The sequence below is a fragment of the Pseudoduganella sp. GW821-FHT12E03 genome, from assembly GCF_058807115.1.
In genome coordinates this window covers 113,900-171,173 of record NZ_JBXAQJ010000011.1, presented here as the reverse complement: position 1 = coordinate 171,173, position 57,274 = coordinate 113,900, and the positions used below count along the sequence as shown (strand labels likewise).

Sequence of the window (57,274 nt, the reverse complement as noted above, 5' to 3'; positions counted from 1 at the left end):
CGTGTTGACGCATGCGGGCGGCTTGGTGCAAGCTGCCCGCATTGGGCGTTCCGTCCGGGGGGGATTGACCCGCCCCTTATTTACCCTTGTAAATCCCCGCTTCCAGGATCACGTCGCCACTCTTCAGGAAATACGTGGTTTTCTTTTCAATCTCGCCGGTTTGTGGATTGTTATACCGGTAATCGACCCAGCCCTTGCCTTCCTTTGCCGCGCGGTCGATGATTTCCTTGCGGAACAGCTTGCCATCGGCATCGGGCAACACCACGGCATTCTTGCCCACCAATTTGGGATTGGTGGGATGGGCCAGCATCAGGCCATCCGGCGCCCTCACCACCAGGTACGTGGTGGCATTGACAAAGTCCGGGTTTTTCGCGTTGACTTCCTTGATCAGCGCATCCTTGCCATTCTTTTGCAGGTAAGCCGCGCCCTTGTCCACCATGGCAATGGCGACTGCCGTGCTGTCCGCCGCCTGGGCATAGGGCGCGGCCAGCGCCACGGCGGCAATCAGTGTCGTGAAATGGTTCATTTTGGTTTGTCTCCCTTGTGATTGTTTGCACCCAGTGTAGTCCTAACCCGCCGCGATTGCAGTACGCTGTTCTACGTAGTGCGCCGCCGGCCTTAGCGGGGAGCCGGACGTTTCCGCCGCTCGCCCACCTTGCTCACCACGCCATCGGTCCCCAGTGCATACTCGTCAAAATCACTGGCCAGGAACAGATTGCCATCGTAATACCGGCGGGCTTCCGCATCGAGTTCCGCCATCCCTTCCGGGTTGTCATAGCGCGCACTGAAGTGCGTGAGGATCAGGTTCGGCAACCCGCGCGCGGCGGCAAATTGCGCCACGCGCTGCACTGAACTGTGGGTCGGCCCGGGCCCGACTTTTTGCAGGATGGCTTCGGTATAGGTCGCTTCATGCACCAGCAGTTGCGCCTCGGCGCAGGCTTCCCGCAGCAGGGACGGCGTATCGTTGTCGCCGCCGATCACCGCCACCACCCGTTCCGTCTGCACGGTGCGCACGTCGTCCGCCCGCACCACGCCGCCATCGTCCAGGGTGACATCCTCCCCCGCCTGCAACCGGCCCCACAGCGGCCCGCGCGGCACACCGCGCGCCTGTAATGCCGCGCCATCGAGATGCCAGCGCGTCTTGCTGACATCGAAGCGGAACGCCACGCTGGGTGACCGGTGCGACAGCGGGTGCCGTTCGATGATCAGTCCCGGTTCCTGGTGCACCAGCTGGTTGGGCGCCACATCGATATGGATCAGCGGAAAGGTCAGGAACAATTCCGTGTGCAGCAGGGTCGCATCCAGCCAGGCCTTGACCGCTTGCGGCGCGATCAGGATCAAAGGCCGCTTGCGCCCGGTCATCGACGCGCTGGCCAGCAAGCCCGGCAAGCCATAGCTATGATCGCCATGCACGTGGGTAATGCAAATGCCCACCATGTCGTGCACCGACAGCGGCGTGCGCTGCAAGCGGTGCTGGGTGGCTTCGCCGCAATCGACCATCCACCAGTCGCGGCCTTTCGGCAAGTGGACGGCCAAGGACGTGACGTTGCGGCGGATGGTGGGCACGCCGGATGAGGTGCCGAGGAAAGTCAGTTTAAGCATGCCGCATTGTACGCGGACCCAGCCGGGCACCGTAGAAATACGGGGTCCGGGCCATGCGGGCTTTTTCGTCCTAACATCGCAGTTCCCGGCAAGGTGCAGGACCGCCTCCCCCAACGGACCTGCCCTTGCCGGACCTCGCAGTTTGCATCCGAAGTTACATCGAAATACGAACCAACAATGGAGACACCGATGGCAACTACCGTATTACATTCCACCCTGCGTCCCGCCGCCCTGGCTGCCGCCCTCGCCTGCACACTGCAGGCCCAGGCGGCCCCGGTTGCATTACCCGCCTATAACATCGATATCAGCAAGTCATCGGTGTCCGGCCTGTCGTCCGGCGGCTTTATGGCGGCGCAATTACACGTGGCGTTTTCCTCGACCTTTAAAGCCGGCGCCGGCATCGTCGCGGGCGGCCCGTTTTATTGCGCGCAAGGTTCCGTCACCAACGCCACCGGCCCCTGCATGGCGGCCACCGCCGCCAGCAAACCACCCACCGCGTCGCTGATCGCCACCACCAACAGCTGGGCCAGCCAGGGTTTCATTGACCCCACCAGCAACCTCACCAATTCCAAGGTGTATTTATATTCCGGCACTATCGACAGCACGGTCAAGCAACTGGTGATGAACGAGGCGGAAACGTACTACAAGAATTACGTCAACAGCGCCAACGTGTTCTACAAGAAAGACATGGCGTCCGAGCATGCGATGGTGACGGATTACTTCGGCAGCGGTTGCAGCGTCAAGGCCAGCCCGTACATCAACAACTGCAACTTCGATTTGGCCGGGGAAATCCTCAAGTGGATCTACGGCCCGCTGAACGCGAAAAACACGGGCACATTGGGTGGCAGCTTTGTTGAATTCAACCAGGCCGAATTCATTGCCAGCCCCACCACGCACGGCATGGCGGCCAGCGGCTGGGCCTATGTTCCGGCCAGTTGCGCCGCCAATGGCCAGTGCAAGGTGCACGTGGTGGTGCACGGTTGCCAGCAGGACCCGACCAAGATCCAGGACAAGTATTACCGCAACACGGGCTACAACAAGTGGGCCGACACCAACAACATCGTCGTGCTGTATCCGCAAACCGCGCCCAGCAGCGTCGGCAATCCCAATGGCTGCTGGGACTGGTGGGGGTATGACGATGCGAACTACGCGAAGAAAAGCGGACGGCAAATGGTGGCCATCAAGGCCATGGTGGACCGCGTGGCGTCCGGCTACTCCGCCCTGCCGGCGCCAACCGGCGTCGCCGTCAGCGGCGTGACCGATACCTCCGTTTCGCTGCAGTGGAGCAGCGTGGCCGGCGCGGCGGGCTATCACGTGTATCGCGGCGGCGCCAAGGTCAATGCCAATACCGTGACGGCCACCTCGTACACGGATGCCGGCCTGTCGTCCGGCAGCAGCTATACGTACACCATCAAGGCCGTCACCGCGCAAGGGGCGACCGGCGTGGAATCCGCCCCGGTCAACGCCACCACCACGGGCAATCCGCCGCCGCTGGCCGTGCCCGCCGGTCTGGCCGTGACGGGCCAGACCGCCACCACCGTGTCGCTGAGCTGGAATGCGGCCAGCGGCGCCACCGGCTATCACGTGTACCGCAACGGCGTCAAAGTCAACGCGACGCCGACCGGCGGCACCACGTTCACCGACAGCGGACTGACGGCATCGACCAGCTACAGCTATGCGGTGACGGCGTTTGCGGCCGGCCGTGAAAGCGCCTTGTCCGCGCCGGTGCCGGCCACGACGTCCTCCGGCTTCGTGTGCGCCACGACGACGTCCAGCAATTATGCGCACGTGCAGGCGGGACGCGCAGTCAACAGCGCCGGCTATGCGCTGGCGCTGGGGTCGAACCAGAACATGGGGTTGAATAACACGTTCTATACGACGACACTGGCGCAAACGGCGGCGGGGTATTACATCATCGGCAATTGCCCGTAACCGTCAGGTTTTACAAGGTCGCATGGCGCACACCGTGATGAATTGACGGGACGCCAAATGCGTAGGGCGGTAAGCCGCAGGCTTGCCGCCATGTGTGCGGCGCGGCGGCGTTATATTGTGCCTCGGTGCGTGCACGGCGGCTTCCGCCAAAGCGGAAACCGCCCTACGCCGCCAGCTTCAACTGCGATAATTTCTCATACAACGTCGCCCGCGAAATCCCCAGCATTTGCGCCGCCACGCTCTTGCGTCCCCCGGCCGCCTGCAGCGCGGTCATGATGGCTTCCCGCTCCGCATCGGCCACCACCCGCGCCAGCGGCAGCACCTGCTGCTGGCGCGATGGCGAGGCCATCGTACATTGCGGCAGGATGCGCGCAAAATCGTCGGCGTCGAGCTGCTTCGATTCGCTGTACAGCACCGCCTTTTCCAGCACATTGCGCAACTCGCGCACATTGCCCGGCCAGTCATAGCGCGACAGATACGCCAGCGCCGACGGTGTCATGTCGCGCCGCGCCATGCCGGTGCGTTCATAAATCTGTTCCAGCGCACTTTCACACAGCGCTTCCAGGTCGCCGAGGCGCTCGCGCAGCGGCGGCAAGGTCATCGACAGCACATTGAGGCGGTAATACAGGTCGGAGCGGAAGCGCCCCTGCGCCACTGATTGCTGCAGCGCCACGCTGGTGGCGGCAATGATGCGCACGTCGACCTTGACCACTTTATTGGAACCCAGCGGTTCGATTTCCTGTTCCTGCAGCACGCGCAACAGCTTGGCCTGCACTTGCAGCGGCATGTCGCCCACTTCGTCGAGAAACAGAGTGCCGCCATGGGCCAGCTTGAACTTGCCGTCGCGGCCCTTCTTGTCGGCCCCCGTATAGGCGCCCGGCGCCACGCCGAAGAATTCCGCTTCCAGCAGGCTTTCCGGTATCGCCGCCGCATTGACGGCAATGAAAGGTTTACTGGCGCGCGGCGAATGCGCGTGGATCGCTTGCGCCAGCAATTCCTTGCCGGTGCCGGTCTCGCCCAGCAATAACACTGTCGTGTCGAGTTCCGCCGCGCGGCGCGCCTGGCGCTTGACTTCGATGCTGGCCGGGCAGTTGCCGACATAGCTGGCCAGTGTATAACGGGGCCGGCGGTTTTCCGCCAGTTGGCGGCGCGTGTCGGCCAGTTCTTGCTGCAACCGCGAAAACTTGTCCATCAGCGGCTTTAAATGATGCATTTTCTCGTACAGGCAAAACCCCACGGCGCCCACCACCTTGCCATAACGGTCCATCAACGGCAGCCGCGTGACAACAAAGGTTTCATTGCCGAACGCCATCAAGTCCAGCAAGATCGGTTCGCCGGTGCGGATCACCTGGCGCAACAGGCTGTGCGGAATGACTTCTTCGATTTCCCGCCCGAGCAACGCTTGCGGGTCGGGCGGCAATCCCATGATTTGCAGGTAGCGCTCGTTGATCCACACGATGCGCGCCTCCGCATCGACCGCGATGGTGCCTTCGCAAATATCTTCCAGCCGCTGCAGCAAGGCGGGCGTGGCCAGGTTCATCAGGCCTTCCGGGTTCTCCGTAAACAACTGGGTCAGATTCATTGCAGGGGGGTCCTTGTAATTGGACAACATTCCAGTTTGTGACCGGACTGTCCAGTCTTTCAGTCGCTGTCCAGATTTCTGGACTGCTGAAAATTCATTAGTTTCATATACTTGCATGATTTGGATCAAAGAGGTGTATGGAAATCCGGACACTTTTCCGCTCAGTTATTTCTGCCGTAAATATCTGAAATCACCAAGTCATTGATATATAAGGGTTTTAGCAATCTGGCACGGTTAGTGCAATAAGCAAGGTTCCATTCTTATAAAGGGGACCCCTGCCATGAGCCTGATTGTTGTTTTACTATCCCTCGCCCTGCTGATGTACGTAGCCTACCGCGGCTTCAGCGTGATTTTGTTCGCCCCGGTCGCCGCCCTGCTGGCGGTATTGCTGACCGATCCTTCGCTGGTGCCGCCCATGTTTTCCAGCGTCTTCATGGACAAAATGGTCGGCTTCGTGAAACTGTACTTCCCCGTGTTCTTACTGGGCGCCGTGTTCGGCAAGGTGATCGAACTGTCCGGTTTTTCCAAGTCCATCGTGGCGCTGGTGATCCGCATGGTCGGCCGCGAACGGGCCATGCTGGCCATCGTCATGGTGTGCGCGGTGCTGACCTATGGCGGCGTATCGCTGTTTGTCGTGGTGTTCGCGGTGTACCCGTTTGCCGCTGAAATGTTCCGCCAGGGCGATATCCCGAAACGCCTGATCCCCGGCACCATTGCCCTCGGCGCGTTCACGTTCACCATGGACGCCCTGCCCGGCAGCCCGCAAATCCAGAACATCATCCCGACCGCGTTCTTCCAGACCGATACCTGGGCCGCGCCATGGCTGGGCGTGACGGGTTCGGTCTTCATCCTGGTGTGCGGCCTGGCGTACCTGGAATGGCGCCGCCGCGACGCGCTGGTGCGCGGCGAAGGCTATGGCGCGGGCCACAGCAACGAGCCGGAGGAATTCGCCCACGAAAAACTGCCGCACCCGGCGCTGGCGCTGCTACCGCTGCTGCTGGTGGGCGTGTTCAACAAGATCTTCACCCTGCTGATCCCGATCCACTACGGTAAAACCCACAGCATGACCCTGGCCGGCGCGGTCAAACCGGTCGCCACCGAAGTGTCGAAAGTCGCCGCCATCTGGGCCGTCGAAGCGGCCCTGCTGCTCGGCATCCTCAGCGTGCTGGCGCTGGCCTGGAAACCGATCCGCGCCCGTTTCTCGGAAGGCACCAAGACCGCGATTTCCGGCTCGCTGCTGGCGTCGATGAATACCGCGTCCGAATATGGCTTTGGCGCCGTGATCGCCGGCTTGCCGGGCTTCCTGGTGGTGGCCGAAGCGCTGAAGTCGGTGCCCAATCCACTGGTCAACGAAGCGATTGCCGTCACCACCCTGGCCGGCATCACCGGTTCCGCCTCGGGCGGCATGAGCATCGCGCTGGCCGCCATGTCGGACACCTTCATCGCCGCCGCCAACGCCGCCAACATTCCGCTGGAAGTGCTGCACCGCGTGGCGTCGATGGCCAGCGGCGGCATGGATACCCTGCCCCACAACGGCGCCGTCATCACCCTGCTGGCCGTGTGCGGCCTGACGCACCGCGTGTCGTATGGCGACATCTTTGCCGTCACCTGCATCAAGACCCTGTCGGTGTTTGTCGTCATCGGCACTTACTACATGTTTGCCCATTAAGGAGACCCCATGCTGAACAATAAATCCGCCATCGTGACCGGCTCCACCAGCGGCATCGGTCTTGGCATCGCGCGCGCCCTGGCGGAACAGGGCGCCAACGTCATGCTGAACGGCTTCGGCGAGCCGGCCGCCATCGCCGACCTGGCGGCCACCCTGGCCGCCGCGCACGGCGTTCAGGTCCGCCACAGCGCCGCCGACATGAGCCGCCCCGACCAGATCGAAGCCATGGTGCGGGAAGCCGAAGCCGCGTTTGGCTCGGTCGATATCCTCGTCAACAACGCCGGTATCCAGCACACCGCGCGGGTGGAAGATTTCCCGGCCGACAAATGGGAACAGATCATGGCGATCAACCTGTCGTCGAATTTCTATACGATCCGCGCCGCGCTGCCCGGCATGCAGCAGCGTAACTGGGGCCGCATCGTCAATATCGCGTCGGTGCATGGCCTGGTGGCGTCAAGCAATAAGGCGGCCTATGTGGCGGCCAAGCACGGCGTGATCGGCCTGACCAAGACCGTGGCGCTGGAAAACGCCCGCAGCGCCATCACGTGCAATGCGATTTGCCCCGGCTGGGTCTTGACGCCGCTGGTGCAAAAGCAGATCGATGACCTGGCCGCGCGCGAAGGCCTGCCCCTGGACGCCGCGCAGGCGCGCCTGCTGGCGGAAAAGCAGCCGTCGCAGGCGTTCGCCACGCCGGAACAGATTGCCGCGGCCGTGCTGTTCCTGTGTTCCGACGGCGCCCGGCAAATGCGCGGCGCGCAACTGACCATCGACGGCGGCTGGACCGCCCAATAAGGAGCCATGCGATGAGCGCTTTCACTCCCATCGATTACGAAGACATTTTCCAGCTGGCGACGGTCGGTATGTGTGTATCGCGCCAGCGCATGCTGTATTCCGCCAACGAAGCCCTGGCCGGCATCTTCGGCTATACCCGCGCCGACCTGGCGGGCCAGTCGCTGGAAATGCTGTACCCCACGCTGGAAGAATTCGAACGCATCGGCGCCCGCATTGCCGATGCGCTGGCCACCGGCGGCGCCTACACGGACGAGCGCATCATGCGCCGCGCCAATGGGGAATTGTTCTGGTGCCGCGTGGCCGGACGCGCGCTGATGGCGTCCAATCCCCACGCGGTCGGGGTCTGGACGTTCGAAGACTTGAGCGGCCGCCGGCCGGTGGCGGTCGGCATGACGCCACGCGAACGCGAAGTGGCGGCGCTGCTGCTGGAAGGGCAAACCAGCAAGCGCATTGCGCGCCGCATCGACCTCAGTCCCCGCACGGTGGAAATGCACCGCGCGAACCTGATGCGCAAGTTCGGCGTGTCGACCTCGGGCGCGCTGCTGCACAAGCTGGCCAGCCTGAATTGAAGCCACGATCCGCCACGACCCCACACCATGCCAGCCCAGTCCACCCAAGCATTCCTGACCAACGCCGCCGCGATCCACAAGCACGCGATGCGCACCCTGTTCCGCCAGCTCGACAGCCTGTATGAAGGGGCCATCGTGGTGGACCGGCAGGGCCGCATCGTGTGGATCGACGACAAATACCGCGCCATGCTGGGCTTGCGCGACGCCGGGCAGGCGGTCGGCAAGGAAATTGAAAAAGTCATTCCCAACAGCCTGCTGCGCGACGTCATGCGCACCGGCGAGCCGATCCTGCTCGATATCATGGAATTCGGCCAGCAAACCTTTGTCGTTACCCGCATGCCGCTGGAAAGCGACCAGGGCGACGTGATCGGCGCGGTGGGGTTCGTCCTGTATGAACAGCTGCACCAGTTGAAACCATTGGTGGCCAAGTTCACCGCGTTGCAGCAGGAACTGGCCGCCGCACGGCGCGGCCTGGCCGAACGCCGCACGGCAAAGTATGCGCTGGACGATTTCGTCGGCGGCTCGCCAGCCTGCATGGAAGTCAAACGCCACGCGGCGCGCGCGGCGCAACTCGATGTCGGCGTCTTGCTGCTGGGGGAAACCGGCACCGGCAAGGAAATCCTGGCCAACGCGATTCACGCGCTGTCCAGCCGCGCCAACGCGTCTTTCATCGGCGTCAACATGGCGGCCGTGCCGGAAACCCTGCTGGAAGCCGAATTCTTTGGCGTGGCGCCCGGCGCTTACACCGGCGCCGACCGCCGCCCGCGCGACGGAAAATTCAAGCAGGCCGACGGCGGCACCCTGTTCCTCGATGAAATCGGCGACTTGCCGCTGACGATGCAAAGCAAGCTGCTGCGCGTGCTGCAGGAACAGGAATTTGAAATGCTCGGTTCAGGCAAGATCATCAAGGTCGACGTGCGGGTGATTGCCGCCACCAGCGTGGACCTGGCGGCGCTGGTGGCGCAGGGCCGCTTCCGCTCCGACCTGTATTACCGCCTGAACGTCCTGCAAATCAACTTGCCGCCGCTGCGCGACCGCCTGGCCGACCTCGATGTGCTGTGCGATGCGCTGCTGCAGCAAATTTATGAGCGGCACGGCACGCGCCGCCGCAGCATGACGCCGGACGCGCTGGCGCTGCTGGGCGCCTACCGCTGGCCAGGCAATGTGCGTGAATTGCGCAATGTGCTGGAGCGGGCCTGCATCCTCAGCGACAGCACCCGCCTGGGCGTGGAAGCGTTCGACGCGGTGCTGCCGCTGTGCACCGGCGCGCATGCCGCTGCACAGCCGGTGCGCAGCTATGCGGCGGCGCTGGCGGAATTCGACAACACCATCACAAAGAACGCGCTCGATGCCACTGGCGGCAACGTGGTCGCCGCCGCCAGGCTGCTGGGTCTCTCGCGCGCGACGATGTACAAGCGTATGGCCGGATTAAAAACCAACTCACACAAGGAGATGACATGACCATGACTTTCCAACGCACCCTGTGCGCCCTGTCCCTGCTGGCGTTCACCAGCGCCGCTGTCGCCCAGCACACGGCCGCCGATGCGTCCGGCATCGTGCGCAAAGCTGTCACCTACATGAAGAAAAACGGCAAGGAAAAACTGCTGACGGAGGCCAGCAATCCGAAAGGCACGTTTGTCGACCATGACTTATACCTGAGCGTCTACACGCTCGACGGCAAAGTCGTGGCGCATGGCGCCAATCCCAAGCTGATCGGCGTCGACGTCAGCCAGCTGCGCGACGCCAACGACCGCTACTTCATCAAGGACATCCTCACGGCCGCCCGCAGCACAGGCAGCGGCTGGGTCGACTACAAATGGGTCGATCCCGCCACCAAGGCGCTGCGTGACAAGTCGGTCTACCTGGAAAAAGCCGACGACATCGTCATCGCCGCCGGCTATTACAAATAAGGAGCCGTAAAACATGGACCAGCAATTCCAGGATGGCCTGCAAATGCGCAAACAGGTGATGGGCGACAGCTACGTGGACAGCGCGTTCGCACAATCGGACGCGTTTACCCGTCCGCTGCAGGAATTCATCACGCGCAATGCCTGGGGCACGGTGTGGTGCCGCGAAGGCATCGATTTAAAGACCCGCAGTTTCCTGACCCTGGCCATGCTGACGGCGCTGGGGCGCTCGCATGAAATCAAGGGCCACATCCGGGGAGCGCTGAACAACGGCGCCACCGTCACGGAATTGCAGGAAGTGCTGCTGCACGCCGGCGTGTATTGCGGCGCGCCGCTGGCGGTCGACGCGTTCCGCGCCGCGCAGGAGTGTTTGCGGGAGCGCGGCGATTACAACGCCATGATGCAGGCGGTGTAGGCACCGTTGGCCACGGCGCCCGCCGATGGCTGGAGGCCTTAACCAAGCGTAGGGCGGTTTCCGCAGGAAGCCGCCATGCACGCATGAAAGTACTGCCCGCATCGCAAGCAACGCAAGCATGGCGGCCTCGCAGAGTCCGCCCTACGCAATACCGTCCGTGGTGCACTCCCGAACTCTAAAGCTGGAAACGGTAACCGATCCCGGTCTCGGTCAGGAAATGCCGTGGCTGGGTGGGATTGGCTTCCAGCTTGCCGCGCAAATGCGCCATGTGGATGCGCAAGTAATGGGTGCGCTCCAGGTAGCCCACGCCCCACACGCGCCGCAGCAATTCGCGGTGCGTCAAGACTTTCCCTTCGCTGGTGGCCAGGGTTTCCAGCAACTTGAATTCCGTCGGCGTCAGGTGCACCGGCTGGCCGCCGCGCTCCACCGTATGCCGCTGCAAATCCAGCACCACGTCGCCAAACGCCACCACGGTGACCGGTTCGGCTTGTTCACTGCCGCGCCGCCGCAGGTGCGCCCGCACGCGCGCCTGCAATTCCGGCATGCCAAACGGCTTGGTGACGAAATCGTCGGCCCCGGCATCGAGCGCCGCCACCTTTTCCGCTTCCATCTGGCGCGCCGACACAATAATGATGGGCGCCGCCGTTTGCGTCCGCAACCTGCGCACCAGTTCTCCGCCATCCATGTCCGGTAATCCCAGGTCCACCAGCAGCAACACGGGTTCGCATTCCTGCAGCAGGAGCAAGCCTTCCTGCCCCCGGGCGGCTTCCCGCACGCGGTAGCCCTGCCCCGCCATGGCCGATACCAGCATGCGCCGGATATCGGCGTCGTCTTCAATCACCAGGATCGTGGAGTCATTCGGCATGGTGGTCGGCATAGTCCAGTGGCAGGGTCTCGGTAACGGGGATCGTCAGGATAACGCAGCAGCCCTTGCCCGGCCTGCCGAAAATGCGCATGCGCCCGCCGTGCGCGTCGCAAATCGCCCGGCAGATGGACAGCCCCAGGCCGCCGTGGTCGCGCGGCTTGTCGCCGTCCGGCGCCAGCACATTGGCCAGCGGCGGCGGGTGCGCCATGCCGCAACCGTTGTCGATGACCGACAGGTGCAGCCTGCGCGGCCGCAGATGCCCGCGCACCGCGACGCGGGTCGCGCCGTGCGCATGGCGCACCGCGTTATCGATCAGGTTGCACAGCACTTTTTCCATCAGCAGCGCATCGAGCTTGACCAGCGCTGGCGCGCCCCGGATTTCCGAGTCAAACGCCAGTTGCGGCGCCGCGCCGCGCTGGGCGAAGATGGCGCTGCCGATGATTTCATCGATGGCGGCCCAGTCGCTGTTGATGGCGATGCCGTGCTGGCTGAAGCGCGCGATGTCGAGCAAGTTGGTCACGGTCGCATCCATGCGCACCGCCGCGCGGTGCAGGCGCGCCGCCGTGCCGCCGCTGTCGCTTTCCGTGGGCAGTTGCTGCACCAGCAGTTCCGCCAGGCCTGCCACAGTGGTCAGCGGAGTGCGGATGTCGTGTGAAATGCTGCTGAGGATGGAATTGCGGAAGCGCTCGTTCTTTTCCGCCAGCCGCGCTTTCGACGCCACGTCGATGCTGTGCACGCGGTCCAGCGCCAGCGCCAGTTGCACGGAAGCGGTTTGCAGCCAGTGTTCCTGCATCGCGTCCAGACGGACCATGTGCGCCGGCAGCACCAGCAGCATGACGCCGGAAATACGTTCGCGCGCCTGCAGCGGCAGATACACGACGCCGGCCGAACTGACCGGCGCCTGCACGCCTCCCGCACGCCGGCGCAGCATGGTGTCGGCGATTTTTCGCATGCCGAGCGTGAGGCGCGGGTCGCTGTCCGTGCCCGACGGGAAATCCGGCGGCAAGATCCATGCCGTGGCGCCAAATACGCCGCCGACGAATTGCGCGCCGATGCGGCGCACATCGTCCGCATTTTCCGCCGACAGCAAGTTGTCGCCCATCGCACGCAGCGATTCCGACCATTGCCCCCGCGTTTCCGCCAGGGCGGTCTGCACGCGCAAACCATCGACCAGCCGGCTGGTCACCAGCGCCACCACCAGCAGCATGGCAAAGGTCAGCACATGCTGCGGATCGTGCACGGTCAGCGAGTCGTATGGCGGCACCAGGAAGATATCGAAGAACAGCACGGACAGCACGGAAGCGGAAAATCCCGCGCTGCGGCCCGCCTTCACGGTCAGCCACACGACAATCAACAGGTAATACAGCGCCAGGTTGGCGTCCAGCAGCACGTCGCGAAACGGCGCCACAGCCAGCGTGGCCGCGCTGCACGCCACCAGCGCAATCAAGAGCCCCCTGAACAAATCCACCGATTCCTTCTTCACCGATTCCCGCATCACCGCTTGCCGCCCCGCTGCTTCGTCAAATTTCCACTTGCGTGCCCAGTTCAATCACGCGGTTGGCGGGCACCTTGTAGTATTCCGCCGCATCGCGCGCATTCCTGGACATCGCCGCAAACAACACATCGCCCGCCAGCGGCATCCGTCCTCCCGCCACCGGGATCACGGTCTGCCGTGCGATGAAGAACGATGTTTCCATCAATTGCCAGTCCAGGCCCTTATGCGCAGCCAGTTCCAGCGCCCCGATGATATCGCGGTCGTCCTTGAAACCATAGTGGATATTGAGCTGGTGGCACTGGTGCCCCAGGTCCGCCAGTTCAACGCGTTCCGCCGGCGGCACGTAGGGGATGTCGCGGTTCACCACGGTCAGGAAAACAGTCTGCTCGTGCAGCACCTTGTTGTGCAGCAGGTTATGCAGCAGCGCATGCGGCACGCCATCGCCCTCGGCGCGGAAATACACGGCGGTGCCGGGCACGCGCAGCGGCGGCGACACGAACAGGCTTTCCAGGAAAGCGCCCAGCGGGATCGCATGCTGCTGCAGGTTGTCGAACACGGCTTTGCGGCCGGTGCGCCAGACCAGCATCACCGTCATCATGACCGCCCCCATGACCAGCGGGAACCAGCCGCCATGCGCGATTTTCAGACTGTTGGCGACAAAGAACGCCACGTCGATCAGCAGGAAAAAGCCGGTCGCGGCCCAGCACAGCAGCAAATTGTATTTCCACTGGTAGCGGACCACGAAGAACGTCAGGATCGTCGTGGTCAGCATGGTGATGGTCACCGCGATGCCGTACGCCGCCGCCAGGTTGCCGGACGACCCGAAGCCGGCAATCGCCAGCAGCACAATCAGCAATTGCAGCCAGTTCGCCAGCGGGATATAGACCTGCCCGATTTCCTGTTCGCTGGTGTACAGCACTTTCATGCGCGGCAGGAAGCCCAGGGAAATCGCGCTCTGCACCACGGAAAACGTGGCGGAAATCGTGGCCTGCGCGGCAATCACGGCGGCGATCGTGGCCAGCGCCACCAGCGGCACGATACTCCACTCGCCGAGCTGGTAATAAAACGGGTTGGCGGCGGCGGCGGGATTGTTCAGCAGCACGGCCGCCTGTCCCAGGTAATTCAAGACCAGCGCGGGGAACACGGCGCCAAACCACGCCAGGCGCACCGGCCGCTTGCCAAAGTGGCCTAGGTCCGCATACAGCGCTTCCGCGCCGGTCAGCGCCAGGAAAATCGCCCCCAGCGCGACAAAGCCCAGCCATTGGTTATGGATGAAGAACGCCAGCCCGTAGCGGGGATCGAACGCCGCCAGCACGCCGGGGTGTTGCGCGATATTGACCACGCCCATGGCCGCCAGCGCGCCAAACCAGGCCAGCATGAACACGCCAAACCAGCGCCCAAGGCCCGCCGTCCCGCGCCGCTGCACGGCATACAGGCCAATCACCACCATACAGGCAATCGGCACCACATACGGCACCAGCGCCGGCGTCGCCACTTCCAGCCCTTCGATGGCGGACAGGATGGTGATGGCGGGGGTGATCACGCCATCACCAAAGAACAGCGAAGTGCCGGCCAGGCCGACCACCATCAAGGGAACATACCAGCGCGATTGTTTGGTGACGGAAGCCAGCGCCAGCGCCATCAGCGCCATGATGCCGCCCTCGCCCCGGTTGTCGGCGCGCAGGATCAGCGCCACATACTTCAGCGACACGACGATGATCAGGCTCCAGATGATCAGCGACACGGCGCCCAGCACATTGGCTTCATTGAGCGCGATGCCATGCTGCGCGGAGAAGACTTCTTTCATCGCATACAGCGGGCTGGTGCCGATGTCGCCATAGACGACGCCCAATGCGGCGAGGGTGATGGCGGAAAGCCGGGTTTTACTGTGGTCCATTGCTGCCCTGATCCTGAAATGAGATGGGGGCAACGTTACAGAAACGGTTGTAAAGATAGTGTAAAGATTGGCGTCCAATAAATCAGACCCCGCCGGGCCGCACTGTCCCGGCAATCGAACACGGCCGCCTTATCCGGCCCTGGCGCCTCCTTTGCGATCAATGACTTGGCTCGCCGCTCCTCGCTGGCATGGCGCTTGCTGTTCCCGCTGTATTTGAACCGGGACAGACCATGCACATCACAACGACCACGAGTTTGAGCTTGCTGGCGGCCTTGCTGGCCAGCGCGCCGTACACGGCAACCTGCGCCGCGGAAGCTCCGCCGGTGGCGGGCAATGAAATCAAAATCGGCTACCGCGAATCGGCCGCGCCGTTTTCCTATCTGGAGGGACAGAAACCGGCCGGCTACACCATCGACCTGTGCGAACACATTGTGGACGCCGTCCGGAAAACCCTGGCGCCCGCCACCTTGAAGGTGACGTACGTCCCGCTGACGTCCAGCGACCGCGTGGAAAAGGTCAAGTGCGGCGCGGTCGACCTGGAATGCGGCGCCACCACCGTGACACCACAGCGTGCGGCTGACGTGGCGTTTTCCCAGGCGATCTTTTATGCCGACACGAAGATCATGGTGAAGGCTGGTTCCGGCATCCAGTCAGTCGCCGGCCTGAAGGGCAAGCGCGTCATCGTCAACCAGGGCGCGGCCGGGGCACCGCTGCTGGCCCGGGCCGACCTGGACAAGGGCTTGCACATCCAGTTCGTCAAGTCGCTCGACACCCGGGAGTCGTTCAAATCGCTGCAGCAAAACAAGGTGGACGCCTTTGTGCACGACGACGTGCAACTGGTGCGGCTGGCCGCGACCTCGGCCAGCGCGAAAGACTTCGTGTTGCTCGATGAATCGCTGTCGAGCGACCCGATCGCCATCATGGTCCGCAAGGATAATCCGCAACTGAAGCGCGTGGCCGATACCACGCTGGCGAAAATCGCCGCCTCGGGCGAACTGGCGAAGATTTACGCCCGCTGGTTCATGACCCCCACCTTCAAATTCCCGATGGGGTCAGCATTGAAGCAGGCGCTGAAGATGCCTTAAACCGGCTTAAACCGGCTTAGCGCAGCAGCCAGATCCACGCACTGAGCGTAAAGAACGACATCACGGTGCAGACCAGCAAGGTGGCTGCGCTGCGGTCCGCTTCGCCGTATTGTTGCGCCAGCATCGGGTAAATGCCCAGCATCGGCATGGCCGCCATCAGCATGGCGGCCGCGCGCAGTGGCGGATCCAGCGGCGCCATGCCGATCAGCGGCAGCGCCGACACGGCCAGCAACACCGCCAGCGGATGCGCCACCAGTTTGCCCATCACCACCGGCAATGCCTGGCGCGCCAGGCCCGCCAGCGGCAGTCCGGCCAGGGTGCCGCCGATCACGAACAGCGACAGGCCCGCGCAGGCCTGCGCAAACAGGGTAACCGTGCGCGCCATCGGCTGCGGCAAGGTCCATCCGGCCAGGCTGACCGCCAGCCCCGCCACCGCGCCCAGCACCAGCGGATTGCGCACCAGTGCCCGCAGCGACTGGCTGATCACCGCGCGCCAGCGGCCCCCGCCATGCTTGCCATTTTCCGCCATCGCCAGCAACAGCGGCAGCATGATGACGTTTTCAACGATCACGTTCAGCGACAGCGCCAGTCCCGCCACCGGCGCCAGCACCAGCGCCACGATGGGAAAGCCGACATAGCCGCTGTTCGAACACGACGTCCCCATCGCCAGCAGCGCGCTGCGGGTCGGCGTGGCCCCGCCCCAGCGCCGGCCAACCAGATAAGCGGCGCTCATGGCCAGCAGCGAACCCGCCAGGTACGCCAGCAGATAGCCGGGATTGACGATTTCCGTGATGGAGCGCTGCGCAATGGCATTGAAGATCAGCGCCGGCAAGCCGAAGTTCAGGACGAATTTACCGAACAGCCGCATGTCGCTTTTCTCGAACATGCCCCTGCGGGTGGCCAGGTACCCGGCCAGGATGGCGATATACACGGGGGTGGTGATGGCGAGGATGTCGAGCATGGGTACGCTTTGGGTGCCTGGGTGGGTTCCTGGATCCCCATGCTATAAAATACGAATCAATACATCAACCCATCAAATGTAGTCTCATAATTTACGAATCGTGAATCTCGATTTTCAACTGGAAGACTTGCGCGTGTTTTGCCTGGCGGCCCGCAAGGCCAGCTTCGCCGCCACCGCCATGGAACTGGGCGTCTCTCCGGCTTATGTCAGCAAGCGCATCGCGATCCTGGAAAAGTCGCTGGGCGTGACGCTGTTCCACCGCGCCGCGCGGCGGGTCACCGTGACGGACGACGGCGAGCGTGTCTATGCGTCGGCGCAGCAGATCTTCGACAGCGTGGAAAACATGGGCGACACGGTGGCCGGCGACCGGCTCGACCCGCGTGGCGCGCTGCGGGTGACGACCAGCTTCCGCCTCGGGCGCAAGCACATCGCGCCGGTGATCTCGCTGCTGGCGCAGCGCTATCCGGCGCTCGATATCAGCCTGGACGTGGTGGACCGCCGGGTCGACCTGATGGCGGAAAATATCGACCTCGACATCCAGGTCGGCGAAGTGGCGGAACCGCACCTGGTGGCGCACCGCATCGCCTCCAGCAAACGCTACCTGTATGCGGCGCCCTCCTATCTCGCGCGGCGCGGCGTGCCCGCCACGCTGCAGGAACTGAGCCAGCATGACTGCCTGGTGCTGCGCGAACGGCACCAGCCGTTCGGCGTCTGGAAGGCGGAGAGCGCGCAGGGAAGCGAAAAAGTCAAAGTCACCGCGCGGCTGGCGTCGAACCATTCGGAAATCCTGCGCGCGTGGGCCATCGATGGCCACGGCATTTTATTTCCGGCCAGCTGGGACGTGCATGACGATGTGATGGCGGGCCGGCTGGCGCCGGTGCTGCCCGGTTACTGGCAGCATGCCGATATCTGGGCCGCCAGCACCGTGCGCCTGGCCACGTCGGCCAAGGTGCGCGTGTGCGTGCGCTTCCTGCAGGAGCAGTTGGCGGATGGCCCGTTCGCCTTGAAGCAGGCCATCGTACCGTGACGCCATGGCGCAGATGCCATGGCGTTCAAGCCGGCCCCCTTACGCCGCCTGGCGCAGCTCCCTTGCCGCCGCCACCATGTTGGCCAGCGCCGGCAGCACTTCTCCCCACTGGCGCGTTTTCAGGCCGCAATCCGGGTTGACCCACAGGCGCTCGGCGGGAATGCGCTCCGCAGCCTTGTGCATCAGTTGCACGATGTGTTCGCGGGTCGGAATGTTTGGCGAGTGGATGTCATACACGCCGGGACCGATCTGGTTCGGATAATTGAAGTGGTCGAAGGCATCGAGCAATTCCATGTCCGAACGCGACGTCTCGATCGTGATCACGTCGGCATCCATGGCGGCGATCGACGCGATGATGTCGTTGAATTCCGAATAGCACATGTGGGTGTGGATTTGCGTCTGGTCTTGCACGCCGTTGGCCGTGATGCGGAACGATTCCACCGCCCAGTCCAGGTACGCCTGCCACTGGCCGCGCCGCAACGGCAAGCCTTCGCGCAGCGCCGCTTCATCGATCTGGATTACGCGCACGCCGGCCTGTTCCAGGTCCAGCACTTCCTGGCGGATCGCCAGCGCCAGTTGCTGGCACGACACGAAACGCGGCTGGTCATCCCGCACGAACGACCAGTTCAAGATCGTCACGGGGCCGGTCAGCATGCCTTTCATGGGTTTGTCGGTCAGCGATTGCGCATAGCTGGTCCACGCCACCGTCATGGCGCGCGGGCGGCTGATGTCGCCAAACAGGATCGGCGGCTTGACGCAGCGCGAGCCATACGACTGCACCCAGCCGAACTGGGTGAACGCATACCCTTCCAGCTGTTCGCCAAAGTATTCCACCATGTCGTTGCGTTCCGCCTCGCCGTGCACCAGCACGTCCAGCCCCAGCGCTTCCTGTTCGCGTACGCTGCGGGCGATTTCTTCTTTCATCGCGGTGTTGTAGGCCGCCGGCTCCAGCGCGCCGGCCTTGAACGCGCTGCGGGCCTGGCGGATCTCCGCCGTTTGCGGGAACGAGCCGATGGTGGTGGTCGGATAGGCCGGCAATTGCAACAGCGCCGCCTGCCGCGCCGCGCGCTCGGCATAGCCGCTGCGGCGCGCGCCCAGGCTGGCGTTGATTTGCGCAACGGCTTGCCGCACTTGCGGGTTGTGCACGCGCGGCGATGCGCGGCGCGCCGCCAGCGCGGCCTGGTTCGCTGCGAGTTCGGCCTGCACGGACGCGCGGCCATGGCGCAGCGCCTGCGCCAGCACCTGCAATTCCCCGAGCTTTTGCTGCGCAAAGGCCAGCCACGAGCGAATCTCCGCATCGAGCTGCTGCTCGCTGTCCAGGTCCACCGGCACGTGCAGCAGCGAGCACGATGGCGCGATCCACAACCGCTCGCCCAGTTGCCGCGCCAGCGGTTCCAGCCAGTCCAGGGTCGCCGTCAAATCCGTCTTCCAGATATTGCGGCCATTGATCACGCCCAGCGACAGCACTTTATGGGGCGGCAGCAAATTCAACAGCGGACGCACATCGTCCTGGCCATTGATGGCGTCCACGTGCAAGCCCGCCACCGGCAGGTTGGCCGCCAGGTACGTGTTTTCCTGCAGTTGGCCGAAATACGTCGCCACCAGTAACTTGACCCGGGACACCTTCAGCTGGTGGTAGGCATAGTTGAACGCGTACTGCCAGTCCGCGTCGAGTTCCGTCACCAGGATAGGTTCATCGACCTGTACCCACTCGACCCCGTGCGCCGCCAGGGTATCGAGCAATTGCGTATAGGCGGCCAGCAGGCTGTCGAGCAGATCGAGCTTGTTCGAACCATCCTTGGCCTTGCCCAGCGCCAGGTACGTCACCGGCCCCACGATCACCGGCTTGGCGTTGAGGCCCTGCGCCTGCGCTTCCGCCAGTTGTTCCAGCAGGCGCGAAGCATCGAGCGTAAAAGCCGTGGCGGCCGTGAATTCCGGCACGATGTAGTGGTAATTGGTGTCGAACCACTTGGTCATTTCACCGGCCGCCACGCCGCCGCAGCAGGCGTGATGTTCAGTGCTTTGGGCGGAACGGCCGCGCGCCACGCGGAAGTAGTTATCCAGCGCATCGCCATGGAAGCCTTGCACGCGTTGCGGCAAGTTCCCCAAGGTAAAACTCATGTCCAGCACCTGATCGTAGAACGAAAAGTCCCCGACCGGAACCAGGTCGAGGGCGGACTGCTGTTGCCAGTGGCGCTGGCGCAGCGCGGCGCCCACGGCGGTCAGCGCGTCGCGCGTCGAATCGCCTTTCCAGTACGACTCCAGTGCGAATTTCAATTCGCGTTTGGCGCCAATGCGGGGAAAGCCGAGGTTGTGGACGATGGTCATGGATACTCCGTGAAATGTGATCAGTTCAGCCATGGTAAAGACTGCAATCCATGACGTAAAATGGTCTTTTCTCACACATCAATGAGTTTTACTCATGGATTTTTACTATGCTTGAACGCATCCACCTGGCCATCGTGCTGGAAGTTGAAAAACAGGGGTCGCTGACCGCCGCCGCCGACGTGCTGTGCGTGACGCAGTCGGCGCTGAGCCACAGCATGAAAAAGCTGGAACAGCAGCTCGGCACCGATATCTGGCTGCGCGAAGGCCGCAGCCTGCGGCTGACGCAGGCCGGCCAGTTCCTGCTGGCGGTGGCGCAGCGCATCGTGCCGCAACTGAACCTGGCGGAAGACCGCTTGCGCCAGTTCGCCCAGGGAGAGCGGGGTTCGCTGCGCATCGGCATGGAGTGCCACCCATGCTACCAGTGGCTGTTGAAGATTGTCTCGCCCTACCTGGCGCACTGGCCGCTGGTGGACGTGGACGTCAAACAAAAGTTCCAGTTCGGCGGCATCGGCGCGCTGTTTGGCTATGAAATCGACTTGCTGGTGACGCCGGACCCGGTCAACAAACCGGGCCTGGTGTTTGAACCGGTGTTTGATTATGAGCAGGTGCTGGTGGTGCACCAGGACCACCACCTGGCCGGACAGCGGCAAGTCACGCCGCAGCAGGTGGCGGAAGAAACACTGATCACTTATCCGGTACCGGTCGACCGCCTCGATATCTACAACCTGTTCCTGCTGCCCGCCAATTGCCTGCCAAAGAAGCACAAGACCATTGAAACCACCGACATCATGCTGCAAATGGTGGCCAGCGGGCGCGGTGTGACGGCGCTGCCGAAATGGCTGGTGACCGACTACGCGCCGCAGCTGCAACTACGCACGCTGCGGCTGGGCAATGACGGCATCCACAAGCACATCCACCTCGGCATACGGGAAGCCGATCGCGCCATCGATTACCTGCAAGCGTTTATCGCCTATGCGCGCCAGGTCAGAAATGGTGCGCCAGGGTCAGCCTGAACGAGCGCCGCTCCACCGGGTGGAAGTGGATGTCATCGACGCCTTCGGCCGCTTCGCCCGGCAGGCGCGAACGGTAGTAGTAATCGATGTCGCTGGCTTTTTTGTCGAACAGGTTGAAGATGTCCAGCGAGACATTGGTGTGCTTGCCCAGCTGGTAGGCCGCGCGGGCATAGGCCAGCGTGGTGGCCTTTGATTTGATGCTGGCGTCTTCCAGCAATGGACGCGGGCCGAAATGGCGCAGCTGGAAACTGCCCGACCACGCGCCGAAATTGCGCACTGTCGCGCCGAACGACAGCACGCGGTTCAGCGCGCCGGGAATGCGGTCGCCATCCGGGCTGGTATCGGCATAGCGCGCGCGCGAGGCGGCCACGTCGAGGTCGAACAGCAGCATTGACGACACCACATAATGGTTGTTCCATTCGATGCCACGGCGGCGGCTGGGGCGCGTGGCTTCGGTTTCACCGGCATCGCCAATGAACAGCAATTCGGAATCGATATTCAAACGCCACAGCGCCAGCGAGCTTTGCAGGCCCGGGATGATTTCCGAGCGCAGGCCGATTTCACTGCCCCGGGTCGACACCAGCGGCGTCACCGGGTCGGTCGGACTGCCATCCGGCAGGCGGGTTTGCACCGTGCCGCGCCCGTCGTTGCTGTGGAAACCCTTGCCGAAGTTAACGAAGGCTTCCGTGCGCTGCCACGGGCCGAACATCAGCGACAGCTTGGGAGAAACCAGGTGGGCCCGGGTTCTGCCGCTGTTGGCGGTGCCGTTAACCGGATCGCTGCCGGCGACATTGAAGCGGTAAGCGTCATAGCGCGCGCCCGCCATGCTGCGCAGCCATGGCTGCCATTGCGTGGTGTTTTCCACATACAAGCCCGCGCTCGATTCGCGCACGCGGTCTTCACGCACGATGCCGGCCGTGGCGCCGCCCGTGGTTTCATAGATACCGACGGGCGACAGCCGGTCGAAGCGGGTTTGTATCCCGGCCCGGTTGTGCATTTCCAGTCCGGCGAAATCGGTGCGCCAGGATTGCGCCAGGTTCGCACCGGCCATCTTGCGCTGTTCGCGCTGGCTGTGCTGGTCGCCATCGGCCGGGTTGTCCAGGTAATAGGTGAAGTTGCTGGTCAGGGTCAGGGTCGAGCGCAGCGCGTAGGCATCGAATTCCAGCATGCCGGAATCCGTGCGCATGCGCTGGGTGTATGACAGGCTGTAACGGCTGCTTTCACCGCCATCGGTGGGATCGATATTGCCGAAGCGGCCGATCAGTCCCGATTGCACCGCGCGCAGCGGAATCTGGTCGGTCGATTGCCAGCGGTTGGAAAACGCCATGCCGGTCAAACTGAAGCCATCGCCGGGACTGCCCTGGCTGTAGCGCAGCACGCCGTTATATTTGCGCACCCGCTGCGGCAAGTCCCACGGTCCATCATTGGTGGTCAGTTCCGCGCCATACAGCAAGGTGCCACGGCCGGCGCTGAACGAGTCGGCCAGCAAGCCGCGCCGGTAACCCGAACCGCCCAGCGCCAGGCTGGCCAGCCCTTCCTGCAACTTGTCCGCCAGGCGGATGTGCGCCGCGCCGGCCGAGGCGAAGTCGCCTTCATCGGCAAAGTACGGCCCCTTTTTATAGTCGATACGCTGGGCCAGTTCCGGGATCAGGAAATTCAGGTCGGTATAGCCCTGGCCATGCGCGTGCGTGCGCATATTGACCGGCATGCCGTCGACGAAGGTGGCGAAGTCGGTGCCGTGGTCGAGGTTGAAGCCGCGCAGGAAGTACTGGCTGGCCTTGCCGTCACCGCTGTGCTGCGTGACGATCATGCCGGGAACGAATTCCAGCAATTCCGCCGTGCGCATGGCGGGACGGGCGGCAATCAGATCGGCGGTGATGCTGCCCTGGCTGGCCGCGTCGGACGTGCCGACCGCGTTGTTATAGTGGCCTGTGACTTGCACCACGGCCAGTGGCGCCGCGTCCTTCGCGGCTTCGTCGGCGGCGTGGTGCGCCGCCGCGTGCGTCGTAAAGCAGGCGGCAATGCAGCCCGCCATCAAGGTTGCCCGGGTATGGAGCATGGAATGACCTCGTAATCGCCTGGTAAGGCGGATGGTAGAAAAAAATTGTGCGGGAAGTGTGGCGGCGGGCGCGCAATACGTCCGGATGTAACGCCGCCGTATTGCGCCGCCCTATTGCGCAGGCTTGCCGCGCTGCGGCGCCGGTTCGATCAGCACCAGCTTGCCCGTCTTCGGATCGCGGAACACTTCCCCGACGCGGTCATAGCCGCTGCCCGATTCCGTGATGCCGGTGGCCGGGCGTTCGATCTGGCGTCCCTTCTCCACCGGCTTGGGCGCCGTGAAGCCGCCTTGCGCGCCGGCGATGGCGGCAATCAGGCCACAGGCGAACACCAGCATCACGTCCACCAGGTTCACCAGACTGGCGCGCGGGTCTTCATCGCTCTGGTCAAACCGCGCGTCGAGGCGCGAATACAGGCGCAGGCGCTTTTTCGGCGGCGCGCTCTTTGCCGGCACATGCGTTAGCGGCCCATTCATGCCGCCAGCTCCACGGCGGGTTGTGCTGCGCGCTCGTCCTGTGCCTCGAGTGTTTCCAGCAATTCTTCATACCAGCGGCGGCGCAGCTTGCCGATCACCAGGCCGGCGATACCGGCCACCAGGCCCAATACCGTGGCGTCGAAAGCCACCGTGACGGCGCTGGCCAGCTTCGCCGGATCGCCTTGTCCCAGTGCCGCCAGGCCAGGTCCGAGCGGAATGATGGTGGCCATCAGGCCCAGCATCGGCGGAATGCGCGACAGCAGGTCGGCGCGCTCCAGGCGGCGGCGTGCGACGGCCTGCACTTGCGCCGCATTGCTGTTGGCGGCCAGCTTCGACAAGCCATAAAAACGCTCGCCGCAGGCGATACCCGCCTCGGCGATGGCCACCGCGCAGGCGGCCAGCAAGGCCAGTAACGCCGGGGTGAGCAGCAGGCTGACGCCGTCGTGCAGCCAGGCGAAATTCAGGGTTTCAGTCATGAGTGTCTCCAGATAAAGTAGAAAGTAAAATCAGTCCGTCAGAGGCAGTTCGCTTCGTCGTTTTGCCAAATGCGTAGGGCGGTTCGGGGGTATCGAGCCGCCATGCGTGCATCCCGGTGCTTCCTGAGCTGGTGGTGACGCCGGCATGGCGGCTTCGCTGGCGCGAAACCGCCCTACGGATTTGACGCCAACGCTACCGCGCCACAGTCCCAGCCCGAACAGCGCAATCCCCGCCGCCAGCGCCGCCAGCATTCCGATGACATGCACCACGGCGGCCCGCTGCGGCGGCGCCTGTTCGGTCAATTCATAGGCGCGCGGCGCTGGCGCGGGAGCAGCTTCCGCTTCCGCCGCGCGCGGCGCGGCGGCTTGCTCCGCAGCCGGCGTATTGGCGGGCGCGCCTGCGGGTACAGCGACAGAGGGCGCGGCAGGCAATCCAGCCGCCGGCAACATCTCGCCACGGGCCCGCGCCAGGGTCACACCCAGCGCCTGCGCCTCGGCCTCGCCCAGCTGCGGCGCCAGCCATTGCCACATCGGATGGTCCGGTTTGGTATGTCCGCTGCCCGGCAAGCCATTGGCCGCCACCAGGCGCGCCAGTTCGCCGCCCATCTTGCGGATGGTGGCGGGATCGGTCTTCCAGTACCCCTTTTCCGCCGCCACCATGAAGATCGCCAGCATGTGCGCCTTGACGTGCGCGTTATTGCCTTGGGCAAGGAATTGCGGCAAGCCCAGTTTGTGGGCATCGTCGAAGTACACGGACTTGACGTCGTCCCACGCCCAGTTTTTCACCAGGTCGGGGCGGGTCACTTGCCAGCCCCACAGGTTTTCCAAAAATTCCTGGCCCATGGTGCGGGCGCCCGAGTAACCGTGCTCCATCAGGGGTTTGAGCCAGGCCGGATTCAGGAATCGTCCGCGCAGTTCACCCAGCAGCGCGGCGGCCAGCGGTTCCACATCGGCCTGTCCCGGCTGCGCGTGCTGCAAGATCATCGCTTCCGGCACCCGGCCGGTGCGCCCTTCCACCGCCAGCGACAAGCCGCCCAGGTAATCAAACGCATCGTTGTTGTCGAGCAGCCCATACAGGTTGCTGGCGCGCCCATGGTAAGTGCGGGTAATGCCGTCCAGCGCCACGTCAAACGCGGCATGGCTGGCTTCACCGGCGTTGTCGAGGCCATAGGCGTGGCCCATGCGGTTGCGGTAGGCGCGGCCGATTTCATCGCGCTCGCGCCAGGCGCCGGAACGCTCGGTCAGCCGGTTGACACCGGCGCCATAAGCGCCCGGCGCATCGCCAAACACGCGCAGCGCGGCGGCGCGGCCGGCATCGGCCAGCGGCATGCCGGAGAGCGCCAGCGCCTTGGTGCGCACCAGCCATTCATGCGCCACGCGGTTGCCGGCCGCGGCTTCGCCCCCCCACGGCACCGCCGCCACGCTGCCCAATGGCGCCAGCGCGGCCAACATGGCTTCCTTCAGCGCCGGCTCGCGTTCCACGATGGCGCCGGCGGACGCGGCCAGCGCCAGCCGCCCGGCTCGGTCGATCAGGCGGTTCAGGTTCGGATACAGGTCGCGGAACAGGCCGGAGGTCGTCACCAGCGCATCGCGCCGTGGCGCGCCCGGCACCAGGCGCACGTCGGTGACGATGCCGCGCGCGTTCCATACCGGCTCCGCGCCCATCAGCGCCAGGGTGAACGCCACCATCACGCCTTCGTCGCGCACCGCGTCGGACGCCCACAGCAGCACACCCTCGCTGCCCTGCGGGTTCTTGTCGCGCGCCATGGCCTTGGCCGCCATGGCCGCGCCCAACTGGTAACCGAGTTTGGTCGGCAAGATGTCGCCATCGACCGCGTGGAAGTTGCGGCCGGTGGGCAGCGATTCCGGCGAGCGCAGCGGGTCGTTGCCCTTGCCCGGCTCGATGAAGCGGCCATCGAGGCCGGCCAGCAGCGCCTGCATTTCCAGGCGCGGCGAATCGGCCAGCTTGTGCGCCACGTCCGGACCGCCGACGCCGCCCTTTTGCATGGAATCGAGCATCAGGTCGAGCGACTTTTGTTCCCACGGGCGGCCAAAGATATGCAAGCCATACGGCATAAACTTTTCCTGCAGCTTGGTGAGATAGTGGCCCACTTCGTGCGCCAGCAAATCGTCGTCGGCCGCATCGAAGCCGATGCCGCGCACTTCCAGCACGTCGGCCATCGACGCTTCCAGTTCCGCCTTCAAGTTCAGCGCCGTGACTTTGTCGCGTATCAGTTGCGCCGCCTGCGCTTTCAGCGATTCGGAACTGGCCGCCTCAAAACTTTCCACCACCTGGCGCAGCGCCAGCAATTCGTCATACAGCGGCGTGCTGGCCAGCGGCGGCGTCAAATGGTCGACCATGACGGCCAGGCCACGGCGCTTGGCTTGCGTGCCCTCGCCCACGCCATCGACGATGTACGGATACACGCCCGGCAAATCCGCACCCACCAGGCTCGGATAATCGTCGGCACTGAGGCCTACCGCTTTACCGGGCAGGAATTCATAGGTGGAGTGGCGGCCCACGTGGACCAGCGCGTCGGCTTTAAAGCGGTCGCGCAGCCAGTGATAAAACGCCAGGTACTGGTGCGGCGGCGTGATGCTGGTATTGGCGTGCAACAGTTCCTCGTCCACTTCCCAGCCGCGCGGCGGTTGCGGGCCGATGAACACATTGCCGAACACCAGGCCCGGCACCAGCAGCTTGCCGCTGTCGACCATGATCTTGCCGGGCGCCGCGCCCCACCCCTTCAACCCTTCGATGCCATAACCGGACACGCGGCGGTTCAGCGCCGCCAGCGCGGCACAGCGGCGCGCGGGTTTCGCGTCCAGGCAGCGGTGATAACCGTCGGCCAGCGCCGCCAGGTCGCGGATCGCGGCCGCCCGTTGCGGATGGTCGGCGCCTTCGACCAGGTGCTGCAATTCCTTGATGACGACTTCGGCCAGCTTGCGGCCCAGCAGCCATTCACCGGCAGCTTCCGCTTCCAGCACATCGGCATGCAACCGGCCCAGCAAGCCGCGCGTCATTTCACCCTGCACGCGCGGCGGCAAGGCGCCGAACCAGCGCTGGTAGTCTTGCGCGCTGACGCTATTAACAGTGGCGCTCAATTCCCGCAGCGCGGCGCGGTCTTCCGGCAAGTTCACGCCGTGCGCCATGATCTGGTCCAGCAACGCTTCCGGCGATGCGGGCAAGTCGCCGACCGAGTAGCCGGCGTTTTTCATGGCATGCAGCATGTCGAACAGCGATGCCGGCACGTTCAGGTTGTCGGCGCCGATGTTTTGCCGGCCCGGCGGGTGGTTGTAATAAATCAGCGCGACCTTCTTGTCGCGGTTGGCCTTGTGGCGCAGCGCCACCCAGCGGTCGACCCGCGCCGCCAGCCGCTGCGCTTCGGCCTCCAGCATGACCGGCGGACGGTTTTCTATTCCGGTTTGCGGATCGCGCCGGGCCTGGCCCAGCGCCGCCACCACGATCGGCTGGCCTATGCCTTGCAGCTCCGGCAGCGCCACGCGGTATTGCACCGAATCCGGCGGCAAGCCGTCCGGCGACAGCCGCCATTGCGCGGCCGTGCGGTCCGACAGGCGGATGGCTTTGAATAACGGCACATCGAGTTTCTTGAACGCGTCCGACACGGCTTCTCGGCCTTCGGCCGCGCCCACCACGAAGTCCTGCAACACCACCACGGCGGCCGGCTGCGCCGGCGCGATCAGGTCCGGCAAGCGTTCCAGCGCTTCGCGCGACGCCCCACCCCAGCGCGGCAACACTTGCACGCACTGGCGGCCCTGCTGTTCGATGCGCTGGCACAGTTGCGCCGGCACCATGCCATCCATGTTGGACAAATCCAGCACCACGACAGTCGGCCGCGCCTGCAGTCCCAGCTGCGCGCCCTTGCCCCATGCCGCGCCATCGGCCAGTTCCCGGTTTCCGGCACGCACACGCAAGGTCGGTTCCGGCAGCGGCGCGATCAAGGCGACGGCGGGATTGAGCAGGTGGGAAAACAGCGCGGCGGTGTTGCCGACGCCGCCCGCCTGCCACAACTGGCGCGCGGCCAGCCAGTGGCGCGCGGCCGGATGCGCCTGCGCCGCCTGCAGCGCGCTGGCGGGCGGCTGTTCCGTGGACAGCTGGCGCAGGGTTTCCGGCGCAAAGCCTTGCAGGCTGCCGTTGGCGTCGCGGCTTAAATTACGGCTCATCAGGCTCAGCGTGGCCTCGCCATTCATCGCCAGCACGACGGCTTTCGCCTTCGCATGGCGCGGCAGCGCATCTTTCAGGCGGCGGGCGGGATCGCCAAACAGCGCCACGGCCAGCACGGTATCGGCCTGGCCCAGCCACTGCGCCACTTGCCGTTCATCGGCCGCCATGAATTGCGCGGGGGTGCGCAGCAGGATACGATCTTGCGGATGGCTGGCGAGGTGGCGGTGCGCCGCTTCGACGGCGATGGGCGCGGAGCGTTCCGTGACGAGGGCGAACAAGGTGGCGGCCTTGGCGGATGAGAGCGCGGACGCGGGCGCAAGGACGAACGCGCACAGAAGCGCGGCGAACAACCTGACTAAAGTTTTCGTTTTCACGGGCGGTACCAGTAACCGCGTGCCAGGCACGCATAATGTAACGGGCGGCCGTGTTCTTGCCGGAACGCGCAAAGACGCCGCGTGACCAAAGCACGCGGCAACGAAGAACAGGAAAAGATACGAACCGCCCACCGGCAAAACCAACACCCCGGGTTTTGCACAATGCATCGTGATGGCCGGTCTTCTGGCTTGCCGTCATCCTCCTCCGATCCTGCCTTCCCGTGCAAAGCACAGTGGCGTACGATCGAAGTCGTCAGGCATACAGCAGCGGGGGCTGCGCCGGACTGGCGCGGAATGAAAACTCCGCACGTCACCGGCTTCCCGTTTCACCCTCCGGCAGACAAGCGGGAGGGCACCATACACGTTATGGGCGGCATTGTACCTTTAATCATAGTAGCGGGCTAGCCCGCCGGAAAACCGCCTGGGACGCGTTATTTGCCTGCCGTGTGGTTTACATCCGCGTGTGGCTGTGCGATTCTGCGCCTCAATTTGTTGACCCAAAGGCCTTGCCATGCATCCGATCCGAACGCTGTTGAACGTATTGTGGACAGTACTCTGCCTGCTCTGCGTCGGTTCGGCGGCGGCCGCACCGACGGATTTGTCACAGCAGTCCTGGGTGTTGGAAGACCCTGACGGCGGATTGCAAATCGATGCGGTACGTTCACCATTATTTGCCCATCGTTTCACACGGCAGCACCCCAATCCTGGCTTTTCCACCGCCGCACATTGGATACGCATCGACATTGCCAGCGCTGATAACACCGTCTATTGGCTCGATACCGGCAACCGTACCGTACAGGAGGCGGATGTCTACGTCATTGCGCCGAACGGGCAAATCCGGCACATGGAGGCAGGCAGCCGTTTTCCATTCTCCCACCGTCCGCTGTTGACTGACAATTTCGTATTCCCGATTGCCGTCCAGGCAGGGCAACCAGTACAGGTCTATCTGCGCGTACGCTCCACGGGCTACCAGCACATCGCCATGCATTTATCGTTATGGCGCCCTGCCGATTTCGAGGCGCAGCAACGGTCCGAATCGATGCAATGGAGCGCCTATCTGGGCATGGCCGCCGCGCTGGCCATTGTGAACCTGATGTTGTGGGCCTACCTGCGGGATATAAATCATTTGAACTATGTCCTGTCACTGTTTGCGGTGGCGCTTGCCGTCTGTTGTAACGTCGGTGGATACGGGTCGGCATTCCGGGAATTCTGGCCTGACTGGCCGGTTTTCGCCCAGATAACATGGAGTGGTTCGGTAGCGCTCAGCGTCATATTCCCATGCATGTTTATTTCCCGGCTGATTGACGCCCCCAACGCCGTGCCCCGTACCTGGCGCGCTGTCGTGTTAACGGCTGGCGTCACGACTGCGCTGATTGCCGCCGAACTGACGGCCACGGCGTTTCCAGCCATCTTCCCGGCATCCGCATCCACTCTGCAACGCATCAATCTGTTCGGGATCATTGCCTATTCCCCGCTTTTGCCGCTGATGCTTGCCGCCGTTTACATGGTTGCGCGGCAAGGAAATCGCGCCGCCCGCTTTGTCATTGTGGCCTACCTTCCTGTTTCGTTCGCAGCGATCTACTGCACCTGGCATGTGAGCCAAGGCCATGCGATGCCATTGGTTTACATTATGTGGGCTTCCGCATTTGAACTGTTCGTGACGGCGCTTGCGCTCGCCGACAAGGTTTACCGCAAACATTTGCAGATGCTGGAAGCGCGCCAAGCCAAAGTCGACGCGCTGCGCCGCTCCGAGCAGGAACTGGAGCAGCGAGTGCTGGAGCGCACTGGCGAACTGCAACGCGAGCAATCACGGACCAGGGAGCTGCTCTATAACATCCTGCCCATTGAACTGGTGGATGAGCTTGAAAAAAAAGGCCAAGCCGCGCCAGCACGGCACGAGTCGGCCACCGTCCTCTTCACGGACTTCGCCGGGTTTACAAATGCAGCGGCAACCATGCCAGCCGACCGCATGATCGCGGAACTCAACGAAATCTTTGCGGCGTTCGACGACATTACCGACGAATGCGGTGTCGAGAAAATCAAAACCATCGGCGACGCCTATATGGCGGCAGCCGGCCTGCCCAAAGCGTGTCCCGACCATGCACAGCGCTGCGTCCGTGCGGGATTGAAAATGGTGGCCTACATCGAACAGCGCAACCGCACCGCCACCTTCAAATGGATGCTGCGGGTCGGCATCCATTCAGGCCCCGTCGTGGCGGGCGTGGTCGGCAAGCGCAAATATGCATTCGATATCTGGGGCGACACCGTCAATATCGCGTCGCGGATGGAGAGCTCTGGCGAAGCGGGCAAGGTCAACGTCTCGGCCTACACCAGCGATCTGGCCCGTGAACACTTCCATTGCGAATACCGTGGCAAAGTGGCGGCAAAAGGAAAAGGCGACATCGACATGTACTTTGTCGTTGGGGAGCGTGCTTTGGCGCCCCAGCCTTGCACGGTCTCAGCCGGCTAGCAGGGCCAGCGCCGGATAGTCGGTGTAGCCCTGCGCGCCGCCGCCAAAATACGAGGCGCGGTCGGCGTCGTTCATTGGCGCATTGGTTTTCAGGCGCTCGACAAAATCCGGGTTGGCCAGCGCCATCTGGCCATACGATTCCACTTGCGCCAGGCCGGTGGCGACATCGCTGCCCACCAGTTCACGCGGCCGGCCCGGACGGTTCAGCACCAAGGTGCCGCGCCACAGCTTGCGGATGTCGGCCAGCAGCGCTTCGTCGCCCTGGTGCATCACGTGCACATAGGCCAGTCCCAGCTTGTCGAGTTCCGAAATCAGGTAGCGGTACAGGTCCGGCCCTTCCGCCCCCTCGTCGATGCCCCACAGGGTGGCGCCGGGCGACAGGCGGATCGCGGTGCGGTCGGCGCCGATTTCCTCGGCCACCGCGCGCGCCACGTCAATCGCAAAGCGGGCGCGGTTTTCCAGCGAACCGCCATAGGCGTCGGTGCGGGTATTGGCGCTGGGCGCAAAGAATTGCTGGATCAGGTAGGCATTGGCGCCATGCAGTTCGACACCGTCGGCGCCCGCGTCGATTGCGCGGCGCGCGGCATGGCGGAAGTCGTTCACGGTTTGCCGCACTTCCCCGGTGGAGAGCGCGCGCGGCGCAGGAATCTCTTGCATGCCCGTCATCGTGAACATGCCCGTGCCCGGGGCGATCGCGGACGGCGCGACGCCCTGGCGGTGGTGCGGCGTATTGTCCGGGTGAGACATGCGGCCCGCGTGCATCAACTGGAAAAAGATGCGCGCGCCCCGCGCGTGCACGGCGTCCGTGACCTGCTTCCAGCCGGCGACGTGCGCATCGGTGTAAATGCCCGGCGTGAACAGGTAACCCTGGCCGTCGTCCGATGGCTGCAATCCTTCGGTGACGATCAGGCCCGCGCTGGCGCGCTGGCTGTAATACTCGGCCGTCAGCGCACCGGGCGTGCCATCGGCCTGGGCGCGCGAGCGCGTCATCGGCGCCATCGCGAGGCGGTTTTGCAGGGTGTAACGGCCAATGGTGACGGATTCAAACAGCTTGCTCATCATGGATTCCTTGTAAGGGTGGGAGGCATGCCGCCATCATCGCCCACGATCCTGATGAGATAAATATGGTATTTTGGAGAACATTGATCCACCAATGAATCAATCAAACATGGAATTACTGAACGACATGGCGCTGTTTGTCGAAGTGGTCAAAGCCAAAAGCTTCCGCCGCGCCGGGGAAGCGATCGGCATGCCGATTGCCACGGTGTCGCGCCGCATCAGCGGCCTGGAACAAGCCATCGGCCTGCGCCTGCTGCACCGGACCACGCGCCGCATTGAAATGACGGAAGCGGGTTTGCTGTATTACGAGCGCTGCCACCGCATCGTCGAAGAAGCGCGGCTGGCGCACCAGCAACTGGGCGAGATGCTGGAGCAGCCCAGCGGCCTGCTGCGGGTATCGGTGCCGGTGGATTTCGCCACGATTTTCCTGGCGCCGCACCTGGGCGCCTTTGCGCAGCGCTATCCCGGCATCCGCTTTGAACTCGACCTGACACCGCGCAAGGTCGACCTGGTGGCCGAACCGTTCGACCTGGCGATCCGCATGGGGGAACTGCCCGATTCCACGCTGATCGCCCGCAAGCTGGCCGACCTGCCCCGTTACCTGTATGCGTCGCCCGCCTATCTCGCCCGCGCCGGCACGCCACAACACCCGGCAGACCTGGCCCATCATGAATGCCTGCCGATGCTGCGCCAGCCGCCAAGCTGGCGGCTGCATGGCGACGCCGCCGGCGGCCCCGTGGAAGTGGCCGTCCATGGCCGCTTCCACGTCAACAGCATCGGCATGATGCAGCGGCTGGCGCTGCAAGATATGGGCATCGCGCTGGTGGCGCCGGAAATCGTGGCGGGCGACGTGGCGGCCGGCGCCCTGGTCCGCGTGCTGCCCGGCTGGCGCGGACCGGACGTGCCGGTCTACGCGGTGACGGAAACCCGGCTGCTGCCGGCGAAAACCCAGCGGTTTATTGAATTCCTGACCGGGCTGCTGGGATAGGACTTATTTCTGCAGCACTTTATCGGTACGGCGCAGCCACGCTTCATGAATCACGTTCCACGTCACGCCGCCATCCGTGGTGGAATCCCAGCGGTGGTGCACGCCTCCCGGCACCGGTTCCCACACGGTGCGGTGGAATTCGCGCTCGCCCTTGCTGTTGACGAGGTACCCGGTCATCAGCATGCGCCCGCCCTGCATGCCGCCATCGATGGGGGCGAAGGTGCCCATGGCGCTGTTCCACACGTGGCGCCACAGCTTATGCTTGCGGTCATACATGCTGAGGCTGGTGCCGGCGCCGTTTTCCGCGCCATTGCCGCGCCACCACTCTTGCAGCACACAGCCCTGCTCGATCTTTTCAATCAGGGTATGTCCCAGCAGCTTGCCGTCACGGTCCAGTGCTTCCCAGTTACCAATCCAGAAATCAAACTGCTTATACTCGGCCGTGCTGCAGGCAGCCGATTCCGATGCAGTAACGTTGTTGCCAACCAGTAAAGCCAATGCGAATACAATGTGACGGAACATGTTGAACCTCCTGTAAGAATGAAGCCATTGTCTCCACCCTTGCCTGTCGCCGACAGCCATCACATGAACGACACGATTTCACCGGTGAACAACGCATGAACACCCAGCACCTCGCATGGAATGATTTCCAGGTCGTGCTGGCGGTCGCCCGCCACGGTTCCCTGTCCAAAGCCGCGGAAATGCTGGGGTCCAGCCATCCGACGCTGTTCCGGCGCATCCGCGACATCGAAGTTGCCGTCGGCGCCACCCTGTTCGAGCGCAGCCGCCAGGGTTACCGGCCCACGGAAGCGGCGGCCGCGCTGCTGGCGCTGGCCGAAGAGTTTGAACAGCGCCTGAAGGAACTGGACCGCGACAGCGCCCTGGCCGCGCAAGGCCGCCTGACCCTGACCACCACGGAAACCATGGTGCCCGGCATCGTGCCGCCGCTGCTGGCCCAGTGCCGGCGCGACTTGCCGCAAGTGAGCATCAACCTGGTGGTCGAAGAACGCTTGGCCAATATCCGCCAGCGCGAAGCCGATATCGCGCTGCGCGCGGGCGGCGAACCCGATGGCGACTTGATCGGCCGCGTGGTGTGCCATATCGAGGTGGCGATTTATGCGCCACTGGGCTGGCCTGCCGTGTCCGACGACAACCTGCACCAGCAAACCTGGATCACGGTCGACGACACACTGGCGCACCTGGCATCCTCGCGCTGGCTGCAGAGCCAGGGCCTGATGCGGCGCGCGGCCATACGCTGTTCCAGCACGCTGGCCGTGGCGCGGCTGCTGGAAACCGGGCTGGGTATCGGCATCCTGCCGTGCTACCTGGGCGACACCAGTCCGCATCTGCGGCGCGTGTCGCCATTGCTGACGGACTTCCGCTCGCAACTGTGGCTGCTGACGCCACGCCAGTTGCGCGGCGTGCCGCGCGTGTCGGCCGCGCTGGAATGCCTGACGGCGGGCTTGCGGGAGATGGCGGACTTGTTCGAGGGGCGCCGCGCGAAAGCGTAAATGAAACGGATAATTGAAGTGGATAAAAGTTGACGGTTTTTGCACTAACATCCCGGGCTCCAGCGCCGTAAGCTGCGGCTTTCTCAACTCAAGAACCAGGGATTGCACGCATGCGCCACCTCCTCCAGACTATTTTCCCGCTCGCCGTACTGGCAACCGCCCCGGTCCAGGCCGAGACCTTCACCCTGTCCAGCACCGACATCGCCCACGGAAAAATCATGAACGCCGCCCAGGAATTCCAGGGCTTTGGCTGTGGTGGCGGCAACCGCTCGCCCCAACTGTCGTGGCAAGGCGCGCCGGCCGGCACCGAAGCCTATGCCGTCTTCGCCTACGATCCCGATGCGCCGACCGGCAGCGGCTGGTGGCACTGGCAAGTCGTCAATATTCCGAAAAACGTCACCACGCTGCCGGCTGGCGCAAGTACCCCGGCCGGCAGCACCAGCATTAAAAATGATTATGGCGTGGCGGCCTTCGGCGGCGCCTGTCCGCCCAAGGGGCACGGCATACACCGCTACCAGTTCACCGTGTATGCGCTGTCGAAAAAGCTGGACTTGCCAGGCGAGGCTTCCGGCGCCTTGGCGGGGTACATGGTGAAAGCCCATGCGCTGGCTTCCAGCACGATCGAAGCGCTGTATCAACGGGATTGATAAAATACTATTTTTCCCGATTGAAGATGCGCGATGCTGGAGCAATTGAAAGCGGCGGCATACGCCACACTGGACACGGCCGCGGCGCCGCCTTTTTCCCTCTACACGTCAGTCCAGGAACAGCACATCCTCAACGCGCCCATCGGGCAACCGCTGCTGATCTGCGTGCTGGCCGGGGTCAAGCAGCTTGGCCGGGGCGGTGACGTGGTGTGTCCGGCCGGCGGCTTTGTGTTCCTGCCCAACAGCCCCACCATCGACATGCGCAATATTCCCGTCAACGAGGAATATTGCGCGCTGCTGATCGGTTTCGAGTACAGCGATTTCCACCAATTCCAGCCTGCGCCAGGCGCGGCCCAACCCCACCTGCAGGGACGGCTGGAGGACGTGCTGGCCAGGTCCCTGCTGCAATTCGTCGAATGGTCCGCCTACGCGCCGCCGGCCGCCTGGCGCTTCCGCCGCCAGGAATTGCTGCAACTGCTGTACCAGGCCGGCCATCACGGGATTGCCGCCATGGCGGCGCCGCCCAGCTTCAGCCACCAGTTGCACCGCATGATCAGCGCGGACATAGCCGGGGACTGGAGCGCCAGGCGCCTCACGGCCGCACTGGCCGTCAGCGAATCGACCTTGCGCCGCAAGTTGCAGGAAGAAGGCGCCAGCCTGCATGCCATCGTCAACCGGACCCGCCTGGGTCACGCGCTGCACCTGATACAAACCACGATGCAGCCGATCGGCCGCGTCGCCGACCTGTGCGGCTACGATTCCCAGTCGCGCTTCACGGAAAAATTCAAGCAACTGTTTGGCATCACGCCCAGCGCATTGCGGAAAACCAGGATGCGCACGGCCTTGCAACGCGGTAGTCGCTGTAGCCATTCCACGACATCCCTTTCAAACCCGCCCTGCCGCACTGATTGTGAATTGCTTGACAGCACCGCTTGACGGATACTGGCAGGGTCAGCCGACCAAGTGTTTCCCCTATGAAATCCCTGCTATGCAGCCTGCTGTGCTTGTTTACCCTGTGCCACGCACTGGCGGGTGAAGTCGTCACCCTGGGCGCCGAAGATGACTGGGCGCCCTATTCTTCCGTGGTGGACCGCCAGGCCAGGGGCTTTGCCGTTGACGTGGTGCGCGAAGCCTATGCGCTGGTCGGCATAACCGCGAAATTCGACGTACTGCCCTATTCCCGCTGCATGGCCGCCACCAGGGCCGGAACGCTGGTGGCGTGCTTCGACGCCGTGCCCAATTCCATGATCGCCAAAGAGTACCTGTGGCCCGAACTGCCCCTGTTTACCACCCGCATGAACGTGTATGCGCTGGCCGGCTCCACCGACAGCGGCATGGTCGCGTCCCGGCTGGAAGGCCGCACGGTGGGCGTGGAGCGCGGCTATGAATACGGCGATGCATTCGACCTGAACACGAAAATCATCCGCAAGGTGGTGGACAAGAACGACCAGGGCTTCAAAATGCTGCTGGCCAAACGCATTGAATTCATGGCGGCCGAAGAGCGGATCGCCAACGCGCTGTTCGCGCGATTCCCGGCGGAATTCGGCGGCAAGTTCAAACTGGTGGGCACGGTGGCCACGCCGGGCCTGTATATCGCCTTCAGCAAGAGCGCGCCCGACAGCGCGCGCCTGCTGAAAAAATTCAATGAAGGCTACGCCATCCTGCGCAACAGTCCCCGATACCGCGCCATCGAAGCGAAGTGGTTTTAAGGCATGGCATTCAATGCGTCGCATAATTCACCGGACAATACGCCGCCCCTGATCGACTCGATCGCGGCACGCCTGCTGCGCATTATTTTCAGCTGCTACTTCGTGGTCACCGTGGTGGTCACCGCGCTGCAGCTGGGCGCGGAATATACCCACACCCGCAACCGCGTCGAAAAGGAACTGGCCGCCATGCAGCAGACCTTCGGCCCCGGCATCGCCGACGCGATGTGGCGCTTCAATGACGATATCCTGCGCGGCATCCTGTCCGGCATGGCGGAAATGCCGGCCGTGGTGGGCGTGAAAGTCATCGATGAACGTGGTGCGCTGGTGCGCGCCATGGGCACCGTGGCCGACGCCGACGGCGTCCGCAAACGCGCCAACGCGGAAGGCCGCCTGGCCACCGCCACGGCCGGCGACGGCTTCTTTGAAGAGATGTTCAGCCGCGATTTTCCGGTCGTCTTTGTCGACGAAAAGGGCGAGTCCAAAAACATCGGCACCTGGACCGTGTACTCGAACCAGCGCGTCATTGTGCGCCAGGTCGAACATGGCTTCGTGCTCATCGTGGTCAATTCCGTCATCAAGACCCTGGCCCTGTGGTTCATTTTCCTGCTGGTGGTGCGGCGCTGGCTGGGGCGGCCGCTGCGCCAGCTCAGTGATTTCGTCGGCCGCATCAACCTCGACAACCTGGGCGACCCGATCGTGCTGCAAGACCGGGGCCGCAACGAATTGCACTTGCTGGCGGCCAAGCTCAATGAAATGACCGCCAATATCCGCACCGGCATTGCGGAAAAGGCGGACCTGGTCGCGCGGCTGCAGGATGAACAGGCCAAGATCCGCCTGCTCAATGAATCGCTGGAACAGCGCGTGGCCGAGCGCACCATGGAACTGGAACACGACCGCCAGCAACTGGCCAACACCAACGCCCAGCTGGCGCAGGCGCTGGACACGGTGCAGCGGGCGCAGGAAGAACTGGCCCGCAACGAAAAACTCACCGCGCTCGGTTCCATGGTGGCGGGAGTGGCGCACGAATTGAATACGCCGATCGGCAACAGCCTGATGGCCGCCTCCACCCTGAACGACAACGTGCACCGGTTTGCCGCCAGTTTCTCGTCCGGCCTGAAACGCTCGGAAGTGGACCGCTTCATCCAGGAAGCGTCCACCGTCAGTGAACTGCTGACCCGCAATATCATCCGCGCCGCCGACCTGGTCACCAGCTTTAAACAAATCGCGGTGGACCAGACCAGCTCGCAGCGCCGCACCTTCGACCTGGCCCAGGTGGTGCGTGAAAACATCGATGCGCTGATGCCGACCTTGCGCAAGACGCCCTACACCGTGGCGCCACACATAGAAACCGGATTGTCGCTGGACAGCTATCCGGGCCCGCTGGGACAGGTGTTGATCAACCTGATCAACAACGCCGTGATCCATGGCTTCCATGAACGCGGCAGCGGCGCGGTCACCATCGAAGGCCGTGGCGGCCGCGACGGCTGGGTCGAACTGGTGGTCACCGACGATGGCGCCGGGATCGCCCCCGATATCCTCAACCGCATTTACGATCCCTTCTTTACCACCAAACTGGGCGCCGGCAGCACGGGGCTGGGATTGAATATCACGCATAACATCGTGACTGGCTTGCTGGGTGGGCAAATCCAGGTGGAAAGCACGCCGGGGCATGGCACGCGCTTCATCATCAGCGTGCCGTGCGTGGCGCCACCGGCGCGCGAGGGTTCCGGCTGAACGCCAACCGCCGGCACATGGTTCGCCGCGCCGCTGTACTGTCAAAGTTGGCAGTGGCGCCGGGTGGCCCGCTCTGGTTTAATGCGGGCTCCTTATTCAAGCGGGCCTTTCATGAAACGCGTTTTGCAATTGATTTTTCTTGCCCTGCCGTGCATGCCGCTGCCGGCATTTGCCGGCAATGAAGCCATGCCCGACACCGGCGCCAGCGCGGTCGTCGTCAGCAGCAGCAAAGACCCCGACTGGAAAACCTACCGCGCCTTCACCGCGGGCCTCGACACGTTCGATGAACAGCACCGCCTGGCGCCCGCGGCGGCGCTGCGCTTCGTGCTGCTGCCCAAAGCCGCCAACGCATCGCTGCAGGATATCCGGCTGCGCATCGCCGGCGATACACTGAGCATCCCCGTTCCGGTTGAGGTCGATGGAACCTTTACGGTCCCGCGCAGTGACGCCGCCACCAAAGAAGACGCGGAACTGTTCTTGAACCGCAAGCCAGGCACATTCCGCTGGCGTCCGGACATCCACAGCCCCGGCGTCCCGGCCAACGCGCGCCGGCTCGGCGACCTGCGGCTCGAATGCGCGGTGCGCTGGGCGGTTGAACAATATGAAACGCCGTACGTGATCCGCCAACTGTTCCATGCGGCCGGCAAGCCGTGCCTGACGTCGCGCATCAAGGTGGATTACATCGCGCCACAGGCGATTGCGGCGATGTACCTGGTCCATGACGGCCAGCGCAGCAAGTTGCCGGACCACTTGCTGGAAAGCGGCGGCAAGGTCTACCTGGCGCCGGTGCATGACGCCAACTGGCCCGATGAGGCACTGCTGGAGTTTGAGTTCCAAAATACCGGGGGCTGACCGCCCACCGTGGCAGGTTCTATTTCTTGCCGCCCACGTGGAAGTAGGCAATCGCCGCTTGCAATTCCTCCGCGCGCGCACTCATTTCCTCGGCGGTGGCCGCCAGTTGTTCGGCGCCCGCCGCGTTGTGCTGCGTGGTCTGGCTCAACTGCATGATGGCGCCGTTGATTTGTTCCAGCCCCGCATTCTGCTCTTCCGACGCGGCCGTGATTTCCTGCACCAGGTCGGACGTGCGTTTGATGTTCGGCACCATTTCATCGAGCAGCTTGCCGGCCCGCTCCGCCAATCCCACGCTGTTGCCCGCGACTTCGCCGATTTCCGCCGCCGCCACCTGGCTGCGCTCGGCCAGCTTGCGCACTTCGGCCGCCACCACGGCAAAGCCTTTACCGTGCTCGCCGGCCCGCGCCGCTTCGATGGCGGCGTTCAGCGCCAGCAAATTGGTCTGGTACGCGATGTCGTCGATGATCAAGACTTTTTTCGCGATTTGCCGCATGGCTTCCGTGGTCGAGCGCACGGCATGGCCGCCCTCGCCCGCTTCGGCCGCCGCGCGCGAGGCGATGGCGTCCGTGACCTTGGCGTTTTCCGTGTTTTGCGATACGGATGCCGACATTTGTTCCACCGAAGCGCTGGTCTCTTCCACGCTGGCGGCTTGCTGGTTGGTCGCCTGCGACAGCGATTGCGACGTCGAATTGATTTCCTCCGACGCCTGCGCCAGCGCCTGCGCGCCGCTGGCCACTTCCTGCACCACCGACGCCAGCTTGTCTTTCATCTGCTTCATTGCGAACAGCAGGCTGCCATGGTCGCCATGGCGCAGCGCCAGTTCCGCCTCCAGGTTGCCATCGGCAATGGTGCGCACGACGTCGGCCGCATAAGCGGGTTCGCCGCCGAGTTGGCGCATCAGGCTACGGTACAGCCAGAACATGGCCAGCGCCGACGCCAGCACGGAAAAACCCAGCAGCGACAAGGTGGTGCGGTAGGCGGCGTTGGCGGCGGCTTCCGCTTCCTGCACGGCCTTGCCGGTGCGTTCATCGAGCATTTGCAAGAATTCGTTCACCGGCTTCATGATCTTCGCCTTGTTGCGGTGGTACGTGGCGTCATGGGTCAGCTTGCGCGCCGTGTCCAGGTCCGGCGCGCCTTTTTTCGTGTAGCCGCCCTGGCCGTCTTCATACAGTCCCTTGACGGCGTTCATGGCGATGGTTTCCGCCTTCACCAGCCCGTCGGACTGGGCCTGCGCTTCCTGCAGCTTGGCGAGTTCCTGCTGGGTAAAGCCCGCTTCCTTCATCAAGTCCAGCAGCGCGACGCTTTTGCTGGACGGCGCCGGCGCCGGTTCGCCGGCCGCCACGAAGTCCCAGTAAATGCGCTCATAGTTGTTCGGGCGCGGCTTTTTGCCTGACCGGATATCGAGGATGTCGAAATACTGGCGCTCATAGGCGGCATCGCCCGTGACAACGAAGGTCCGGGCCAGCCGCGTCAAGTCATCGGAGCTCTGGCGCAACTCGTCGGCCAGCAGGTACGACTGGTAGCGCGAGGCGTGCGCGGCGCTGACTTTGGCCTGCGCACTGGTGATTTGCAACAACCCCCATAAGGTCAGGCCGGCCAGCGCCGCCACCAGCAAGACAAACAGGAAAATGGTGTGCTTCAGCGACATCGAACGTTGCATTGCCGTCTCCAAAATAGGGTCGGTGGGCCTGTTATACGCTGGCAGTTTCCGATGGGGAACACTATCGGAAAGCTAGCCGGTATCACAAGGTGAACTTCGGTAGCTGTAGTCATTTCACGACAAGCGGCAGCAAATTGTGCTAAAATAACAATCTTTGTTAGCGCTACAATTTGACGTGATGTAACGTGATGCGAGAACACATGCATGATACAGACCGGTTTGGCGTCCCGGTTGAAAACATCCAGGCTGCGGAACGCCGCAGCGCCGATGGCAAGCGCCAGCGCCCCCTTGTCAATCTGCGCGTCCCCACCCGCAAGGAAGTACGGCACCTCCCGCCGGATCAACTGGCGCCGTTGCTGATCGGCTGGATGGAGCACAGCCCGATTGAAATCGTGCCCAGCCGGGGACAAATCCAGCTGGTGATCGAAGTGTTGCAACAACGACCCGATGCGGCCGACGTGGCGCCGCTGGTCAGCATGTGCCGCCATTACAGTTCCGACACCTAGCGCCAGCCGGGCCGGCCATCGCTTAAGATGGCCCATCGGGATGCAGGGCTCACCATGAAAATCGCACTGGCCAGCGCCACCATCGCCCCTCGGGCAACACCTCCGGCATCGGATGGACCGCCTCCGCCGGCGGCCGTCAAAGCGCGCCCGATCGCCTTGTCCCCCAAACTCACGCTGGAAGCGGCGCTCCAGCGCATCCTGCACAATTGCCTGGAACAGGTGGAAGCCAACGTGGCCGGCGTGCTGGCGGACGATGCGGAAGGCCTGCATCAGATGCGGATCGGCTTGCGGCGGCTGCGCGCGGCACTGGCGCTGTTTCAGCGCCAGGTGCAATTGCCCGAGGCGCTGCGGCGCGACCTGGACTGGCTGTCCGCCCTGCTGGGCACGGCGCGCGACTGGGATGTGCTGATGGCGGAAACATTGGAGCAGGTGGGCGGCGATGACTGGCACGCGGGGCGGCAAGCGCTGCGCGACAGTGCGGGCGTGCATGCGGCCGTCGCCCACCATGCCGTGCGGCGCGCGCTGCGTTCCCAGCGTTGTAAACGGCTGTTCACGGCGCTGTCGGGCTGGATCGTCGGGCGGGATTGGGGCCAACTTCAGGATGGCGCGCAGACGGGCGAACTGGCGCGCCCTGTCCGCAAGGCAATGGCGCCGTTACTGGACAGGACGCGGCGGCGCTTGCGCAAGCTGTTGCGCCAGGCCGACCCGGACGATACGGAACACTTGCACCGGGTCCGCATCGCGGCCAAGAAGTACCGTTACGCGGCCGAGTTTTTCCAGGCGCTGTTGCCGGCCCGGGCGCTGAAGCGGCAGGTGCGGCGCATGTCCGCGCTGCAGGATGCCCTGGGCCGCTTGAACGACCTGGCCACCGCCGACCGGCTGCTGGCGCTGCTGGAACGGGAAGCGGGAGTGTCCGCGCCGGCGGCGGCGTATGCGCGGGGCTACCTGGCGGCGGTTGCTCAAGCCGGGCACGGCCAAATCAAGAAGCTCATCCAGCATCGTGGCAAGTTCACCCTGTAGGGCAGACTCTGCGAGGCTGCCGTGCATGCGCCGACGCCGGCGCGGGCAGCACCGTTGTGCAGGCATGGCGGCTTTGTAAAAGCCGCCCTACGTTGGCTTCTTCCACGATTTGCGGTGATATAAAAAAAGGGCTTCCCTCGGGAAGCCCTTTTTCAGGTCATACCGGCCGGTTATTGCACTTGCACGGTATCGGCCACGCTACGGAACTCTTCGATCTGGTCGAAGTTCATGTAGCGGTAGATGTCGGCGGCGTTCTTGTCGAGCACGCCGATGTTTGACATGTACTCTTCCTTGGTCGGAATGCGACCCAGGGCCGAGCACACGGCGGCCAGTTCAGCCGAACCCAGGTACACGTTGGTTTCCAGACCCAGACGGTTCGGGAAGTTACGGGTCGAGGTCGACATCACGGTGGCGCCCTTGCGGATTTGCGCCTGGTTACCCATGCACAGCGAGCAGCCCGGCATTTCCATGCGCGCGCCGGTGCGGCCCAGGGTGCCATAGTGGCCTTCGGAGGTCAGCACTTGCTGGTCCATCTTGGTCGGTGGCGCGACCCACAGGCGGACCGGGATGTCGGACTTGCCTTCCAGGACCTTGGCGGCGGCACGGAAGTGGCCGATGTTGGTCATGCACGAGCCAACGAACACGTCGTCGATCTTGGCGCCGGCCACGTCGCCCAGGGTTTTCACGTCGTCCGGGTCGTTCGGGCAAGCCACGATCGGCTCATGGATGTCGGCCAGGTCGATCTCGATCACGGCGGCGTATTCGGCGTCCGCGTCCGGCGCCAGCAGTTGCGGGTTGGCCAGCCAGGCTTCCATCGCCTTGATGCGGCGTTCCAGGGTGCGCTTGTCCTGGTAGTGGTTGGCGATCATCCACTTCATCAGCGTGATGTTCGAGGTCATGTACTCGATGATCGGCGCTTTATCCAGGTGCACGGTGCAACCGGCGGCGGAGCGCTCGGCCGACGCGTCGGACAGTTCGAATGCCTGCTCGACTTTCAGGTTAGCCAGACCTTCGATTTCCAGGATGCGGCCGGAGAAGATGTTCTTCTTGCCTTTCTTGTCGACGGTCAGCAGGCCCTGGTTGATCGCGTACAGCGGAATCGCGTTGACCAGGTCGCGCAGGGTCACGCCCGGCTGCATCGTGCCTTTGAAGCGCACCAGCACGGATTCAGGCATGTCCAGCGGCATCACGCCGGTGGCGGCGGCAAACGCCACCAGGCCGGAACCTGCCGGGAACGAAATACCGATCGGGAAGCGGGTGTGCGAGTCGCCGCCGGTGCCGACGGTGTCCGGCATCAGCAGGCGGTTCAGCCACGAGTGGATCACGCCGTCGCCCGGACGCAGGGCCACGCCGCCACGGTTTTCAATGAACGCTGGCAGTTCGCGGTGGGTTTTCACGTCCACGATTTTCGGGTAGGCGGCGGTGTGGCAGAACGATTGCATCACCAGGTCGGCCGAGAAGCCCAGGCAAGCCAGGTCTTTCAGCTCGTCGCGGGTCATCGGGCCGGTGGTGTCCTGGGAACCGACGGTGGTCATCTTTGGTTCGCAGTAGGTGCCTGGACGGATGCCCTGGCCTTCCGGCATGCCGCACGCGCGGCCAACCATTTTCTGTGCCAGCGAGTAGCCACGGCCGGTGTCGGCCGGGTTTTGCGGCAGGCGGAACAGGGTCGATGGGGCCAGGCCCAGCGATTCACGCGCCTTGGCGGTCAGGCCACGGCCGATGATCAGGGGAATACGGCCGCCGGCGCGCACTTCGTCGAACAGCACGTCGGACTTGACTTTGAATTCAGCGATCACGGCGCCGTTTTTCAGGGCTTTGCCCTCGAATGGGCGCAGTTCGATGACGTCGCCCATGTCCATTTGCGACACATCCAGTTCGATTGGCAGTGCGCCCGCGTCTTCCATGGTGTTGTAGAAGATCGGAGCAATCTTGTTGCCCAGGCAAACGCCGCCGAAACGCTTGTTCGGAATGAATGGAATGTCTTCGCCGGTGAACCACAGCACCGAGTTGGTGGCGGATTTGCGGGAAGAACCGGTGCCGACCACGTCGCCGACGTAGGCCACCAGGTTGCCCTTGGCTTTCAGCGCTTCGATCTGCTGGATCGGGCCGACTTTGCCTGGTTCGTCAGGGTTGATGCCTGGGCGGGCGTTTTTCAGCATGGCCAGCGCGTGCATCGGGATGTCAGGACGGGTGGTGGCGTCCGGCGCCGGCGACAGGTCGTCGGTGTTGGTTTCGCCGGAGACCTTGAACACGGTCAGGGTCAGGCTTTGCGGCACTTCCGGACGCGAGGTGAACCACTCCGCGTCGGCCCACGATTGCAGCACGCCCTGGGCGCGCACGCTGCCCTTGTCGGCCAGCTCTTTCACATCGTGGAAATAGTCGAACATCAGCAGGGTCTTTTTCAGGCCTTCCGCGGCGACGTCGCCGACCACGTCGTCGTTCAGCAATTCAATCATCGGCTTGATGTTGAAACCGCCCAGCATGGTGCCCAGCAGGCGGGTCGCCAGTTCACGCGACACCAGCGGCGACGATTCAGTGCCGTTGGCCACGGCGGTCAGGAAAGCGGCCTTGACCTTGGCGGCATCATCCACACCGGCGGGAACACGGTTGGTGATCAGGTCGACCAGGAAGGCTTCTTCGCCGGCCGGTGGGTTCTTCAGCAGTTCGATCAGGCCCGTGGTCTCGGCAGCGGACAGTGGCAGCGGCGGAATGCCGAGGGACGCGCGTTCAGCGACGTGGGTGCGGTAAGCAGCTAACATTGGAAGCTTTCTCAGAAAGTTGAAAAGTTGTCGAGGCAATAACGTTTTTTGTTTTTCTATGTGTTCTTACCGGTATTGTACATCAACAAGTCTTCTATAAGACATAAGATAAGAAAAGTTGCGTGGAATCCGGCCACCTTGCAACATCCCGGCAGGCGCGTCGATAATGGCAGCGACGGCAACAGGAGACCTCCGGCATGCAAAAACGTACAGTGATCATTGCCGGCGCCACCGGCCTGGTTGGACTATCCATCCTGCAAGGCTTGCTGGCCGACGACACGGTTGGCCAGGTCCACAGCCTGGGCCGGCGTCCGCCGCCGCTCACCCATCCGAAGCTGGTGGCCCACGTCGTGGACTTCGCCAACCTGCCCGCGCTGCCGCACGCCGACGAAGTCTACCTGGCGCTCGGCACCACCATCAAGGTGGCTGGTAGTCAGGCGGCGTTCCGCACGGTGGATTTCGACGCCAACCTGGCGGTGGCCCGCGCGGCGCTGGCGGCCGGCGCAACGCGGGCCGGGCTGGTCAGCGCCATGGGCGCGGATGCGGGGTCGTCCGTGTTTTATAACCGGGTCAAGGGCGAACTGGAAAACGCGCTGGCACAGTTGCCGTTTGACGGCATCGTCATTGCCCGCCCTTCCCTGCTGGTGGGCAACCGCGACGCGCTGGGACAGCCGGTGCGGCGGGGCGAGGAATGGGGCTATGCGATCGGGCAAATGCTGGGATTCCTGATACCCGGCAATTACAAGCCGATCCGGGCATCCGCAGTGGCGCGGGCGCTGCTGGAAGCGGTGCCCGGCGCCACCGGCAAGACGGTTTTGCTATCGGGGGCGATGCGCTAGCGCGTGCGCCACAGCGGGATATTAGCGGGATATTAGCGGGACATTAGCGAGGCATAGGCTGGGCATAAGCGCGGCATAGGCGTGCCGCATCTTGCGGGGACGCGGCGCCGGTCCCGCCAACGGCCCATTGCGCCCGCTGCCGCTTCCGTTACGCGGCCAGGAAGCCGCCCAGCCGCGCCAGGTCGATATTGCCGCCGCTGATCAGCACGCCGACCCGCTTGCCGCGCAACTGGTCTTTCATCTGGCGCGCCGCCGCGAAGCCCAGGCAGCCGGTCGGCTCCACCACGATCTTCATGCGCTCGGCAAAGAAGCGCAGGCATTGCACCAGCTCGTTGTCGGACACGGTCAGGATATCGTCAACCTCGCGTTGAATGATGGGGAACGTGTACTGGCCCAGGTGCTGGGTTTGCGCGCCGTCGGCGATGGTTTGCGGCGTGTCGATATGGACGATGCTGCCGGAGCGGAACGATTGCTGCCCATCGTTGCCCGCTTCCGGTTCGACGCCATACAGCTTGCATTGCGGCGACAGGGCGCGGGTGGCCAGCGCCGATCCCGCCAGCAGGCCGCCGCCGCCCAGGCAGACAAAGAACGCGTCCAGCGCTCCGGTTTCCTCGAACAATTCCCTGGCGGCCGTGCCCTGCCCCGCAATGACGTCCGGATGGTCATAGGGTGGAATCAGGGTCAGCCCGTGCTGTTCCGCGAGATTGCGCCCGATCTGTTCGCGGTCTTCTTTATAACGGTCATACAGCACGACGTTGCCGCCATACCCTTTGGTGGCCGCGACCTTGGCGGCGGGCGCATCGTGCGGCATGACGATGGTGGCCGGCATGCCGAGCAATTGCGCGGACAAGGCAATGGCTTGCGCATGGTTACCGGACGAAAAAGCCACCACGCCGGCGCGCCGCTGTTCGGGCGAAAACTTCGACAGCGCGTTATAGGCGCCACGGAATTTGAATGCGCCCATGCGCTGCAGGTTTTCGCATTTGAAAAACACTTCGGCGCCGAATTCCGCATTGACGGTGCGCGACGTCAGCACGGGGGTGCGGTGGGCGGCGCCGGCGATGCGGCCTGCGGCCAGTTCGACATCGTCATAGGTCGGCAAGTTCAATGTGTTCATAGGGAGTCTCTCAAGGTGGTTAACGTGGATTGGGCCGCCAGCGCAATGGCATCGACTTCCAGCGCCAGCCCGTAATGCAGCGCGGCGACACCGGCCACCGCGCGCGCCGGACGGTGTTCACCGATCCAGGCCGCGTACAAGCGGTTAAAGGCGGGCCAGTCCGCCATGTCGGTGACATACACGCGCACCTGCACCAGGCTGCGCCGGTCCACGCCGGCCGCCGCCAGGCAGGCATCGATATTGCGCAGCACTTGCGCGGCCTGCTCGTCAAACGGCCGGTCCGTCAACGGCGCGCCATCGGCCGCCAGCGGCAACTGGCCGGACAGATAGACAAAGCCATTGGCGATGCAAACGTGGGAATAATGGCCGGCGGGCTGGAACAGGTCTTCGCTGTTCTTGCAAACGATGCCGGCGCCGGGATTATTTGGCATAGGTGTACACCGAGGCGCGCGACACGCCCAGGTGCTCCGCAATGATTTCCATGGCGCGGCGCACGTCCAGCAAGCCCGCATCCTTCAATTCCTGCAGCAACAGCTTGCGCTCGCGCGCCTTCAGCGTGCGCGGCGACGACGCCATCCGGGCCGCGAACTGGTCGATCCGCGCGCGGATCGCGTCCGCCCCGGACGGATCGAGCGATTCTTTCGGCGCGCCGCCGCTGTCGACCGCGACAAACTGTCCCATCGCGCTCTGGAAACTGTGGAACAACGTCAGGTCGACATTCATGCACAGCGCGGCAACGTAGCGCCCTTCCGCATCCTTGATGCCGATCGACGTGCTCTTGGCCAGGCGGCCATCGGCAAACTTGTTCGGATAGTTGGCGATCACCGGCGCGTAATCCGGGTCCTGGATGCGGGCCAGCCCCAGTTCCGTGGCGGGCTGCCCCACTGCGCGGTCGGACAGGTTGTTGACGATCGCGACCACCGCGTGCTTCGGATCCAGCAAGTCGTGCACCACGACTTCGCAGAAGGGGGCGAAAGTCTTGCCCAGGCCTTCGGCGATCTGTTCGAGCTGGCCGAGCAACAGGGTCTGTTCGGGGGTTTTCCTCATGATTTGGACACTTTATCCAGTTTCGGATAAATTTTCAAGCATTGAACCATTTCCCTTTGGCCGGGTATCAACACACTTGAAGAAACCCGGAGAGCTCCTGATGAAACGATTGAACTGGCTGGGTGCGCTGTTGTGCGCACTCTGCCTCGCGCCCGCGATCACACCCGCCATCACGCAAGCAAGCGCGCAAGACTTCCTGCCGCCTGAGCAAGCCTTTGTGCTGCGGGCCACCATGCGCGATGCGCGCACCGTGTCGCTGCACTGGACCATTGCACCCGGCTACCACCTGTACCGTGAGCGCCTGTCGTTTACCGGCGACGGCGTACGGCCGCCGCAACTGCCGCCCGGCATCCGCAAGTTTGACGAGAACTTCGGCAAGGAGATGGAGACGTATGCCCGGTCCCTGGAGCTCAAGCTGCCACTTGGCGCCGCGACGCCTGCCGCTCCGGCGACCGTGGTGGTGGGGTACCAGGGCTGCGCGGATGCGGGCCTGTGCTACCCACCGGTGGAACGGCGCTACCGCGTCGATCCCGGCACGATGAACGTTGCCGAGATCAGCGCCGGCGCGGATGACGGCATGGACGCCTCGCTGCAGGCGGCTGCACCGGCGGCACGCGCTCTATCGGGAGCATCCGTTGCACCGGCTGTATCGGGCGCACCGCCAGCGGCCGTTGCCCAGCCCGCGCCGCTGGCGCCGTCAGCAGTTGGCGGCGCAGCGGACGGCGCTGCCGCAGCCGGCCGCACAGGCGCCAGCACTGGCACTGCCGACGACGACACCTCACTGGCCCAGCGCACCCTGCAAAGCGGCAGCGCCTGGCGTATCGGCGGCGCATTCCTCGTGTTCGGCCTGCTGCTCTCGTTCACGCCCTGCGTGTTGCCGATGGTGCCCATTCTGTCGTCGATCATTGTCGGCGAAGGCAACGTGACGCGCCGCCGTGGCCTGCTGCTGGCGGCCGCCTACAGCCTGGGGATGGCGCTGGTGTATACCGCGCTCGGGGTGGCGGCCGGACTGGCCGGCGAAGGCCTGGCCGGCGCCCTGCAAAAGCCCTGGGTACTGCTGACCTTTGGCGCGTTGCTGTTCGCGCTGGCGCTGTCGATGTTCGACGTCTACCAGCTGCAATTGCCGAGCGCACTGCAAAGCAGGCTAACCGAGTCCAGCGGCCGCATGAGCGGCGGCAAATTTGCCGGCGTGTTCATCATGGGCGCCCTGTCCGCGCTGATCGTCGGCCCGTGCGTGGCCGGGCCGCTGGCCGGCGCCCTGCTCTACATCAGCCAGACCGGCAACGCCGCCACCGGCGGCTGGGCGCTGTTTTCGATGGCTACCGGCATGAGCGTGCCGCTGCTGCTGACCGGGCTGTCGGCGGGCAGCCTGCTGCCGCGCGCGGGCGCCTGGATGAACGGTGTCAAAAAAGTCTTCGGCATGCTGCTCATTGCCGTCGCGCTCTGGATGATTGGCCCGGTGGTGCCGGTGGCGGTCAACATGGCGCTCTGGGGCGGATTCGCCATCCTGTGCGCCGCGTTCCTGCGCGTGGGCCAGGCCCTGCCGCCCGGCGCCGGCGCGGGCGCCTATGCCGCCAGGGCGCTGGGCGTGGTCATGCTGCTGGCCGGCGTGTTTGAACTGGTGGGCGCAGCCAGCGCGGGCAAGGATGTCCTGCAGCCATTGGCGCACCTGCGCGCTGGCGCGCCGGCTGCCGGGGCGCAGGCCGCGCACGAGGGAGCGCGCTTCACGCGCATCCGCACCGTGGCGGAACTGGATCAATTGCTGGCGTCGCCCGGCAAACCCGTGCTGCTGGATTTCTATGCCGACTGGTGCGTGGCGTGCAAGGAAATGGAGCGCATGACCTTTTCCGATGCCGGTGTCGGCGCCGCCATGCAAGCCATGCGGCTGGTGCAGGTGGACGTGACCGCCAACAACGCCGACGACCGCGCGCTGATGAAACGCTTCCAGCTATTCGGGCCACCCGGCATCATCCTGTTCGACGCCAGCGGCAAGGAAGTCCCGCAAGGGCGCGTGATCGGCTTTATGCCGGCCGATGCGTTTTTGCGGCAGTTGCAGCGCGCCGCCAGCTGAAGTCCGCTGGCGCGTTGGCCGGTGGGCTGACCAACCGCAGCCGCCCCAGCCCGGCAAAGGATCGGCGGTGCGGCGCAGTTACGCCCCGGCCGTATCCGCCACCACATGATTGCGCAATACGCCAATGCCGGCGATGTCCACTTCGATGCGGTCGCCCACCTGAATCGGCCCGACACCGGCAGGCGTCCCGGTCATGATCATGTCGCCTGGCAGCAAGGTCATGTGACGACTGAGATACGCAATCAGATACGGCACGGAAAACAGCAAGTCGGCCGTGCTGCCATCCTGGCGCACCACGCCATTGACACGCGTGACGATGCGCAGGCTGGACGGGTCAAGCCCGGTGACGATGGCCGGGCCCAGCGGAGCGAACGTATCGTAGCCCTTGCCCGCCATCAAACAGCCGAACTCACTTTCACGCCGCTGCAGCACGCGGTCGCTGATGTCATTGCCGCAGGTATAGCCCAGCACATAGTCGAGCGCATCCGCTTCCGCGACATGGCGCGCGCGCTTGCCGATGACCACCACCAGCTCGCCTTCAAAGTGAATATTCTCCCCCCAGGATGGATACACGATCGCCTCATCGGGGCCGATCACGGCGGTGCTGGGCTTCATGAACAGGATCGGCAAGGACGGGGTTTTCTTGCCGACTTCCTGCGAATGCGCCACGTAGTTATAGCCCAGACCGAACACGCGCGGCATCGCCACCGGCGTGAGCACGCGTACCGCATCGAGCGCATCGCGCGCGCCGCTGCGGTGCAAGCCGTCAAACGGCCCGGACGCCAGCCGGGCAACGTATCCATCGTCCTCGACGATCCCGTAATAAACCTCTTGTTGCAGCGCGTACCTGATGATGTGCATCGATGCCATCGCGACTCCTTAAATGACTGGTTGAGAGATTGGTATAGCTCCTTGATTTGCTAACGTTAGCACTGATTACCCGGGGCGTCAACCAGTTCCAGGCGACCCGCACGGTTATTGAATTTCTTTGGATTGACAATGAAATTTGCTGTTGACAAGGGACCGCCAACCTTGCAAGAATGTGTGCAAACGTTAGCAAACAAAAAGGAGACCAAACATGAATCACACCCAACGTCCCGCCTGGCAGCACCCGGGCGGCCCGGCCTCCGGCCCCACCAGCGTTTGCGGGGCCTTGTCATGAGCTTGACTTTATTGGCCCAGTCCGCGCTGGGCGGGATGCTGCATGGCGGCATCTACGCGCTGCTGGCGCTCGGCCTCAGCCTCAGCTGGGGTTTGCTCCGCCTCGTCAACCTCAGCCATTTCGCGCTGGCCTTCCTCGGCGCCTACCTGGCCTATCACTGTGGCACCACCTTCGCCTGGCCGATCTGGCTGTCCGCGCTGGTGATTCCGCCCGTGTTTTTCATCGGCGGCCTGGCGCTGCATGCGCTGCTGGTGCGTTTCCAGGTCAGCGAATTCGCATCGATGCTGGTGACATTCGGCGTCACGATCCTGATTGAATCGCTGATCCAGTGGATCTGGTCGGCCGACTTCCGGACCTACGAGACACCCTATGCACAAGAATCGCTGCGCCTGGGGCCACTGTTTGTGCCGGTGCTGGAATTGCTGGCCTTTACCAGTGCCGCCGTGCTGGCCACCGCCGCCTGGCTGGCGCTGAACAAGACGTCCTGGGGGAAAGCCCTGCGCGCCGCCGCCCATGACGGCGCCATCGCCGCCGCCTTCGGCATCAATGCGCGCCGCCTGTCGTACCTGCTGGCCGGCCTGTGCGCCGCCTCGGCCGGCATTGCCGGCATCTTTATCGCGCTCACCTCGACCCTGGCGCCATCGCAGATTGAAGCGTGGATCGGCGTGGTATTCGCGGTGGTGATTATCGGCGGCCTGGCCAATCCGATCGGCGCGCTACTGGCAGGCATGCTGATCGGCGTGTCCGAAGCCATCACCATGGCCGCCGTCAATCCGGCCTGGGCGCCGCTGGTGGCCTTCTCCATCCTGATCATCCTCTTGCTGTGGAAACCAAAATGGCTCTGACACGAAAACCCACGCTGGCCACCATGGCCACCCTCGGCATCCTGGCGGCGCTGCTGGCGCTGCCCTATGCCGGCCTGACCGACTTTTACCTGTCCTACCTGTACGTGGTGTTCTTCTGGGTCGCGCTGGCGACGAGCTGGGGCATCCTGAGCGGCTATGCAGGCTACTGGAGCTTCGGCCATGCCGCCTTCTTTGGCGCCGGCATGTACACCACGTCGACCCTGGCCGGCAAGCTGGGACTGCCGTTCCTGCTGACCGTGCCGGCCGCCGCCGCCGTTGCGGCGCTGCTGGCCTGCGCCATCGGCCTGGTGGTGTTCCGCATCCACAGCCTGCGAGCGGAATTCTTCGCGCTGCTGACGCTGTCCGTCACCTATGTGCTGGCCGCACTGATTTCCAACACCGCGCTCGATGGCGGCGCCGGGGTCTACCTCAGCCATGTTGAACTGCCGACCTTCGGCACCTCGGTACCCGGCGCAATTTACCTGATGGGCTTGCTATTGGCGGTGGCGGCGCTGGCGATTTCCCGCTGGGTGCTGCACTCGCGCCTGGGCGCCGGCTTGCTGGCGATCCATGACGACGAGGATGTCGCCGAGGTCAAGGGCGTGCCAACGCTGCGCTACAAGCTGGCCGCGTTTGCCATTTCGTCGGGGCTGGCCGGGGCCGCCGGCGCCATCCAAGCCGGCTACGTTGGCTATGTCACCGTGGGCGAAACCTTTTCCATCACCGTGCCGCTGTACGTGGTCCTGATGAGCATACTGGGTGGCGCGCGGCACTGGGCAGGTCCGGCCGTGGGTGCCACGCTGATCACGGTGGCGCTGAGTTCAGTGGTCGGCGGCGCGCACGCCGAACTGGGCCGCGCCGGCGTGGCGCTGGGGCTGATCGTCGTGATCCTGGTGCTGCCGCAAGGCATTGTTCCCAGCGTGCTGCGCCGCCTGGCCGCACGCGGCGCGGCAGCGGCGGCGGCCCCGGTGGCGGCCGATACCCCGGCGGCGGGCGTTACCACGCAACCGGCCACGGGCAAGCTGATCAACCTGGTGCCGCCGACCGTTGCCAGCAGCGGACGGGTATTGCTGGAGTGCCAGGGCGTCGCCAAATCCTTCGGTGGCATCCGCGCCCTGCGCGGCGTCGACCTGCAAGTGAAAGAAGGCGAAATCTTGGCGCTGGTCGGCCCCAACGGTTCCGGCAAATCCACGCTGATCAACATGATCAGCGGGCACTTTGCCCTGTCCAGCGGCGCGATCCTGATGGATGGCGCCACCATTTCCGGCTTGCCGCCGCATGCCATCGCCGGCCGGGGCATTGCCCGCACTTACCAGATCCCGCGCCTGTTTGAGCACCTCACCGTGCTGGAAAACGTCCGCCTGTGCGCCGCCTTTGGCTACCGCGCCGACGACGCGGGCTGCAGTCCTGACGCGCTGGCCCGGCAATGGCTGGCGTTCACCGGCCTGGCCGACAAGGCCGATCTGCTGCCGCCCGCACTCAACCTGCACGAACGCAAGTTCGTCGAGTTTGCGCGCGCCCTGGCGGCACGCCCGCGCCTGCTGCTGCTGGACGAAGTCCTGTGTGGACTGACCCCAACCGAAGTCGACCAGGCGGTGGCCATGATCCAGAAAATCCGCGCCGGCGGCACCACCATTGTCTTCGTCGAACATTTGATGCGCGCCGTGGTGGCGCTGGCAGACCGGGTCGCCGTGCTGGACCAGGGCATCTTGCTGGCATTGGGACCACCGCGCGAAACCATGCAAAACCCTACTGTCATCCGTGTCTACCTGGGAGCCAGCCATGCTGCTTGAAGTGAGCAATCTCGATGTCGCCTACGGCGACGCCCCGGCGCTGTGGGACGCGACGCTGGCGATCGGCGCCGGCCAGGTGGTCTCCGTGGTGGGCCCCAATGGCGCCGGCAAAAGCACGCTGATCAACACCATCGCCGGTGTCTTGCGGCCGCTGCGGGGCCAGATCCGCATGGATGGCGCCGACGTCTCACGCGTGCCGGGACATCGCGTATGCGACCACGGCATCGCGCTGGTGCCGGAGGGGCGCCGCCTGTTCGGCCATATGAGCGTACTCGACAACCTGGAACTGGGCGCCTACCGCCCCGGCGCGCGCGGCGAGGCCGCCGCCACCTTGCAGCAAGTGTTCGAACTGTTCCCGATCCTGGGCGAGCGGCGCCAGCAAATCGCCGGCACCATGTCCGGCGGACAGCAGCAAATGGTGGCGATTGGCCGTGCGCTGATGGCGCGCCCGCGCCTGCTGCTGATGGACGAACCGTCGCTCGGCCTGTCGCCGGCGGTGGTGGACGACATGTTCCAGATTATCCGCACCATCAACCAGAGCGGCGTGGCGGTACTGCTGGTCGAACAAAACATCAACCAGGCGCTGGCCGTGGCGCACCACGCCTACGTCATCGAGCAAGGCCGTATCGTGACCTCGGGCCAGCCTGAGGCGCTGTTGAACAACCCACGCATCCGGGAGGCTTACCTTGGCATCTGATCTCAACAACAATGGCGTGCCACTGCTGGTGCGCCGCATCGTCACCGGCCACGACGCCGCCGGCGCCTCCCTGGTCGCGCTCGATATGGCGCCGCCGCGCTCGCAAGCGTTCCAGCACATCCCCGGCATGGTGTCGCGGCTGGTGTGGGCCACGGAAGGGGCGCCGGCGCTGCCATTCGACGGCGCCGACCCGACGCCGGCCGTGGCCAGCATCGTACCGCCGGCCGGCGGCACCCGCTTCCTGGTCGTCACCTTCCCGCCCGACAGTGTCTTTGCCGCGCCGGATTTCAACCCGGCCGCCGCGGCCGAGGAAAACCTGCGCATCAGCCCCGGCCTGGCGGAACGCTTTGAAGCCGATGGCATGCACGCCACGCCCACCGTGGATTACGGCATCGTGCTCGACGGCGAGATCTGGCTGGAACTGGACGACGGCCGCAGCGCCCTGCTGCGCCAGCACGACGTGGTGGTGCAGCAAGGCACCCGCCACGCCTGGCGCAACAAGAGCGCGCACCCCGCCACGCTGGCCTTCGTCCTGATTGGCGCGGCCATGGCAATTGAGACGACCACTTCATCACCCACTTCAAAGGAAACAACATGACCGACACCACAATCGTCCGCCTGCACGGCAGGCGCGTCTGGGACTCGCGCGGGCGGCCCACGCTGGAAGCCGAAGTCACGCTGGCCTGCGGCGCCATCGGCCGCGCCATCGCGCCGGCCGGCGCCTCCACCGGCAGCGGTGAAGCGCTCGACTTGCGCGACGGCGGCGAGCCGTTTGGCGGCCTCGACGTCAACAAGGCGCTGGCCGCGCTGAACCTGGTCATCGCCCCCACGCTGACCGGCATGGACGCGCGCGCGCAGGACGCCATCGATGCGCACCTGGTGACGCTCGATGGCACGCCGCAGCGCAGCCGGCTGGGCGGCAACGCGATCGTCGCCACCTCGATGGCGGTGCTGCACGCGGCGGCCGCCGCTGGCGGCATGCCGCTGTGGCGCCATCTGGCCGGCGACCGTCCGGTGCGCATGCCGCTGCCGGAGGTACAGATTTTCGGCGGTGGCGCCCACGCCGCCCGCCGCGTCGATGTGCAGGATTTCATGATCATGTGCCCGGCCGCGCGCAGTTTTTCCGAGGCGCTGGAATGGACCGCCGAAGTGTATCGCGCCGCCGGCGCGCTGATGAAACAGGGCGGCAAGCTGCAGGGCGTGGCCGATGAAGGCGGCTACTGGCCGGCGTTCGACAGCAATGAAGAAGCGCTCGACACGCTGTTAAAAGCCATGCAGCAAGCCGGACTGCGGCCGGGGATCGACGCCGGCATCTCGCTCGACATTGCCGCGTCCGAGTTCGGCCGTGGCGGCCGCTACAAGCTGGCGCTGGAACAGCGCACGCTCGACAGCGAGCAAATGATCGCGATGCTGGGCCGCTGGATCGATAACTACCCGATCCTGTCGATCGAAGATCCGCTGGCCGAAGACGATCCCGAAGGCTTTGGCCACTTCACCGCGGAATATGGGGCGCGCTGCCAGATCATTGGCGACGATTTCCTGGTCACCAACGCCGGACGCGTGGCGGCGGCGGCCGCCGCCGGCCACACCAACGCGGTACTGATCAAACCCAACCAGGCCGGGACCGTCAGCGAAGCCCATGCCGCGCTGGCGGCCGGCAAGGCGGTGGGTTTTGGCACGATCGTGTCGGCCCGTTCCGGCGAAAGCGAAGACGTCACCATCGCCCACCTGGCGGTCGGCTGGGATGCCGGCCAGTTGAAAGTCGGTTCGTTTGCCCGTTCCGAGCGCATGGCCAAATGGAACGAAGTGCTGCGCATCGAAGAATCGCTGGGCAGCGCGGCGCCGTTCAGCGGCTGGAGCGCACTGCCGCAGAAAAACCGTCCGCAATGAATCCCGCCACCCATCACACCAACGCCACACCAGGAGCATCGCAATGAAAACCATCCGCTTGATCGGCATCTCCGGCAGCCTGCGCCAGGCTTCGTCCAACACCGCCGTGTTGCGCGCGCTGCAGGAAGCACTGCCGCCGTCCATCGACATGACGCTGCTGGCGCTCAATGATGTCCCGCTGTACAACCAGGAT

The 57,274-nt window shown here is 64.3% G+C and carries 48 protein-coding genes and 1 riboswitch (1 of these 49 only partly in view); of the genes, 28 read left to right on the top strand and 20 right to left on the bottom strand.

Annotated features, from left to right (window positions below; genetic code table 11):
• Positions 1–76: 76 nt before the first annotated feature.
• Positions 77–526, bottom strand: a complete 450-nt coding sequence (locus AC1RRC_RS25935) for a cache domain-containing protein (RefSeq protein WP_493058491.1) — start codon at positions 524–526, stop codon at positions 77–79.
• A 92-nt stretch (positions 527–618) separates the two neighbouring features.
• Positions 619–1,602 carry a ribonuclease Z gene (locus AC1RRC_RS25930; RefSeq protein ID WP_493058490.1) on the bottom strand — a complete coding sequence of 328 codons (984 nt, stop codon included), beginning with the start codon at positions 1,600–1,602 and terminating at the stop codon, positions 619–621.
• A gap of 189 nt (positions 1,603–1,791) precedes the next feature.
• Here AC1RRC_RS25930 and AC1RRC_RS25925 point away from each other — a divergent pair, with 189 nt between their 5' ends.
• Entirely contained in the window at positions 1,792–3,534 is a 1,743-nt protein-coding gene (locus tag AC1RRC_RS25925; RefSeq protein ID WP_493058489.1) for an extracellular catalytic domain type 2 short-chain-length polyhydroxyalkanoate depolymerase, read from the top strand.
• A gap of 163 nt (positions 3,535–3,697) precedes the next feature.
• Here AC1RRC_RS25925 and AC1RRC_RS25920 read toward each other — a convergent pair whose 3' ends face one another.
• A complete protein-coding gene (locus AC1RRC_RS25920) occupies positions 3,698–5,116 on the bottom strand; it encodes a sigma-54 interaction domain-containing protein (RefSeq protein WP_493058488.1) in 1,419 nt (472 codons plus the stop codon).
• A 280-nt stretch (positions 5,117–5,396) separates the two neighbouring features.
• On the opposite strand from AC1RRC_RS25920, the gene AC1RRC_RS25915 reads away from it, so the two are divergent.
• The 6 genes from AC1RRC_RS25915 to AC1RRC_RS25890 are packed head-to-tail and all read left to right on the top strand — an operon-like array spanning position 5,397 to position 10,468.
• The gene (locus tag AC1RRC_RS25915) at positions 5,397–6,785 is read left to right on the top strand and encodes a GntP family permease (RefSeq protein ID WP_493058487.1); all 1,389 of its coding nucleotides are present in this window, start codon (positions 5,397–5,399) and stop codon (positions 6,783–6,785) included.
• 9 nt (positions 6,786–6,794) lie between these two features.
• Positions 6,795–7,577, top strand: a complete 783-nt coding sequence (locus AC1RRC_RS25910) for a 3-hydroxybutyrate dehydrogenase (RefSeq protein ID WP_493058486.1) — start codon at positions 6,795–6,797, stop codon at positions 7,575–7,577.
• Between the two features lie 11 nt (positions 7,578–7,588).
• A complete protein-coding gene (locus tag AC1RRC_RS25905) occupies positions 7,589–8,146 on the top strand; it encodes a helix-turn-helix transcriptional regulator (protein WP_493058485.1) in 558 nt (185 codons plus the stop codon).
• A gap of 27 nt (positions 8,147–8,173) precedes the next feature.
• Positions 8,174–9,607: a sigma-54 interaction domain-containing protein gene (locus tag AC1RRC_RS25900; RefSeq protein WP_493058484.1), complete on the top strand. Its 1,434-nt coding sequence runs from the start codon at positions 8,174–8,176 to the stop codon at positions 9,605–9,607.
• Positions 9,604–10,056, top strand: coding sequence for a cache domain-containing protein (locus AC1RRC_RS25895; protein ID WP_493058483.1), 453 nt, complete (start codon positions 9,604–9,606; stop codon positions 10,054–10,056). Before AC1RRC_RS25900 ends, AC1RRC_RS25895 begins: the two co-directional genes overlap by 4 nt.
• 13 nt (positions 10,057–10,069) lie before the next feature.
• On the top strand, positions 10,070–10,468 hold the full coding sequence (locus tag AC1RRC_RS25890) for a carboxymuconolactone decarboxylase family protein (RefSeq protein ID WP_493058482.1): 399 nt from the start codon (positions 10,070–10,072) through the stop codon (positions 10,466–10,468).
• 175 nt (positions 10,469–10,643) lie between these two features.
• Here AC1RRC_RS25890 and AC1RRC_RS25885 read toward each other — a convergent pair whose 3' ends face one another.
• From AC1RRC_RS25885 to AC1RRC_RS25875, 3 genes are read right to left on the bottom strand one after another with little or no spacing between them, the layout of a single operon-like run.
• A complete protein-coding gene (locus tag AC1RRC_RS25885) occupies positions 10,644–11,345 on the bottom strand; it encodes a response regulator (protein ID WP_493058481.1) in 702 nt (233 codons plus the stop codon).
• A complete protein-coding gene (locus AC1RRC_RS25880) occupies positions 11,323–12,828 on the bottom strand; it encodes a DUF4118 domain-containing protein (RefSeq protein ID WP_493058480.1) in 1,506 nt (501 codons plus the stop codon). The genes AC1RRC_RS25885 and AC1RRC_RS25880 overlap by 23 nt, the downstream gene beginning before the upstream one ends.
• 25 nt (positions 12,829–12,853) lie before the next feature.
• The gene (locus AC1RRC_RS25875) at positions 12,854–14,725 is read right to left on the bottom strand and encodes a potassium transporter Kup (protein ID WP_493058479.1); all 1,872 of its coding nucleotides are present in this window, start codon (positions 14,723–14,725) and stop codon (positions 12,854–12,856) included.
• A gap of 230 nt (positions 14,726–14,955) precedes the next feature.
• Between AC1RRC_RS25875 and AC1RRC_RS25870 the strand changes: the two genes are divergently transcribed.
• A complete protein-coding gene (locus AC1RRC_RS25870; protein WP_493058478.1) occupies positions 14,956–15,810 on the top strand; it encodes an amino acid ABC transporter substrate-binding protein in 855 nt (284 codons plus the stop codon).
• A 16-nt stretch (positions 15,811–15,826) separates the two neighbouring features.
• On the opposite strand, the gene AC1RRC_RS25865 is transcribed toward AC1RRC_RS25870, so the two are convergent.
• Positions 15,827–16,771: an AEC family transporter gene (locus tag AC1RRC_RS25865; RefSeq protein WP_493058477.1), complete on the bottom strand. Its 945-nt coding sequence runs from the start codon at positions 16,769–16,771 to the stop codon at positions 15,827–15,829.
• Between the two features lie 100 nt (positions 16,772–16,871).
• On the opposite strand from AC1RRC_RS25865, the gene AC1RRC_RS25860 reads away from it, so the two are divergent.
• A complete protein-coding gene (locus AC1RRC_RS25860) occupies positions 16,872–17,798 on the top strand; it encodes a LysR family transcriptional regulator (RefSeq protein ID WP_493058476.1) in 927 nt (308 codons plus the stop codon).
• Between the two features lie 39 nt (positions 17,799–17,837).
• Here AC1RRC_RS25860 and metE read toward each other — a convergent pair whose 3' ends face one another.
• Complete coding sequence (gene metE / locus AC1RRC_RS25855; RefSeq protein WP_493058475.1) at positions 17,838–20,126, bottom strand: 5-methyltetrahydropteroyltriglutamate--homocysteine S-methyltransferase; 2,289 nt, start codon at positions 20,124–20,126, stop codon at positions 17,838–17,840.
• A 107-nt stretch (positions 20,127–20,233) separates the two neighbouring features.
• On the opposite strand from metE, the gene AC1RRC_RS25850 reads away from it, so the two are divergent.
• Positions 20,234–21,139: a LysR family transcriptional regulator gene (locus tag AC1RRC_RS25850; RefSeq protein WP_493058474.1), complete on the top strand. Its 906-nt coding sequence runs from the start codon at positions 20,234–20,236 to the stop codon at positions 21,137–21,139.
• Here the strand turns inward: AC1RRC_RS25850 and AC1RRC_RS25845 are convergent.
• The 4 genes from AC1RRC_RS25845 to AC1RRC_RS25830 form a co-directional block, all read right to left on the bottom strand.
• Positions 21,111–23,198, bottom strand: coding sequence for a TonB-dependent receptor (locus tag AC1RRC_RS25845; RefSeq protein WP_493058473.1), 2,088 nt, complete (start codon positions 23,196–23,198; stop codon positions 21,111–21,113). The genes AC1RRC_RS25850 and AC1RRC_RS25845 overlap by 29 nt on opposite strands.
• Before the next feature lie 111 nt (positions 23,199–23,309).
• Positions 23,310–23,672: a hypothetical protein gene (locus AC1RRC_RS25840; protein WP_493058472.1), complete on the bottom strand. Its 363-nt coding sequence runs from the start codon at positions 23,670–23,672 to the stop codon at positions 23,310–23,312.
• The gene (locus AC1RRC_RS25835) at positions 23,669–24,148 is read right to left on the bottom strand and encodes a MotA/TolQ/ExbB proton channel family protein (RefSeq protein ID WP_493058471.1); all 480 of its coding nucleotides are present in this window, start codon (positions 24,146–24,148) and stop codon (positions 23,669–23,671) included. The genes AC1RRC_RS25840 and AC1RRC_RS25835 overlap by 4 nt, the downstream gene beginning before the upstream one ends.
• 30 nt (positions 24,149–24,178) lie before the next feature.
• Positions 24,179–28,609: a cobaltochelatase subunit CobN gene (locus tag AC1RRC_RS25830; protein WP_493058470.1), complete on the bottom strand. Its 4,431-nt coding sequence runs from the start codon at positions 28,607–28,609 to the stop codon at positions 24,179–24,181.
• A 254-nt stretch (positions 28,610–28,863) separates the two neighbouring features.
• Positions 28,864–29,080: riboswitch (cobalamin riboswitch) on the bottom strand.
• A 136-nt stretch (positions 29,081–29,216) separates the two neighbouring features.
• On the opposite strand from AC1RRC_RS25830, the gene AC1RRC_RS25825 reads away from it, so the two are divergent.
• Positions 29,217–31,175 carry an adenylate/guanylate cyclase domain-containing protein gene (locus AC1RRC_RS25825; RefSeq protein ID WP_493058469.1) on the top strand — a complete coding sequence of 653 codons (1,959 nt, stop codon included), beginning with the start codon at positions 29,217–29,219 and terminating at the stop codon, positions 31,173–31,175.
• On the opposite strand, the gene AC1RRC_RS25820 is transcribed toward AC1RRC_RS25825, so the two are convergent.
• Complete coding sequence (locus tag AC1RRC_RS25820) at positions 31,164–32,234, bottom strand: alkene reductase (RefSeq protein ID WP_493058584.1); 1,071 nt, start codon at positions 32,232–32,234, stop codon at positions 31,164–31,166. The two genes, AC1RRC_RS25825 and AC1RRC_RS25820, sit on opposite strands and share 12 nt — an antisense overlap.
• A gap of 109 nt (positions 32,235–32,343) precedes the next feature.
• Here AC1RRC_RS25820 and AC1RRC_RS25815 point away from each other — a divergent pair, with 109 nt between their 5' ends.
• Positions 32,344–33,222 carry a LysR family transcriptional regulator gene (locus tag AC1RRC_RS25815; protein ID WP_493058468.1) on the top strand — a complete coding sequence of 293 codons (879 nt, stop codon included), beginning with the start codon at positions 32,344–32,346 and terminating at the stop codon, positions 33,220–33,222.
• A 3-nt stretch (positions 33,223–33,225) separates the two neighbouring features.
• Here the strand turns inward: AC1RRC_RS25815 and AC1RRC_RS25810 are convergent, their stop codons facing one another.
• Positions 33,226–33,744, bottom strand: coding sequence for a hypothetical protein (locus AC1RRC_RS25810; RefSeq protein WP_493058467.1), 519 nt, complete (start codon positions 33,742–33,744; stop codon positions 33,226–33,228).
• Positions 33,745–33,839: 95 nt separating this feature from the next.
• On the opposite strand from AC1RRC_RS25810, the gene AC1RRC_RS25805 reads away from it, so the two are divergent.
• The 6 genes from AC1RRC_RS25805 to AC1RRC_RS25780 all read left to right on the top strand — a co-directional run bounded on the left by AC1RRC_RS25805 (position 33,840) and on the right by AC1RRC_RS25780 (position 39,675).
• On the top strand, positions 33,840–34,733 hold the full coding sequence (locus tag AC1RRC_RS25805) for a LysR family transcriptional regulator (protein WP_493058466.1): 894 nt from the start codon (positions 33,840–33,842) through the stop codon (positions 34,731–34,733).
• A gap of 110 nt (positions 34,734–34,843) precedes the next feature.
• Positions 34,844–35,380, top strand: a complete 537-nt coding sequence (locus AC1RRC_RS25800; protein ID WP_493058465.1) for a YbhB/YbcL family Raf kinase inhibitor-like protein — start codon at positions 34,844–34,846, stop codon at positions 35,378–35,380.
• Between the two features lie 33 nt (positions 35,381–35,413).
• The gene (locus AC1RRC_RS25795; RefSeq protein WP_493058464.1) at positions 35,414–36,316 is read left to right on the top strand and encodes a helix-turn-helix transcriptional regulator; all 903 of its coding nucleotides are present in this window, start codon (positions 35,414–35,416) and stop codon (positions 36,314–36,316) included.
• Positions 36,317–36,354: 38 nt separating this feature from the next.
• Positions 36,355–37,089 carry a substrate-binding periplasmic protein gene (locus AC1RRC_RS25790; protein ID WP_493058463.1) on the top strand — a complete coding sequence of 245 codons (735 nt, stop codon included), beginning with the start codon at positions 36,355–36,357 and terminating at the stop codon, positions 37,087–37,089.
• A 3-nt stretch (positions 37,090–37,092) separates the two neighbouring features.
• Complete coding sequence (locus AC1RRC_RS25785) at positions 37,093–38,823, top strand: sensor histidine kinase (RefSeq protein WP_493058462.1); 1,731 nt, start codon at positions 37,093–37,095, stop codon at positions 38,821–38,823.
• Positions 38,824–38,934: 111 nt separating this feature from the next.
• Complete coding sequence (locus AC1RRC_RS25780; RefSeq protein WP_493058461.1) at positions 38,935–39,675, top strand: hypothetical protein; 741 nt, start codon at positions 38,935–38,937, stop codon at positions 39,673–39,675.
• Positions 39,676–39,694: 19 nt separating this feature from the next.
• Here AC1RRC_RS25780 and AC1RRC_RS25775 read toward each other — a convergent pair whose 3' ends face one another.
• Positions 39,695–41,335: a methyl-accepting chemotaxis protein gene (locus AC1RRC_RS25775; RefSeq protein ID WP_493058460.1), complete on the bottom strand. Its 1,641-nt coding sequence runs from the start codon at positions 41,333–41,335 to the stop codon at positions 39,695–39,697.
• Between the two features lie 200 nt (positions 41,336–41,535).
• On the opposite strand from AC1RRC_RS25775, the gene AC1RRC_RS25770 reads away from it, so the two are divergent.
• Together AC1RRC_RS25770 and AC1RRC_RS25765 are read left to right on the top strand one after the other, a co-directional pair.
• A complete protein-coding gene (locus AC1RRC_RS25770; RefSeq protein WP_493058459.1) occupies positions 41,536–41,841 on the top strand; it encodes a hypothetical protein in 306 nt (101 codons plus the stop codon).
• Between the two features lie 54 nt (positions 41,842–41,895).
• The gene (locus AC1RRC_RS25765) at positions 41,896–42,861 is read left to right on the top strand and encodes a CHAD domain-containing protein (RefSeq protein ID WP_493058458.1); all 966 of its coding nucleotides are present in this window, start codon (positions 41,896–41,898) and stop codon (positions 42,859–42,861) included.
• A 170-nt stretch (positions 42,862–43,031) separates the two neighbouring features.
• Here AC1RRC_RS25765 and AC1RRC_RS25760 read toward each other — a convergent pair whose 3' ends face one another.
• A complete protein-coding gene (locus AC1RRC_RS25760) occupies positions 43,032–45,620 on the bottom strand; it encodes a bifunctional aconitate hydratase 2/2-methylisocitrate dehydratase (RefSeq protein ID WP_493058457.1) in 2,589 nt (862 codons plus the stop codon).
• A gap of 197 nt (positions 45,621–45,817) precedes the next feature.
• On the opposite strand from AC1RRC_RS25760, the gene AC1RRC_RS25755 reads away from it, so the two are divergent.
• Positions 45,818–46,459: a Rossmann-fold NAD(P)-binding domain-containing protein gene (locus AC1RRC_RS25755; protein ID WP_493058456.1), complete on the top strand. Its 642-nt coding sequence runs from the start codon at positions 45,818–45,820 to the stop codon at positions 46,457–46,459.
• 148 nt (positions 46,460–46,607) lie between these two features.
• Here AC1RRC_RS25755 and AC1RRC_RS25750 read toward each other — a convergent pair whose 3' ends face one another.
• The 3 genes from AC1RRC_RS25750 to AC1RRC_RS25740 are packed head-to-tail and all read right to left on the bottom strand — an operon-like array spanning position 46,608 to position 48,626.
• Positions 46,608–47,576: a threo-3-hydroxy-L-aspartate ammonia-lyase gene (locus AC1RRC_RS25750; protein WP_493058455.1), complete on the bottom strand. Its 969-nt coding sequence runs from the start codon at positions 47,574–47,576 to the stop codon at positions 46,608–46,610.
• Positions 47,573–48,007, bottom strand: coding sequence for a RidA family protein (locus AC1RRC_RS25745; RefSeq protein WP_493058454.1), 435 nt, complete (start codon positions 48,005–48,007; stop codon positions 47,573–47,575). The genes AC1RRC_RS25750 and AC1RRC_RS25745 overlap by 4 nt, the downstream gene beginning before the upstream one ends.
• Positions 47,997–48,626, bottom strand: coding sequence for a helix-turn-helix transcriptional regulator (locus AC1RRC_RS25740; RefSeq protein WP_493058583.1), 630 nt, complete (start codon positions 48,624–48,626; stop codon positions 47,997–47,999). Before AC1RRC_RS25740 ends, AC1RRC_RS25745 begins: the two co-directional genes overlap by 11 nt.
• Before the next feature lie 97 nt (positions 48,627–48,723).
• Between AC1RRC_RS25740 and dsbD the strand changes: the two genes are divergently transcribed.
• Complete coding sequence (gene dsbD, locus AC1RRC_RS25735; protein WP_493058453.1) at positions 48,724–50,694, top strand: protein-disulfide reductase DsbD; 1,971 nt, start codon at positions 48,724–48,726, stop codon at positions 50,692–50,694.
• 78 nt (positions 50,695–50,772) lie between these two features.
• Here dsbD and AC1RRC_RS25730 read toward each other — a convergent pair whose 3' ends face one another.
• The gene (locus AC1RRC_RS25730; RefSeq protein ID WP_493058452.1) at positions 50,773–51,564 is read right to left on the bottom strand and encodes a fumarylacetoacetate hydrolase family protein; all 792 of its coding nucleotides are present in this window, start codon (positions 51,562–51,564) and stop codon (positions 50,773–50,775) included.
• A gap of 288 nt (positions 51,565–51,852) precedes the next feature.
• On the opposite strand from AC1RRC_RS25730, the gene AC1RRC_RS25725 reads away from it, so the two are divergent.
• The 6 genes in view from AC1RRC_RS25725 to AC1RRC_RS25700 are tightly spaced (at most 43 nt apart) and all read left to right on the top strand, a layout consistent with a single transcriptional unit that may run on beyond the window.
• The gene (locus AC1RRC_RS25725; RefSeq protein WP_493058451.1) at positions 51,853–52,701 is read left to right on the top strand and encodes a branched-chain amino acid ABC transporter permease; all 849 of its coding nucleotides are present in this window, start codon (positions 51,853–51,855) and stop codon (positions 52,699–52,701) included.
• Entirely contained in the window at positions 52,692–54,494 is a 1,803-nt protein-coding gene (locus AC1RRC_RS25720) for a branched-chain amino acid ABC transporter ATP-binding protein/permease (protein WP_493058450.1), read from the top strand. Before AC1RRC_RS25725 ends, AC1RRC_RS25720 begins: the two co-directional genes overlap by 10 nt.
• A complete protein-coding gene (locus AC1RRC_RS25715; RefSeq protein ID WP_493058449.1) occupies positions 54,484–55,191 on the top strand; it encodes an ABC transporter ATP-binding protein in 708 nt (235 codons plus the stop codon). The genes AC1RRC_RS25720 and AC1RRC_RS25715 overlap by 11 nt, the downstream gene beginning before the upstream one ends.
• Entirely contained in the window at positions 55,181–55,789 is a 609-nt protein-coding gene (locus tag AC1RRC_RS25710) for a cupin domain-containing protein (RefSeq protein WP_493058448.1), read from the top strand. Before AC1RRC_RS25715 ends, AC1RRC_RS25710 begins: the two co-directional genes overlap by 11 nt.
• Positions 55,786–57,081, top strand: coding sequence for a phosphopyruvate hydratase (gene eno / locus AC1RRC_RS25705; protein WP_493058447.1), 1,296 nt, complete (start codon positions 55,786–55,788; stop codon positions 57,079–57,081). Before AC1RRC_RS25710 ends, eno begins: the two co-directional genes overlap by 4 nt.
• 43 nt (positions 57,082–57,124) lie before the next feature.
• A protein-coding gene (locus tag AC1RRC_RS25700) for an NADPH-dependent FMN reductase (protein ID WP_493058446.1) crosses the window boundary here: on the top strand, positions 57,125–57,274 show its 5' portion. 417 nt of this gene lie beyond the right edge of the window; 150 of the gene's 567 nt are visible here — the first part of the coding sequence; its start codon is at positions 57,125–57,127; its stop codon lies beyond the right edge, outside the window.

Bases quoted from the DNA above. Each gene is read 5' to 3' on its own strand.
- AC1RRC_RS25935 (WP_493058491.1), bottom strand. From the start codon at position 526: ATGAACCATTTCACGACACTGATTGCCGCCGTGGCGCTGGCCGCGCCC.
- AC1RRC_RS25930 (WP_493058490.1), bottom strand. From the start codon at position 1,602: ATGCTTAAACTGACTTTCCTCGGCACCTCATCCGGCGTGCCCACCATC.
- AC1RRC_RS25925 (WP_493058489.1), top strand. From the start codon at position 1,792: ATGGCAACTACCGTATTACATTCCACCCTGCGTCCCGCCGCCCTGGCT.
- AC1RRC_RS25920 (WP_493058488.1), bottom strand. From the start codon at position 5,116: ATGAATCTGACCCAGTTGTTTACGGAGAACCCGGAAGGCCTGATGAAC.
- AC1RRC_RS25915 (WP_493058487.1), top strand. From the start codon at position 5,397: ATGAGCCTGATTGTTGTTTTACTATCCCTCGCCCTGCTGATGTACGTA.
- AC1RRC_RS25910 (WP_493058486.1), top strand. From the start codon at position 6,795: ATGCTGAACAATAAATCCGCCATCGTGACCGGCTCCACCAGCGGCATC.
- AC1RRC_RS25905 (WP_493058485.1), top strand. From the start codon at position 7,589: ATGAGCGCTTTCACTCCCATCGATTACGAAGACATTTTCCAGCTGGCG.
- AC1RRC_RS25900 (WP_493058484.1), top strand. From the start codon at position 8,174: ATGCCAGCCCAGTCCACCCAAGCATTCCTGACCAACGCCGCCGCGATC.
- AC1RRC_RS25895 (WP_493058483.1), top strand. From the start codon at position 9,604: ATGACCATGACTTTCCAACGCACCCTGTGCGCCCTGTCCCTGCTGGCG.
- AC1RRC_RS25890 (WP_493058482.1), top strand. From the start codon at position 10,070: ATGGACCAGCAATTCCAGGATGGCCTGCAAATGCGCAAACAGGTGATG.
- AC1RRC_RS25885 (WP_493058481.1), bottom strand. From the start codon at position 11,345: ATGCCGACCACCATGCCGAATGACTCCACGATCCTGGTGATTGAAGAC.
- AC1RRC_RS25880 (WP_493058480.1), bottom strand. From the start codon at position 12,828: ATGCGGGAATCGGTGAAGAAGGAATCGGTGGATTTGTTCAGGGGGCTC.
- AC1RRC_RS25875 (WP_493058479.1), bottom strand. From the start codon at position 14,725: ATGGACCACAGTAAAACCCGGCTTTCCGCCATCACCCTCGCCGCATTG.
- AC1RRC_RS25870 (WP_493058478.1), top strand. From the start codon at position 14,956: ATGCACATCACAACGACCACGAGTTTGAGCTTGCTGGCGGCCTTGCTG.
- AC1RRC_RS25865 (WP_493058477.1), bottom strand. From the start codon at position 16,771: ATGCTCGACATCCTCGCCATCACCACCCCCGTGTATATCGCCATCCTG.
- metE (WP_493058475.1), bottom strand. From the start codon at position 20,126: ATGACCATCGTCCACAACCTCGGCTTTCCCCGCATTGGCGCCAAACGC.
- AC1RRC_RS25850 (WP_493058474.1), top strand. From the start codon at position 20,234: ATGCTTGAACGCATCCACCTGGCCATCGTGCTGGAAGTTGAAAAACAG.
- AC1RRC_RS25845 (WP_493058473.1), bottom strand. From the start codon at position 23,198: ATGCTCCATACCCGGGCAACCTTGATGGCGGGCTGCATTGCCGCCTGC.
- AC1RRC_RS25840 (WP_493058472.1), bottom strand. From the start codon at position 23,672: ATGAATGGGCCGCTAACGCATGTGCCGGCAAAGAGCGCGCCGCCGAAA.
- AC1RRC_RS25835 (WP_493058471.1), bottom strand. From the start codon at position 24,148: ATGACTGAAACCCTGAATTTCGCCTGGCTGCACGACGGCGTCAGCCTG.
- AC1RRC_RS25825 (WP_493058469.1), top strand. From the start codon at position 29,217: ATGCATCCGATCCGAACGCTGTTGAACGTATTGTGGACAGTACTCTGC.
- AC1RRC_RS25820 (WP_493058584.1), bottom strand. From the start codon at position 32,234: ATGAGCAAGCTGTTTGAATCCGTCACCATTGGCCGTTACACCCTGCAA.
- AC1RRC_RS25815 (WP_493058468.1), top strand. From the start codon at position 32,344: ATGGAATTACTGAACGACATGGCGCTGTTTGTCGAAGTGGTCAAAGCC.
- AC1RRC_RS25810 (WP_493058467.1), bottom strand. From the start codon at position 33,744: ATGTTCCGTCACATTGTATTCGCATTGGCTTTACTGGTTGGCAACAAC.
- AC1RRC_RS25805 (WP_493058466.1), top strand. From the start codon at position 33,840: ATGAACACCCAGCACCTCGCATGGAATGATTTCCAGGTCGTGCTGGCG.
- AC1RRC_RS25800 (WP_493058465.1), top strand. From the start codon at position 34,844: ATGCGCCACCTCCTCCAGACTATTTTCCCGCTCGCCGTACTGGCAACC.
- AC1RRC_RS25795 (WP_493058464.1), top strand. From the start codon at position 35,414: ATGCTGGAGCAATTGAAAGCGGCGGCATACGCCACACTGGACACGGCC.
- AC1RRC_RS25790 (WP_493058463.1), top strand. From the start codon at position 36,355: ATGAAATCCCTGCTATGCAGCCTGCTGTGCTTGTTTACCCTGTGCCAC.
- AC1RRC_RS25785 (WP_493058462.1), top strand. From the start codon at position 37,093: ATGGCATTCAATGCGTCGCATAATTCACCGGACAATACGCCGCCCCTG.
- AC1RRC_RS25780 (WP_493058461.1), top strand. From the start codon at position 38,935: ATGAAACGCGTTTTGCAATTGATTTTTCTTGCCCTGCCGTGCATGCCG.
- AC1RRC_RS25775 (WP_493058460.1), bottom strand. From the start codon at position 41,335: ATGCAACGTTCGATGTCGCTGAAGCACACCATTTTCCTGTTTGTCTTG.
- AC1RRC_RS25770 (WP_493058459.1), top strand. From the start codon at position 41,536: ATGCATGATACAGACCGGTTTGGCGTCCCGGTTGAAAACATCCAGGCT.
- AC1RRC_RS25765 (WP_493058458.1), top strand. From the start codon at position 41,896: ATGAAAATCGCACTGGCCAGCGCCACCATCGCCCCTCGGGCAACACCT.
- AC1RRC_RS25760 (WP_493058457.1), bottom strand. From the start codon at position 45,620: ATGTTAGCTGCTTACCGCACCCACGTCGCTGAACGCGCGTCCCTCGGC.
- AC1RRC_RS25755 (WP_493058456.1), top strand. From the start codon at position 45,818: ATGCAAAAACGTACAGTGATCATTGCCGGCGCCACCGGCCTGGTTGGA.
- AC1RRC_RS25750 (WP_493058455.1), bottom strand. From the start codon at position 47,576: ATGAACACATTGAACTTGCCGACCTATGACGATGTCGAACTGGCCGCA.
- AC1RRC_RS25745 (WP_493058454.1), bottom strand. From the start codon at position 48,007: ATGCCAAATAATCCCGGCGCCGGCATCGTTTGCAAGAACAGCGAAGAC.
- dsbD (WP_493058453.1), top strand. From the start codon at position 48,724: ATGAAACGATTGAACTGGCTGGGTGCGCTGTTGTGCGCACTCTGCCTC.
- AC1RRC_RS25730 (WP_493058452.1), bottom strand. From the start codon at position 51,564: ATGGCATCGATGCACATCATCAGGTACGCGCTGCAACAAGAGGTTTAT.
- AC1RRC_RS25725 (WP_493058451.1), top strand. From the start codon at position 51,853: ATGAGCTTGACTTTATTGGCCCAGTCCGCGCTGGGCGGGATGCTGCAT.
- AC1RRC_RS25720 (WP_493058450.1), top strand. From the start codon at position 52,692: ATGGCTCTGACACGAAAACCCACGCTGGCCACCATGGCCACCCTCGGC.
- AC1RRC_RS25715 (WP_493058449.1), top strand. From the start codon at position 54,484: ATGCTGCTTGAAGTGAGCAATCTCGATGTCGCCTACGGCGACGCCCCG.
- eno (WP_493058447.1), top strand. From the start codon at position 55,786: ATGACCGACACCACAATCGTCCGCCTGCACGGCAGGCGCGTCTGGGAC.